Annotated in this window: 60 protein-coding genes (2 of these 60 running past the window's edge); 24 read left to right on the forward strand and 36 right to left on the reverse strand. The window is 38.3% G+C overall.

Going from position 1 to position 55,824, the window contains the following annotated elements; all coding sequences use genetic code 11:
- Positions 1 to 794 carry the 3' portion of a porphobilinogen synthase gene (hemB, locus tag ABMA72_RS00265; RefSeq protein ID WP_392860313.1) on the forward strand. The gene continues 196 nt to the left of window position 1, outside the view, so the window shows 794 of its 990 coding nt (coding positions 197–990); its start codon lies off the left edge, out of view; its stop codon occupies positions 792 to 794.
- Between the two features lie 210 nt (positions 795 to 1,004).
- Here hemB and ABMA72_RS00270 read toward each other — a convergent pair whose 3' ends face one another.
- A complete protein-coding gene (locus ABMA72_RS00270; RefSeq protein WP_393055385.1) occupies positions 1,005 to 1,295 on the reverse strand; it encodes a hypothetical protein in 291 nt (96 codons plus the stop codon).
- Between the two features lie 51 nt (positions 1,296 to 1,346).
- Between ABMA72_RS00270 and ABMA72_RS00275 the strand changes: the two genes are divergently transcribed.
- Positions 1,347 to 2,750: a TonB-dependent receptor gene (locus ABMA72_RS00275; RefSeq protein WP_392860316.1), complete on the forward strand. Its 1,404-nt coding sequence runs from the start codon at positions 1,347 to 1,349 to the stop codon at positions 2,748 to 2,750.
- A 9-nt stretch (positions 2,751 to 2,759) separates the two neighbouring features.
- A complete protein-coding gene (locus tag ABMA72_RS00280; protein WP_393055388.1) occupies positions 2,760 to 5,066 on the forward strand; it encodes a penicillin acylase family protein in 2,307 nt (768 codons plus the stop codon).
- Between the two features lie 3 nt (positions 5,067 to 5,069).
- Here the strand turns inward: ABMA72_RS00280 and ABMA72_RS00285 are convergent, their stop codons facing one another.
- Positions 5,070 to 6,782: a mechanosensitive ion channel family protein gene (locus ABMA72_RS00285; RefSeq protein ID WP_393055391.1), complete on the reverse strand. Its 1,713-nt coding sequence runs from the start codon at positions 6,780 to 6,782 to the stop codon at positions 5,070 to 5,072.
- A gap of 137 nt (positions 6,783 to 6,919) precedes the next feature.
- Between ABMA72_RS00285 and ABMA72_RS00290 the strand changes: the two genes are divergently transcribed.
- Positions 6,920 to 9,286, forward strand: a complete 2,367-nt coding sequence (locus tag ABMA72_RS00290; RefSeq protein ID WP_393055394.1) for an ATP-dependent Clp protease ATP-binding subunit — start codon at positions 6,920 to 6,922, stop codon at positions 9,284 to 9,286.
- Between the two features lie 248 nt (positions 9,287 to 9,534).
- Here the strand turns inward: ABMA72_RS00290 and ABMA72_RS00295 are convergent, their stop codons facing one another.
- The 6 genes from ABMA72_RS00295 to ABMA72_RS00320 all read right to left on the reverse strand — a co-directional run bounded on the left by ABMA72_RS00295 (position 9,535) and on the right by ABMA72_RS00320 (position 14,838).
- Positions 9,535 to 10,557 (reverse strand): peptidogalycan biosysnthesis protein, encoded by a 1,023-nt coding sequence (locus ABMA72_RS00295; protein WP_393055396.1) that lies wholly within the window; start codon positions 10,555 to 10,557, stop codon positions 9,535 to 9,537.
- A 5-nt stretch (positions 10,558 to 10,562) separates the two neighbouring features.
- A complete protein-coding gene (locus tag ABMA72_RS00300) occupies positions 10,563 to 11,207 on the reverse strand; it encodes a DsbA family protein (protein ID WP_392860323.1) in 645 nt (214 codons plus the stop codon).
- On the reverse strand, positions 11,191 to 11,631 hold the full coding sequence (locus tag ABMA72_RS00305; RefSeq protein WP_392860325.1) for a disulfide oxidoreductase: 441 nt from the start codon (positions 11,629 to 11,631) through the stop codon (positions 11,191 to 11,193). Before ABMA72_RS00305 ends, ABMA72_RS00300 begins: the two co-directional genes overlap by 17 nt.
- A gap of 95 nt (positions 11,632 to 11,726) precedes the next feature.
- Entirely contained in the window at positions 11,727 to 12,725 is a 999-nt protein-coding gene (locus ABMA72_RS00310) for a ParB/RepB/Spo0J family partition protein (RefSeq protein WP_393055399.1), read from the reverse strand.
- Positions 12,726 to 12,815: 90 nt separating this feature from the next.
- Positions 12,816 to 13,589, reverse strand: a complete 774-nt coding sequence (locus ABMA72_RS00315) for an SDR family NAD(P)-dependent oxidoreductase (protein ID WP_392860327.1) — start codon at positions 13,587 to 13,589, stop codon at positions 12,816 to 12,818.
- Entirely contained in the window at positions 13,567 to 14,838 is a 1,272-nt protein-coding gene (locus ABMA72_RS00320; protein ID WP_393055402.1) for a methyltransferase, read from the reverse strand. The genes ABMA72_RS00315 and ABMA72_RS00320 overlap by 23 nt, the downstream gene beginning before the upstream one ends.
- 48 nt (positions 14,839 to 14,886) lie before the next feature.
- On the opposite strand from ABMA72_RS00320, the gene murD reads away from it, so the two are divergent.
- Positions 14,887 to 16,194, forward strand: coding sequence for a UDP-N-acetylmuramoyl-L-alanine--D-glutamate ligase (murD, locus tag ABMA72_RS00325; RefSeq protein WP_393055405.1), 1,308 nt, complete (start codon positions 14,887 to 14,889; stop codon positions 16,192 to 16,194).
- Here murD and ABMA72_RS00330 read toward each other — a convergent pair.
- The 3 genes from ABMA72_RS00330 to ABMA72_RS00340 are packed head-to-tail and all read right to left on the reverse strand — an operon-like array spanning position 16,187 to position 17,695.
- Positions 16,187 to 16,309, reverse strand: coding sequence for a hypothetical protein (locus ABMA72_RS00330; RefSeq protein WP_021267166.1), 123 nt, complete (start codon positions 16,307 to 16,309; stop codon positions 16,187 to 16,189). The two genes, murD and ABMA72_RS00330, sit on opposite strands and share 8 nt — an antisense overlap.
- 52 nt (positions 16,310 to 16,361) lie before the next feature.
- Positions 16,362 to 17,201, reverse strand: a complete 840-nt coding sequence (locus ABMA72_RS00335; protein ID WP_393055408.1) for a matrixin family metalloprotease — start codon at positions 17,199 to 17,201, stop codon at positions 16,362 to 16,364.
- Positions 17,201 to 17,695, reverse strand: coding sequence for a hypothetical protein (locus ABMA72_RS00340; protein WP_393055411.1), 495 nt, complete (start codon positions 17,693 to 17,695; stop codon positions 17,201 to 17,203). The genes ABMA72_RS00335 and ABMA72_RS00340 overlap by 1 nt, the downstream gene beginning before the upstream one ends.
- 213 nt (positions 17,696 to 17,908) lie before the next feature.
- Here ABMA72_RS00340 and ABMA72_RS00345 point away from each other — a divergent pair, with 213 nt between their 5' ends.
- Positions 17,909 to 19,033, forward strand: a complete 1,125-nt coding sequence (locus ABMA72_RS00345) for an aminotransferase class V-fold PLP-dependent enzyme (RefSeq protein WP_393055413.1) — start codon at positions 17,909 to 17,911, stop codon at positions 19,031 to 19,033.
- Positions 19,034 to 19,061: 28 nt separating this feature from the next.
- Here the strand turns inward: ABMA72_RS00345 and ABMA72_RS00350 are convergent, their stop codons facing one another.
- From ABMA72_RS00350 to ABMA72_RS00360, 3 genes are all read right to left on the reverse strand, one after another.
- The gene (locus tag ABMA72_RS00350) at positions 19,062 to 19,892 is read right to left on the reverse strand and encodes a serine protease (protein ID WP_393055416.1); all 831 of its coding nucleotides are present in this window, start codon (positions 19,890 to 19,892) and stop codon (positions 19,062 to 19,064) included.
- 95 nt (positions 19,893 to 19,987) lie between these two features.
- Positions 19,988 to 21,133 carry a tRNA guanosine(34) transglycosylase Tgt gene (gene tgt, locus ABMA72_RS00355; RefSeq protein ID WP_392860340.1) on the reverse strand — a complete coding sequence of 382 codons (1,146 nt, stop codon included), beginning with the start codon at positions 21,131 to 21,133 and terminating at the stop codon, positions 19,988 to 19,990.
- A 47-nt stretch (positions 21,134 to 21,180) separates the two neighbouring features.
- On the reverse strand, positions 21,181 to 23,355 hold the full coding sequence (locus ABMA72_RS00360; RefSeq protein ID WP_393055419.1) for a hypothetical protein: 2,175 nt from the start codon (positions 23,353 to 23,355) through the stop codon (positions 21,181 to 21,183).
- 143 nt (positions 23,356 to 23,498) lie between these two features.
- Here ABMA72_RS00360 and ABMA72_RS00365 point away from each other — a divergent pair, with 143 nt between their 5' ends.
- The 3 genes from ABMA72_RS00365 (at position 23,499) to ABMA72_RS00375 (ending at position 26,646) form a co-directional block, all read left to right on the forward strand.
- Positions 23,499 to 24,800, forward strand: coding sequence for a hypothetical protein (locus ABMA72_RS00365; protein WP_393055421.1), 1,302 nt, complete (start codon positions 23,499 to 23,501; stop codon positions 24,798 to 24,800).
- 108 nt (positions 24,801 to 24,908) lie between these two features.
- Positions 24,909 to 26,216 (forward strand): DEAD/DEAH box helicase, encoded by a 1,308-nt coding sequence (locus ABMA72_RS00370; protein ID WP_392860344.1) that lies wholly within the window; start codon positions 24,909 to 24,911, stop codon positions 26,214 to 26,216.
- A 16-nt stretch (positions 26,217 to 26,232) separates the two neighbouring features.
- Entirely contained in the window at positions 26,233 to 26,646 is a 414-nt protein-coding gene (locus ABMA72_RS00375; protein WP_392860346.1) for a hypothetical protein, read from the forward strand.
- Here the strand turns inward: ABMA72_RS00375 and ABMA72_RS00380 are convergent.
- The gene (locus ABMA72_RS00380) at positions 26,643 to 27,095 is read right to left on the reverse strand and encodes a hypothetical protein (protein ID WP_393055424.1); all 453 of its coding nucleotides are present in this window, start codon (positions 27,093 to 27,095) and stop codon (positions 26,643 to 26,645) included. The two genes, ABMA72_RS00375 and ABMA72_RS00380, sit on opposite strands and share 4 nt — an antisense overlap.
- 28 nt (positions 27,096 to 27,123) lie before the next feature.
- Positions 27,124 to 27,522 (reverse strand): hypothetical protein, encoded by a 399-nt coding sequence (locus ABMA72_RS00385; protein ID WP_393055427.1) that lies wholly within the window; start codon positions 27,520 to 27,522, stop codon positions 27,124 to 27,126.
- A gap of 48 nt (positions 27,523 to 27,570) precedes the next feature.
- On the opposite strand from ABMA72_RS00385, the gene ABMA72_RS00390 reads away from it, so the two are divergent.
- Entirely contained in the window at positions 27,571 to 28,233 is a 663-nt protein-coding gene (locus ABMA72_RS00390; protein ID WP_393055430.1) for a hypothetical protein, read from the forward strand.
- Positions 28,234 to 28,270: 37 nt separating this feature from the next.
- On the opposite strand, the gene ABMA72_RS00395 is transcribed toward ABMA72_RS00390, so the two are convergent.
- The 3 genes from ABMA72_RS00395 to ABMA72_RS00405 form a co-directional block, all read right to left on the reverse strand.
- A complete protein-coding gene (locus ABMA72_RS00395; protein ID WP_021267338.1) occupies positions 28,271 to 28,702 on the reverse strand; it encodes a TraR/DksA C4-type zinc finger protein in 432 nt (143 codons plus the stop codon).
- Positions 28,703 to 28,899: 197 nt separating this feature from the next.
- Positions 28,900 to 29,250 carry a hypothetical protein gene (locus ABMA72_RS00400; RefSeq protein ID WP_392860351.1) on the reverse strand — a complete coding sequence of 117 codons (351 nt, stop codon included), beginning with the start codon at positions 29,248 to 29,250 and terminating at the stop codon, positions 28,900 to 28,902.
- 18 nt (positions 29,251 to 29,268) lie between these two features.
- A complete protein-coding gene (locus tag ABMA72_RS00405; RefSeq protein ID WP_392860352.1) occupies positions 29,269 to 29,799 on the reverse strand; it encodes a hypothetical protein in 531 nt (176 codons plus the stop codon).
- 108 nt (positions 29,800 to 29,907) lie between these two features.
- Here ABMA72_RS00405 and ABMA72_RS00410 point away from each other — a divergent pair, with 108 nt between their 5' ends.
- Entirely contained in the window at positions 29,908 to 30,612 is a 705-nt protein-coding gene (locus ABMA72_RS00410; RefSeq protein ID WP_392860353.1) for a 4Fe-4S cluster-binding domain-containing protein, read from the forward strand.
- Between the two features lie 4 nt (positions 30,613 to 30,616).
- Here ABMA72_RS00410 and ABMA72_RS00415 read toward each other — a convergent pair whose 3' ends face one another.
- From ABMA72_RS00415 to ABMA72_RS00440, 6 genes are all read right to left on the reverse strand, one after another.
- Positions 30,617 to 31,006, reverse strand: a complete 390-nt coding sequence (locus tag ABMA72_RS00415; RefSeq protein ID WP_392860354.1) for a hypothetical protein — start codon at positions 31,004 to 31,006, stop codon at positions 30,617 to 30,619.
- Between the two features lie 83 nt (positions 31,007 to 31,089).
- Positions 31,090 to 32,184 (reverse strand): SprT-like domain-containing protein, encoded by a 1,095-nt coding sequence (locus tag ABMA72_RS00420; protein ID WP_392860356.1) that lies wholly within the window; start codon positions 32,182 to 32,184, stop codon positions 31,090 to 31,092.
- Positions 32,184 to 32,768 carry a redoxin domain-containing protein gene (locus ABMA72_RS00425; RefSeq protein ID WP_392860358.1) on the reverse strand — a complete coding sequence of 195 codons (585 nt, stop codon included), beginning with the start codon at positions 32,766 to 32,768 and terminating at the stop codon, positions 32,184 to 32,186. The genes ABMA72_RS00420 and ABMA72_RS00425 overlap by 1 nt, the downstream gene beginning before the upstream one ends.
- A gap of 101 nt (positions 32,769 to 32,869) precedes the next feature.
- Positions 32,870 to 33,631: a succinate dehydrogenase/fumarate reductase iron-sulfur subunit gene (locus tag ABMA72_RS00430; protein WP_040314528.1), complete on the reverse strand. Its 762-nt coding sequence runs from the start codon at positions 33,629 to 33,631 to the stop codon at positions 32,870 to 32,872.
- 30 nt (positions 33,632 to 33,661) lie between these two features.
- The gene (locus tag ABMA72_RS00435) at positions 33,662 to 35,602 is read right to left on the reverse strand and encodes a fumarate reductase/succinate dehydrogenase flavoprotein subunit (protein WP_392860360.1); all 1,941 of its coding nucleotides are present in this window, start codon (positions 35,600 to 35,602) and stop codon (positions 33,662 to 33,664) included.
- Complete coding sequence (locus tag ABMA72_RS00440; protein WP_392860362.1) at positions 35,602 to 36,273, reverse strand: succinate dehydrogenase cytochrome b subunit; 672 nt, start codon at positions 36,271 to 36,273, stop codon at positions 35,602 to 35,604. The genes ABMA72_RS00435 and ABMA72_RS00440 overlap by 1 nt, the downstream gene beginning before the upstream one ends.
- Positions 36,274 to 36,428: 155 nt before the next feature.
- On the opposite strand from ABMA72_RS00440, the gene ABMA72_RS00445 reads away from it, so the two are divergent.
- The 3 genes from ABMA72_RS00445 (at position 36,429) to ABMA72_RS00455 (ending at position 39,161) form a co-directional block, all read left to right on the forward strand.
- Complete coding sequence (locus ABMA72_RS00445) at positions 36,429 to 37,283, forward strand: MBL fold metallo-hydrolase (protein ID WP_392860363.1); 855 nt, start codon at positions 36,429 to 36,431, stop codon at positions 37,281 to 37,283.
- Between the two features lie 76 nt (positions 37,284 to 37,359).
- Complete coding sequence (mgtE, locus tag ABMA72_RS00450; RefSeq protein WP_392860365.1) at positions 37,360 to 38,694, forward strand: magnesium transporter; 1,335 nt, start codon at positions 37,360 to 37,362, stop codon at positions 38,692 to 38,694.
- Positions 38,695 to 38,771: 77 nt separating this feature from the next.
- Complete coding sequence (locus tag ABMA72_RS00455; protein ID WP_392860367.1) at positions 38,772 to 39,161, forward strand: hypothetical protein; 390 nt, start codon at positions 38,772 to 38,774, stop codon at positions 39,159 to 39,161.
- Between the two features lie 40 nt (positions 39,162 to 39,201).
- Here the strand turns inward: ABMA72_RS00455 and ABMA72_RS00460 are convergent, their stop codons facing one another.
- Entirely contained in the window at positions 39,202 to 40,041 is an 840-nt protein-coding gene (locus tag ABMA72_RS00460; protein ID WP_392860369.1) for a hypothetical protein, read from the reverse strand.
- A gap of 181 nt (positions 40,042 to 40,222) precedes the next feature.
- Here ABMA72_RS00460 and ABMA72_RS00465 point away from each other — a divergent pair, with 181 nt between their 5' ends.
- Positions 40,223 to 40,669 carry a MerC domain-containing protein gene (locus ABMA72_RS00465; RefSeq protein ID WP_393055433.1) on the forward strand — a complete coding sequence of 149 codons (447 nt, stop codon included), beginning with the start codon at positions 40,223 to 40,225 and terminating at the stop codon, positions 40,667 to 40,669.
- Here ABMA72_RS00465 and ABMA72_RS00470 read toward each other — a convergent pair.
- Positions 40,666 to 41,727 carry a tRNA-dihydrouridine synthase family protein gene (locus tag ABMA72_RS00470; RefSeq protein WP_392860372.1) on the reverse strand — a complete coding sequence of 354 codons (1,062 nt, stop codon included), beginning with the start codon at positions 41,725 to 41,727 and terminating at the stop codon, positions 40,666 to 40,668. The genes ABMA72_RS00465 and ABMA72_RS00470 overlap by 4 nt on opposite strands.
- Positions 41,682 to 42,389: a TatD family hydrolase gene (locus tag ABMA72_RS00475; RefSeq protein WP_392860374.1), complete on the reverse strand. Its 708-nt coding sequence runs from the start codon at positions 42,387 to 42,389 to the stop codon at positions 41,682 to 41,684. The genes ABMA72_RS00470 and ABMA72_RS00475 overlap by 46 nt, the downstream gene beginning before the upstream one ends.
- 140 nt (positions 42,390 to 42,529) lie before the next feature.
- Between ABMA72_RS00475 and rpsP the strand changes: the two genes are divergently transcribed.
- The 3 genes from rpsP (at position 42,530) to ABMA72_RS00490 (ending at position 43,552) form a co-directional block, all read left to right on the forward strand.
- Positions 42,530 to 42,778, forward strand: a complete 249-nt coding sequence (gene rpsP, locus ABMA72_RS00480; protein WP_021267155.1) for a 30S ribosomal protein S16 — start codon at positions 42,530 to 42,532, stop codon at positions 42,776 to 42,778.
- Between the two features lie 58 nt (positions 42,779 to 42,836).
- On the forward strand, positions 42,837 to 43,076 hold the full coding sequence (locus ABMA72_RS00485) for a KH domain-containing protein (protein WP_021267274.1): 240 nt from the start codon (positions 42,837 to 42,839) through the stop codon (positions 43,074 to 43,076).
- 89 nt (positions 43,077 to 43,165) lie between these two features.
- On the forward strand, positions 43,166 to 43,552 hold the full coding sequence (locus ABMA72_RS00490) for a response regulator (protein ID WP_392860377.1): 387 nt from the start codon (positions 43,166 to 43,168) through the stop codon (positions 43,550 to 43,552).
- A 3-nt stretch (positions 43,553 to 43,555) separates the two neighbouring features.
- On the opposite strand, the gene ABMA72_RS00495 is transcribed toward ABMA72_RS00490, so the two are convergent.
- Positions 43,556 to 43,762, reverse strand: coding sequence for a twin-arginine translocase TatA/TatE family subunit (locus ABMA72_RS00495; RefSeq protein ID WP_392860378.1), 207 nt, complete (start codon positions 43,760 to 43,762; stop codon positions 43,556 to 43,558).
- 22 nt (positions 43,763 to 43,784) lie between these two features.
- Positions 43,785 to 44,342, reverse strand: coding sequence for a preQ(1) synthase (queF, locus tag ABMA72_RS00500; protein ID WP_392860380.1), 558 nt, complete (start codon positions 44,340 to 44,342; stop codon positions 43,785 to 43,787).
- A gap of 64 nt (positions 44,343 to 44,406) precedes the next feature.
- On the opposite strand from queF, the gene hemH reads away from it, so the two are divergent.
- Positions 44,407 to 46,839, forward strand: a complete 2,433-nt coding sequence (gene hemH, locus ABMA72_RS00505) for a ferrochelatase (RefSeq protein WP_392860381.1) — start codon at positions 44,407 to 44,409, stop codon at positions 46,837 to 46,839.
- Between the two features lie 55 nt (positions 46,840 to 46,894).
- Here the strand turns inward: hemH and bfr are convergent, their stop codons facing one another.
- From bfr to ABMA72_RS00520, 3 genes are all read right to left on the reverse strand, one after another.
- Positions 46,895 to 47,377, reverse strand: coding sequence for a bacterioferritin (gene bfr / locus ABMA72_RS00510; protein WP_103217041.1), 483 nt, complete (start codon positions 47,375 to 47,377; stop codon positions 46,895 to 46,897).
- Positions 47,378 to 47,444: 67 nt separating this feature from the next.
- On the reverse strand, positions 47,445 to 47,669 hold the full coding sequence (locus ABMA72_RS00515) for a bacterioferritin-associated ferredoxin (protein WP_392860383.1): 225 nt from the start codon (positions 47,667 to 47,669) through the stop codon (positions 47,445 to 47,447).
- Between the two features lie 96 nt (positions 47,670 to 47,765).
- Entirely contained in the window at positions 47,766 to 48,638 is an 873-nt protein-coding gene (locus ABMA72_RS00520) for a RimK family alpha-L-glutamate ligase (protein WP_392860384.1), read from the reverse strand.
- A gap of 87 nt (positions 48,639 to 48,725) precedes the next feature.
- On the opposite strand from ABMA72_RS00520, the gene ABMA72_RS00525 reads away from it, so the two are divergent.
- The 5 genes from ABMA72_RS00525 to ABMA72_RS00545 all read left to right on the forward strand — a co-directional run bounded on the left by ABMA72_RS00525 (position 48,726) and on the right by ABMA72_RS00545 (position 54,358).
- Positions 48,726 to 49,868, forward strand: coding sequence for a M14 family zinc carboxypeptidase (locus tag ABMA72_RS00525; protein ID WP_392860386.1), 1,143 nt, complete (start codon positions 48,726 to 48,728; stop codon positions 49,866 to 49,868).
- Between the two features lie 103 nt (positions 49,869 to 49,971).
- On the forward strand, positions 49,972 to 50,886 hold the full coding sequence (gene speB / locus ABMA72_RS00530; RefSeq protein ID WP_392860388.1) for an agmatinase: 915 nt from the start codon (positions 49,972 to 49,974) through the stop codon (positions 50,884 to 50,886).
- Between the two features lie 21 nt (positions 50,887 to 50,907).
- Positions 50,908 to 52,821 (forward strand): biosynthetic arginine decarboxylase, encoded by a 1,914-nt coding sequence (gene speA, locus ABMA72_RS00535; protein ID WP_392860389.1) that lies wholly within the window; start codon positions 50,908 to 50,910, stop codon positions 52,819 to 52,821.
- 118 nt (positions 52,822 to 52,939) lie between these two features.
- Positions 52,940 to 53,998, forward strand: a complete 1,059-nt coding sequence (locus tag ABMA72_RS00540) for a hypothetical protein (RefSeq protein WP_392860390.1) — start codon at positions 52,940 to 52,942, stop codon at positions 53,996 to 53,998.
- A 78-nt stretch (positions 53,999 to 54,076) separates the two neighbouring features.
- Complete coding sequence (locus ABMA72_RS00545) at positions 54,077 to 54,358, forward strand: hypothetical protein (RefSeq protein WP_393055436.1); 282 nt, start codon at positions 54,077 to 54,079, stop codon at positions 54,356 to 54,358.
- On the opposite strand, the gene ABMA72_RS00550 is transcribed toward ABMA72_RS00545, so the two are convergent.
- The 3 genes in view from ABMA72_RS00550 to ABMA72_RS00560 are tightly spaced (at most 23 nt apart) and all read right to left on the reverse strand, a layout consistent with a single transcriptional unit that may run on beyond the window.
- On the reverse strand, positions 54,338 to 54,802 hold the full coding sequence (locus ABMA72_RS00550; RefSeq protein ID WP_392860394.1) for an EVE domain-containing protein: 465 nt from the start codon (positions 54,800 to 54,802) through the stop codon (positions 54,338 to 54,340). The two genes, ABMA72_RS00545 and ABMA72_RS00550, sit on opposite strands and share 21 nt — an antisense overlap.
- Positions 54,803 to 54,819: 17 nt before the next feature.
- Positions 54,820 to 55,686 carry a polyamine aminopropyltransferase gene (gene speE / locus ABMA72_RS00555; RefSeq protein ID WP_392860395.1) on the reverse strand — a complete coding sequence of 289 codons (867 nt, stop codon included), beginning with the start codon at positions 55,684 to 55,686 and terminating at the stop codon, positions 54,820 to 54,822.
- A gap of 23 nt (positions 55,687 to 55,709) precedes the next feature.
- Positions 55,710 to 55,824, reverse strand: the 3' end of a protein-coding gene (locus ABMA72_RS00560; RefSeq protein WP_392860397.1) for an adenosylmethionine decarboxylase. Its footprint extends 818 nt past the window's final position; only the last 115 of its 933 coding nucleotides appear in the window; its start codon lies beyond the right edge, outside the window; its stop codon occupies positions 55,710 to 55,712.

Genomic DNA, 55,824 nt, shown 5'->3' on the forward strand with positions numbered 1-55,824 from the left:
AAGAGCTTTGGAACTTAGGTATTAAGTGTGTTTCACTATTTCCTGCCCTTGATGATTCAATTAAGGATCGCTTTGCTACTGAATCAAAGAATCCAAATGGCCTTCTTCAACAGACAATTAAAGATATTAAGAATGCTTGTCCTGATATGCTTATCATGACAGATGTTGCAATGGACCCTTACTCAAGTGATGGCCATGATGGGCTTGTTTGTGAAAAGACTGGTGAGATTTTAAATGATGAAACACTAGATATTCTTGCGGCCATGGCACTTGCACAGGCCCAAGCGGGAAGTGATATCATTGGCCCATCAGATATGATGGATGGCCGTATTGCGGTTATTCGTGAGGCCCTAGATAGTGATTCATTCACTAACACGCAAATTATGTCTTATACGGCCAAGTATGCTTCAGCATTCTATGGGCCTTTTAGAGATGCTCTTGATAGTGCACCTAAAGCAGGTGATAAGAAGACTTATCAAATGGATCCGGCCAATACAATTGAGGCCTTACGTGAAATTGAACTTGATGAAGCTGAGGGAGCAGATATCTTAATGGTTAAGCCAGGAATCAGCTACCTTGATATCATCGCTAAGATGAAAGAGCGTACAAATCTTCCAGTTGCTGCATATAATGTGTCAGGTGAGTATGCAATGGTAAAAGCCGCTGCCCAAAATGGTTGGGTTGATGGCGATGCTGTAGCAATGGAGATGTTAACGAGCTTTAAGCGCGCTGGATGCGATATGATTTTAACGTATTTCGCTAAAGAAGTGGCCGTTCAATTTGCCAAAAACTAATTCTATTTAATCTTTGACCTTAATAGGGATGTAGGCCTTAGCTCTTTTTTCGCGGGCCTGCTTCTCTTTCACTGAAGCAATTCCAACTAAAATACCGACGATGATAACAGGAATCCACATAATCACTCCTTGGTTCCTTTCCTAAGGATATTATAGCATCGTTATCGGATAATATTTGATAAATCTAAGTCAATTTTTTGTGAACTTCACCTAAGTACTTGAATCTACGTAGTCTTTTAAGACTTGAGCAGACTCTTTGGTGCCGTCTTTAAACCACTTTGCCTCAGGATAACTGACAATATGGATACCTTCGCGGCATTTTCCGAGGCAGTCGCTTGATGTAACCCTGACAACACCCTTTCCATATTTTTCATTGAAATAAGACTTCAATTCGCTCTTTAGGGCCATGGCATCTTCAAGCATAGGGCACTCATTCTTCTTACAGCTCTTGCAAATAAAGATGTGTTTTTTAAAGAGATTCGTGTCGTGTTCTTTTGCCATATAGAGTCCTAAGCTGTTATTATAACTAAAAAAATTTAAGGAATTTATACTATGGATTTTTGCCAAATTCTATCAGCAAAACAAAAAGCATTACAAATTAATTTAGATAATAAAGTTTACGGCAGTTTCGCAGAAATTGGCGCAGGACAAGAAGTTGCACGCGAGTTCTTTAGAGCTGGTGGGGCGGCCGGTACTGTTGCTAAGACGATGTCTGCTTATGATATGCAAATCTCTGATGCGATCTACGGTGTGGAAGCGTCGGGACGTTATGTTTCACAAGGTCGTCTGCATACGATGCTAGAGACTGAGTTTACAAAGATGTACAAGCGTCTCAAGGATCAAAGAGAAGAAGGAACGAAATTCTTCTGCTTTGCCGATACTGTTGCTGCAAAAAGTTACTCGGGACGCGGTGAGTGTCACGGTTGGCTTGGTGTTCGCTTTCAACATGAAGCAGGAGCTGCACCATCTGATCTTATTCTTCACGTAAATATGCTTGATCAAGAAAATCTTCAGCAACAAGAGGCCATTGGTTTTCTTGGTGTAAATATGATTCACAGCTGTTTCTACAATACGAGTGATTCTTCTCATTTAGTTTCATCTCTAATGGATAACCTTTCAGCAAGTCGTTTAAGAATTGATATGATTGACGTTAGAGGCCCTGCCTTTGATGGTATTGATCCACGTATTCTTTCTTTAGAACTTGTTAAGAGAAAGTTTACTTCGGCCGTGATGTTTGATGAGAATGGTAAAGTTGTTCAAATCAAGGATTACTTATATCGCAAGCCACTTGTTGTTCTTAGAGGTTCTTTTAGGCCACCAACAAAGGGTAATGTTGATGCTCTTAAAGTTGGGCGTGAGCTATTATGTACAAGTGAGAAATGTGAGAATGTTGTGACTCTTTCAGAGATTTCAATGTCAAAACTTCTTTCTCGTTCATCATCAATTGATAATGCTGACTTCTTAGCTCGTGTTGATTTACTTGCAAAGATTAAGCAAAAAGTTTTGATCACAAACTTTGCTTCTTATTTCGAATTAAATCAATTCTTACAACCAATTGCTAAGAATCAAATTGCTTTTATTACAAACACATACAACTTAAATGAAATTTTAAATATCAAGCACTATGAGAATACATCTTTTGGAATTCTTGGTGGCCTTGGAGAGTTATTTGGACTTAACACGAAGTTATACCTCTACCCATGTGCCGATGATCATGACTCAAAGAAACGCTTAAGCTTTGCGGATGTAACTTATGATAGCTCGCTAGAGTTTCTTGTTAAGTACCTTCGTGAAAATAAGCTAATCGTTGATCTTGAAGGTTATGATCAAGAAGCATCAGGAATCTGGTCTCGAACAGTTATTGAAATGATCGAAAAAGATGAGAGTGGTTGGGAAAAAATGCTTCCAGAGGAAGTCGTTGAATTAGTTAAAAGTAACAATCTATTTAAGAATTAAGAGATCATCATGAGAAAGATTCTAGGTATTGCTATCGGCCTTTTTGTTTTAATAATCGCTTCTGTTTATTTTATGCTCTTAGGCTCTTTCCCGGTAATGCATGGAAGTCTTAAAATCGATGGCCTAAATGGTTTAACAAAGATTTATCGTGACCACGAAGGTGTTGTTCACATCGAAGCGGACTCTCGCCACGATATGAATTATGCTCTTGGTTTTTCAATGGCCAGTGACCGTAGCTTTCAATATGAACTTATAAGTCGTGCTGGACAGGGAAGACTTGCCGAAATCCTTGGCCCTGATCTTATTGCTGTCGATAAACTTTTTCGCACTTTAAATTCTAAGTATATTCGTGAAGGTATTTTGGCCTCTCTTGATCCGGTTGTTAAAAAAGACCTTGAATCATTTATGGCCGGCTATAATTACTATCTTGAAAATAATGTAAGGCCAATTGAGTTTTTCTTATTAGGAATTAGGCCAAAGAAAATTGATATTGAGGATATCTATGGTGTCTTCGTCTATCTAAACTATAGCTTCTCTCCATTTATGAGAAATGAAGTTGCTTATCAAAGTATTATGGCCAAGGTTAAGCATCGTGACTTCAAGTATCTATTTGCTAATAACGAAGTTGATTTTTCGAAGCGTTTAAGACGTGTCGTTGATGCAAGCTTTATCGACTATGAATCACTTTTAAAGGGGATCGGTACATTTATAGGCTCAAATGCTTGGGCAATCTCTGGCAAAAAGACAAAGTCTGGAAGCCCAATCCTTGCAAGTGATCCACATATTAATTTCTCAGCTCCAAATATTTGGTATGAAGCAAATATAAAGAATAAAGAAGAAGGCTTTCATATGTATGGCCACTTTCTACCACTGATTCCATTTCCGGCCATGGGACATAATCGTAAGCTCGGTTGGGGATTAACTATCAGTTATACAGATGATGTTGATCTCTATCAGTTAGAAGATGATTTTGAAGTTGTTCGCATTGAGGATTCACTAATTAAAGTTAAAGGTGAAGACTCAATTGATTTTCAAATTAAGTGGAGTGAAAAAGGGCCTGTTGTTAATGAGATCGTTCAGGCCGTAAATAAAGATGCCAAGAATATCGCCGCTCATTTTAGCTTTTTTCAAGAAGGTAATAAACCGATTGAAGGTTTTTTTGGGCTAGGCCGTGCAAAGAACTTAGAAGAGATTAAGAAGGCCACAAGTATTGTAAAGTCCCCTGGCCTAAATATTGTCTATGCTGATGCTGATGGTAATGTTGCTAGACTTATCATGGGTGATAGCTATAAGAGGTCTCATCCTTTTGAGTCAGATCTTGTACAAACTCCAGATCGTAAGATTTTAGGCGTCTATTCATTTGATGAGAAGCCACATGAAATTAACCCTGAAAATGGTTTTATTGTTTCTGCTAATGATGCACCTAAGACAATGAAGGAAGGAATCTATCATCGTGGAGGTTGGCACTCAGATAATCGCTACAATACAATCCTAAAGTCACTCGAACTTCGTGATAACTGGGATATGGATTCTCAAAAGATGGTACAAACTGCAAGCTTTAGTACGAATAATCGCAAGATGCAGAAGATCATTCATAATGCAGTTAAGAAATATCCGATGAGCTCTCTTGAAGAAGAGGCCCTTGAAGTTTTTATGGATTGGAAAGGACACTCTCGTAAGGAGCAAGTTGCACCTACAATATTTCATGAAACTAATATGCGTATCCGTAAACTTCTAATGGATGAGATGGGCGAGGACTACACTAAGTATTGTAAGGCCATCAATTCTTGGATTTTCTACTATCGTCTACTTGATACACCATTTGATAATTGGTGGGATATTGAAAAAACTGCACCTGTGGAAGATCGTGATACTGTTGTTGCTATGGCGTTTAAAGAAGCTGTCGCGTACTTAAAGGACGAACTTGGTGAAGATATAAGTACTTGGCGTTGGGGACGTGTTCACCAACTTACGATGCCTCACCCTTTTGCAAAGAATAAGTACCTTGCAAAACTATTTAACCATGGGCCTTATGAGGCAAATGGCTCGATCAATAGCATTAATCATATTCGACGTGTCTCTTGTGACAGTGGGCATACGCCGGTAACTGGGCCTAGTACTCGTCGTCTTATCGATTTTGCTAATGTTGATATTTCTTATGGAATTCTACCTTTAGGAAACTCTGGACATATGCTTTCTCCTTATTATGATAATCAGAGAGAGCGTTTTATGAATGATGAGTATCGTCCTCAAATTTTTAGCTTTGATCTTATGAAGAAGTCAGGCCCTAAAGTTTTAACTCTAAGGCCTTTATAGATTTTATTTTAATCGAAGTTCAGATGAGCGATTAGGTGCATTCCATCTGTCGCTCGCAAGCTCATCTGCAATCTGCTGTGAGCGGCCAAAATCCACGTCTTCTGGCGTATAAGTGACACCAGGGTCCTGTTGAACATGAAGAGTTTGGGTAGGGAAAGCAAAGTTAATTCCGTGCTTCTTAGCGGCCCTTAGGATATCGAGTAAGAATTTATGCTTCTCATTTAATTCATCATCCCAGCTTGGCACTTCCCAAAACATATACACGAGAATATTGAGTGAGCTTGCACCCATGCTATTAAAATAAACTTGGAAATTATCTTTTCTCGTCATTGGGTGTGCAACGATAATTTGGCGAATACTTTCACAAAAATTTTCAATCTTCTCTGGTGGAGTCGCATAATCGATTCCTAAAGTTGTGTTAAAACGACGAAAGCGTCTGCGCCCAAGGTTGTCGATATTGGCGTTGATAAGATTTCCATTTGGAACGGATAGGAGCGAGTTGTGAAATGTTCTGATCCTTGTCGATCTCATTCCCACTTCTTCAATGATACCTTCGATATCATTATTAATCTTAACCCAGTCTCCAATTGTAAATGGGTTATCAAAAAGAACCGTAAATGAACCAAAGAGGTTAGAAATTGTATCCTTGGCGGCAAGTGCAAAGGCGATCCCCCCAATTCCCATACCGGCTAGGATTGATTTCATATCCAGTTCGAGGGCATCACCAATAAAAATGATACCGACAGCATAGATAAAGAATCTTGCTGTCTTTCTAATTAGTGGAACAACAATATCATCAAACTTATTCTCTGTTTCACGTGCCTTGTCCTCAAGGTAGAGGCAGATAACAGTTAGTAGTTGATTAAGAATAAAGACGACTGAAATGGCCATGACGATATCGCATGCCTTAACGACTAAGACGAGAGCATCGGCAGGCAGATCAATCCACGTAGCAAGTGTTTGGAAAATATAGGCAAAGGCAAGGCTACCAAATGGTGAAGTTAGCCTATTTTGTTGTTTTTCAGTAAAGGTAATATTTCTTTTCTTAAGAATTGATATTGTTTTGGCCGCAATATAATGGCGTACAATTCGGTCAATAATAAAACTAAAGAGAGTAATGACAAGTAAGAGTATCCAGTGAATATTTAAAAGGAGGAAGCGCTGATGAAAAGTCCATGCAGGTAGATACTCTTTTAAGCGCTCTTTTGGAGACTGGCTATAGACGACATCCTTTGCAACTTTCTTACCCTTTAGTGAGAGGTCATAAAAACGTAGCGACGACATTGTTTCTTTCGTAAAAAGCCACACCATTTTATCCCCACGCTGAACTTGGCGAATGGAAATTTCTACATTGTGATCTTTATTTTCTACTTGTACGACTTCTTTTCGGTAGTACCAGATTCCATCATCAACTTTACGAGGAATTCTCTTTACATCAATATATTCGATACGATCAAAAACAGTAATAAGAGTTCTTGAGAAATCTTTTAATTTAAATTCCTTAACTGTATCCGGAATATGGCGTCCGTCTAGTGCCAGTACCGCTTGTTCAAGTCCTTGGTCATTTCCAAGTTTATAGGCCTTCATGGACTTAAGGAAATAATTCATGGTTGCACGAGGAGAGCTTAAGTCGAGGGGAGGTAGCTTCTGGGCAAAGGCCTGGGACTTAAGGATTAAAACAAAGATAAGGAAAAGCTGAAGAAAAAATTTATTCATAATAATCTCATTTATTTCGAAAAAATATTTTGGTTACCTTGACAATTATAAAACACGTCCCATCTTATTAGTAGAAGGGGAAAAATACCTCATGATTTTAGGTGTTTATACCCAAGAATTTGCGTGGAGGAATTTTTATGAATAAGTACGATTCAATCGTTGCAGGCAGTCTCGATATTGCCCAATCTCTTCTAATGGAAAAGAAGAATGCTCAACTATCTGAGTGGCACCTTGCTTATGGGCTGGTGAAGAATCCTTCTTCTTTCTCATCAAGAGCATTAAAGAATAAATTAAAAGATATAAAATCAGAAATTGAGCGCTTACCTCAAGCTTCTCAGGAAGTCTCACTTGATAATGTCAGACCTACTGCAGGACTTAGTAAGTGGCTCACATTGGCATCTTCCAATGCTATTCAATCAGGCCGTCAGGAAGTAACAGAAACTGACCTTCTAAAGCATATTGTGACAACCCTCTCCAGTCTCAATATTGACCCGAATGTCTTTAACTCTGCTATGAATGGAGACGATGAAGAGGAGGTTCCTGCCTTCCTGACGAACCTGAATGAAATGGCCGCTGAAGGTAAGCTTGATCCTGTCATTGGACGCTCGAAAGAAATTCGTGCGGTAATGGAAATTCTAGGACGTCGTGGGAAGAATAATCCTGTCTTAGTTGGGCCTGCCGGAGTAGGTAAAACTGCTATTGTTGAAGGCCTTGCGGAAATGATTGTTAAGGGAACTGTTGCTGATGTCTTAGAAGGAAAGACTGTCTATGCACTTGATATGGGTGCTCTGATGGCCGGAACTAAGTTTCGCGGTGAATTTGAAGAGCGTCTACAAAAGCTTTTAAAATATATTAAACAAAATGCAGCAACTTCGATTCTCTTTATCGATGAAATTCACCAGTTAGTTGGTGCTGGTAAAACAGATGGCGCTATGGATGCGGCCAATCTCTTGAAGCCTGCTCTTGCAAGAGGAGAGCTCAATTGTATTGGAGCAACGACTGATGAAGAATATCAAAAATATATTCTAGGAGATAGTGCACTTGAAAGACGCTTTCGAGCAGTACCGGTAAATGAGCCATCAAAAGAAGATGCTATTGAAATTTTAATGGGGATTCGCGAGAAGCTAGAGATTCATCATGGAATTAAGATTTCTGATGATGCAATTTTTAACTCCGTTATTTTATCTGATCAATATATTACAGATAAGAATTTACCAGATAAGGCCATCGACCTTGTGGATGAAGCGGCAAGTGCACTTAAACTATCTGCGGAAGCGATGCCTGCAAAACTCGTAGAGTTAGAAGCTGAAATTCGCTCAAAGAAAGTGAATATGCAAATTGATAAGGACAATGAAAAGTTGGCCAAAGAAGTTGAAGAGCTTGAAGAAAAATTCAATGAGCAAAAAAGCACTTGGGAAGAAGAGGTTCTTTCACTTAAGAGAGTCTCTGAATTAAAGAATCAAAGAGATCGCCTAAACTTCGAGTTAGAAGCTGCTGAAAGAAGTCAAGACTATGAGAAGGCATCAATGATTAAATACTCTCAGCTTCCAGAAGTTGAAAAAGAGCTTGAATCTTGTCATCACGATTGGGTTCTTGCGACTAAAGATATTGCTCTTGTGATTTCAAGACAAAAGGGAATTCCTGTCGAGAAAATCCTTAAGTCAAAACAAGCGCAGATTTTACAACTTGAAGGCTTTTTAAAGTCACGTGTTTACGGACAAGAAGAAGCATTAACAGAAATTGCTGATACAATTATTTCGGCCCACGCAGGTCTGACAGACCCTTCTCGACCACTAGGTTCGTTCCTCCTAAAAGGTCCTAGTGGTGTGGGGAAGACTGAGACAGCAAAGGCACTATGTGAGTTCTTATTTGATACACAGGATAACTTAATACGTTTTGATTTATCTGAATTTAGTGAAAAGCACTCAGTGAGTAAACTCATTGGTGCCGCCCCTGGTTATGTTGGTTATGAAGAGGGTGGTGTTCTAACTGAAGCGGTAAGACGTCACCCTTATTCAGTAATTCTCTTTGATGAAATTGAAAAGGCCCATCATGACTTCGGTGATATTCTGTTACAAATTTTAGATGACGGTAGGCTAACAGATAATAAAGGACGAACAATTGATTTTAAAAATACGATTATCCTTTTAACGACAAATGCAAAAGTTGTTGAAACAGCATTTAAGCCAGAGGTTTTAGGTAGACTTGATTCAGTGCTAACTTACAATGCACTTGATCGCTCAATCATGAACTCGCTAATTGATAAGCAAGTTCGCTTACTTAATTCGAGACTACTTGGCCGTAAGCTTAAGGTCGATTTATCAGAAAGTGTGCGCGCTAGACTTAATGAGCAAGGTTACAGCGAGGCCTATGGTGCAAGACCACTTGCTTCAATCTTTAACCGATTAGTAACAAGACCTTTATCAAAAGAGATCATGGCACATGATCTGGAAGAAAAAGACTTAAAGGTCGATTATAAAGATTCTCACATTACAATTAACTAATAATACCGGCCCCTTAACAGGGGCCTTGTTGTTCGGTACGTCGATACTTTTGGCAATTACTACTACTTAGCGCACTTCTAATGCTCTTTGCTTTCAATATTTGTGCTTTTGTATATGAAATCCAGCATTTTGATGCTTTATTTTCGTAAAATGAGCATACTCCTACGTCAATATTGACTTTAACTAAGAATAAATGAAGTTAGAAGAATGTAAGTTATTGAAGTTGCCAAAAGTATCGACGTACCGACCTACTTAAAAGGAAGTAGCTCTTTTAAATCTTCATGATATTGTTTTACGCTCAAGTTTTGATTCTTAACGTGATTAGCGATAGCTTCGTGTAATTGTGTGTTTTTTAAGTGATGCCATGACTCAATTTCAACTGGCCTAAATCCACGGTAGAGCTTTTGTTCTCCTTGGGCACCAGCTTCGAAAATCTCTAGCTTATTATCGATGCAATACTCCATTGCCATATAGTAGCACATTTCAAAATGAAGAAACTCATACTTATTTTGATGAAGAGGGTGAACTCCCCAGTAGCGTCCATAGAGTTTTGTTGTGGATTCAAAAAATAGCGCCATGGCAATAATTGAATCTTCTTTATAGGCCAGGTGAAAAAAACAATTCTCTAGGGTGTTTAACCCAAGAAAGAAATCGAGAGTAAGGTAGGCATAAGCTGACTTCTTATCAATCGTTGTTAAATATAGGCCATATATCTGTTTAAGTTCATCTGTTGTAAGCTCACTTGCACATACTTTTTTAATCTCAATATCATATGAGTGGCATGCCTTTCGTTCCTTCTTTATGCTTTTTCTCTTATTCTTTTTAAGCTTTGAAAGATAGTCTTCAAATGAAGCGTACTCATTAATAAAATGATACTGAGTCGTAATTTGTTTAAAGAAGCCTAAGTCTTTCAGGCAATAATAGCTATTATCTGTAAAATAGTAGTGCTCACTAGATAGGTTTAACTCCTGATACATATTAAAAGACTTTGTTAGAAGCGTCCCATCAAATTCTTGAGTGAATTTACTATTATTTACTGGTGTGAAAGGAATGGCGTGAATAAGCTTTGGGTAATACTCTTGGCCCATTCGGTGATAGAGATCGGCCCAGGCCCAGTCAAAAATATACTCACCGTAGCTGTGTGATTTGATATATGAAATGAGCTGATTATTGTTGGTCGCAAGGTGAGTGGGTTCCCAACCTCTTTCTGGGCATGCACTCCCACTATCTTCAATTAATTTTAGAAAGTGGGAGTTGGCAAAGGTATGCATTCTACTTATTTTTCTAGTTCTTCACGAATCTGTAGTTCTAGTTGTTGATAGCTAAAACGCTCTAATGGTTTTCCATTGATAAAGAAAGTCGGTGTTCCACGAACTCCAAGTGTCTTTCCATCTTCTGCGTCTTGCTTAATCCATTCCATGAATTTTGGATCATGCATATCTTTTTTGATTTGATCAATATCTAGATCTAGTGTTGTTAAGTAATTCCAGATTAGGTCTGGGCGTGGGTTGTGGTGATTTCCCCATGCTGGTTGACTCTTAAAAAGTAGGTCAAGAGTTTGCCAGTATTGACCTTGCTTTCTTGCTGCCTCTAGAATTGAGATTGCATAGGCCGAGTTCTTGTGAAAGGCCGCATAGCGAACAACTAGCTTTATCTTACCTTCGTATTTTTCTACGATTTCTTTTACATATGGTGCAAAGGCACGGCAAGACTCACACTCAGGGTCTAAGAATTCGACTAAGACAACTTTTGCATCATCTGGTCCGATAGAAGGAGAGTAATCTCTGACAAATAATTTGTGATTTTCATTGGCCATAAAACCGAGCTTGGCCGCTTGTTGTTTTTTGTAAAATGTTGCACTAATGGCAAAGACTGCAATAACAGTAACGATTGCAGCTATAATTTTATGACTTTTTTGCATTTAAGAAATCCTTGTTGCTATAAACTTCTAATAAGAATAGTGAAAATAAAATTGTAAAGGCGAAGAATGCCAACATTGGAATTGAGATAAACCCGAACCAGTTAATCCATTTCTCTGAACATGGGACACCACTTACACAGGGACTCGCACTTTCCGGAATGACCTTAAGTTGAACGAGGTTGTGATAAATTGAAATGGCCCATCCTGAAATAATAAAAGGGGCACCATAGAGAATGCTTCTTTTATCATCTTGATAAAAGCCTATCAGTAAAATCGCTGCAAGTGGATACATGGTAATTCTCTGCCACCAACAAAGTGTGCACGGAACAAATTCCATGATGACACTAAAGAATAGTGAGCCAGCTGCTGCCAGTATGGCAACAATCCACATAATAAAAAGGGTGTTCTCTTTGACTAATTTCATGACGATTATCATAACGAAACTTTAAACAGATGACCAAGTAATTCGTCATCTGCCTAAAGCGTTATATTGTCAATTTTTTGTAAAGTGGTTTGGGTTTAGAGAGAGTACTCTGGATTGAACTCTTGTTGATCTTCATCAAGTACAATCGTAGGCTCAGAAGTAACTTCCTGAGTTTCAGTTGATTCAGTTGAATCAGAAGTTACGTGATTAGAAGTTGTTCCCATGTTGAAGAAGCGCTCAAGATTCTCTTGCATCTTTCTTAGTTCTTTCATGATTGAAGCAGACTCCTTACCTTCGTAAGTAAGCTCTTCTAAAAGAATACGAGTAAGGTTCTTATTCATTCTCTTTGAAAGGTTTCTAAGGTGAGCATATTCTGCTGGCAATGGCTCCATTGTTTCAATTTCTTGTTCAGCTTCCTGAACACCACCACGCTTTGCTGCTGCAACAATTTGTTTTACTTCTTTTACTGTTTTATCTGAGATCATTGGAAGAACGCTGTCTTGAACTTCTTTGTCTAGCTTGATGATCTCGTTAGTAACACTTGCATTGATATGACCAAGTTGGCGTGCTTTCTTTACATGTTCTGATGCAAGGGCATCTCTTTTAATTGCACCTTTGATCACACTCTTTGAAAGACCTGTCTTTTGTGCCGTAATGGCAGCAAATGAATCCTGGTCTTGCTCTTCTTTTGCCTTCTCAAGCTTCTTTTCTTCTGTTGTTGTTGCAATAACATCAACTTCAATCTTAGTGGCCGTTGGGTTTAGCTCTTCAAAGATTTCGCGCCCACGGTTAAGACACTTTTCAAATTCAAGTTTATCGAGTGCTCTTCTCACAAGGTTTTCATCAATTGAAATTAACTCTTGCTCTAGTGACTTGCGGTCAACAACATGAACAGGAACTTCTTCAATTCCAAGCTCTTTTAGGGCCTGATATCTTCTAGCACCAGCTAGTAGTTCGTTTTCTTTATTGATTGTTAGAGGATTGATTAGACCAATATTTTCGATACTGATTTTTAATGTCTCAACATCAGTATTAGTTCTTAGGTATTCACTATTTAATTTAATATCATTGATATTAACAGTTGTTGTTTGCATGGTGTCCTCTTAATTTACAATTAATTTGTGTGTTGTGTGGGCGCCATTTTAATGGGTAATTATATATCTGACTAGAGGTGTAAGGTATTTTTAGTAACCACGCCCTGTGTTGACTCGCTCGATGATTCGTAGCGTAAGTGTATGAGGAATTGTCGTTAGTAGTGTTTTGAAGATTTTGTTTAGAAAACCTGGAACAATATAGAATTTATTTTTACTTAGTGCGTCCATTGTCTCTTTAACGACTTGTTCAGATGAGATTCCACTAAAGTGTTGCTTTTCGGCCTTTCCTTGATTGATACGAAATTGAGTATAGACAAGTCCAGGGCAGACAGAGATGACCTGTTTATTGGTTCCATTTAGATCTCGTCCTAGGGCCAGGCTAAAAGAGTGAAGCATGCTTTTTGAAGCAGCGTAAACACTTTGTCTTGGTACTGGGAAGAAGGCATAAAGAGAGGCGATATTGATAACTTTAAGTTGCTCACTTTGTTGAAGAAAGTGATGAGTAAGGCGCATTGGTACTTCGACGTGCACTCTTTGCATTCTTACTTGTTTTTCAATATCTGTTTCTGGGTACTTTCCTGCGACTCCAAATCCAGCGTTATTCACAAGGTATGTAAGTGGCGCTTTTATTTTTGAAATCACAAATTCACAAGCATCCTCATCTGCGAGATCCTTGATTATAATTTCACAATTAACTTGATACTTATCTTGATATTCTTTTGCATTTTGCTCGAGCAGGGCAAGGTTTCGTCCATGCAGATAGAGATCAAATCCTAGAGTCGCAAAGTGGTCAGCGAAGGCCTTACCCATGCCTGTCGTTGCGCCAGTAATTAAAATACTTTTATGATTTTGATTCTGCTTCATGATACCAAATTCCAATATTTCGAGGGGATTCAACTTCGTTAAAGAAGGCCATTAGCTTGGCCTCTTTTCCTCGCTCTTGTAGCATGATAGCACGATCATAGAGAAGGTAAAGCTCTAGGGCACGTCCAAATTGCCAACGAACAACATTTGCTAGAAATAATTTCTCTAGAGTATCTTGATGATCTTCAAAGAACTGATCAAGTTCTTTTGGACTTAAGTTAATTGGAATATTATTTTCAGTTAGCTTTGCAATTGCATATTCACTAAATGAAAGGGCGTAGAGTCTCTTGTGAGCATCACCAATAGGGATGATGTCGATTTCTTTTCCATAAACAGTATCGATATAGAATTGAAGACAGTAGCGATAAAACTTCACTCGCTTTTTTTGATTGAAGTCTTCAAGTTCCATACTTTGATGACCTCGAGTTGCGAGTGTTAAGCAATTACTTTCAATTTGTAGTGGGTTATTTTCTTTTGCAAATTGAGAGAGGTTAGTATGCTCTTTCGGGTCTAATTTATTATAGCAGCAGCCAAAATTTAGAAGCCCTCTTGTTTGATTGCCACTTGCCACTTGCATATGCTTTACGGCCAAAGGCCCACATGTGTGAAGGCCTAGTGAAAAGGAGTCTTTACTGAAAATACGAGCATTTTCTTTTCCCTCTAAATCGATGCTAAAGTCATGGTTAATAAACTTTACGTCTTTAGCACCTTCTGGTGTAGGGTATTTCTTTAGTCGACTGCGGCCAATTTCTTGAAATTCAGTATTGATATCAAGACTTATCATCTCCATGCCAAAGTAATGAGCAAGAGTGCGTGATAGGTGACCAACACCTCCTCCAATATCAACAGTGTGCTTGAAGTCGCCTTCTTTATCTCTAAGCTTCGTTAAGAAGTTTGCAATCGCTAGGATCTCATCCTGCTTCTTTCCCTTAACTTTAAAAAACGCCCAACTTGGAAGTTCGTCGACTCCACGAATTAAGGACTCTTCAACCGTCTCATAAACTTCATTTTCTTTTAGTGAATTTAAGAGTGACTTAAGCGAACCTTCTTCAAGCTTTGAATAATCTCTCAAGCAGTCAAGCTCGTAGAGTTCTTCATGACTAAGTTTTCTTAAGGGAGCAATGAGATCTTCTGGAATGATTTCATCAATCTCACCAGCACGCCAAGCCTGGAGAACTTCTTTTTGCCATAGTTGACTATATGGCCTTAAAATAGAGGCAAGGTTTAAAAATAATTGCTGGTAATTCATGCACAGCAATGTAGCACTTTTATCCATGATTTGGAAGGTAATAGTCATATGATCATTAATGAATCGCTAAATAAGTATAATAAAATCGCAGTTGTTGGCCTTGGGCTTTCTGGCCTTTCAGCTCTACGCCTACTGACTTTTCTAGGTAAGGATATTTATTTAGTTAATCAGGGGGCCGTTGAAACGTGGCCTGCCATTGAGGACTCTTCGTGCATCAAGGGCAAGGTTGCTCAGGATGAGGCCTGCGATATTCTAGGGGAGATGGACCTAATTATTCTAACTCCTGGCATGTCTAAGGAACTTCCGCTATTTTCCAAAGTGACTTGCCCAATTTGGTGCGAGATTGAGTTGGCCTATAAATTTGCTGATGCCCCAATTTTAGGTGTCACAGGGACGAATGGTAAAACCACTGTTGTTTCCTTTCTAGAGGAGTGTGGCAAGCAGGACCCAACAGGGGATTACTTTGTTGGTGGAAATATTGGAACACCTTTTTGTGATTATATTTATGAGCGCATGAGCGGAGAGCGTGAACCAGCTCAAGGTATTATCTTAGAGCTCTCAAGCTTCCAGCTCAACCTGATTGATGAGTTTCAATGTGATGTTGCTGGTCTTTTAAATCTAACTTTTAGTCACGGTGAACGCTACGATGACTTAAAGACATATGGACAGGATAAATTCGAAATCTTTAAAAATATGGCCAATGAAGGAATTGCCTTTCTTCCTAATGATTTAGAAGTCAAGAATGAGTATGCAATTCGCAATGAGCATCAATTGGACCTTTCAATTGAAAAGGTTAAGGAAGAACTATCTGAAGTTATTGATCCTAGTAAACTAAAGATCTACGGCGAACATAATCTTGTGAATACGTACTTTGTCTATCTTATGTGGGATGCGTTTACAGGTAATATTAAGGCCTTTCAAAGGGCCTGTGAGTTCTTTAATGGTGTTGAATATCGCTTGCAAATGATTAAGCAAGATAAAGGGCACTACTTCTTTAATGATGCAAAGTCGACAAATTGGGAAGCAACACTAACTGCATTAAATGGAGTTAAGGACCTAGGGAATGTTGAACTCATTATTGGTGGCCAGCTTCGAGGACACGGTGATAATCAGTTAGAAAAGCTCTTGCCATTTAAAGATCAGATTAAAAAGATTCTCTTTTTTGGAGAGTCTGGAAAAGTCTTAAGTGAATTGAGTTTTGAGATTGAATCTGAATATTTTGAGAATTTAGATGAGATATTTAAAGCAGGGTTTAATGCAGATGTTATTTTATTTTCACCGGCATTTCCTTCTTTTGACCAATACGCAAATTACGTCAAAAGAGGTGAACACTTTACAAAATTAGCTCTTACTTAAGAACTGAGATTGTTACTTTCTGTGACTTGGAGTCTCTCATATTATCTGCAACAGTAATCTTGAATAAGAAAATAATGAGAATTCCAATAATAAATTTACCTGACTTCGATTCCATAATGTGATTATCGGTACTTACTGACAATACTTTAGTAAAATATTGTCTTTTGTTAATAAATTTTTGCTTGTGCAAATTTCTTAGATGTAACTAAGACCAATAATAGCATGCCCAGACCTGCGATCAAGGCGGCGGAATCCTTTGCTGATGGGCGTTCAGAATATTGCGTACTTATCTTTTTTTCAATTTCCTCATTAATATGACCACCGAGATTGGCACTATCCTTAACCGGTGCAATTGAGCCACACATTGGGATTTGCTCTTTTGGGTATAGGTATGTGGCCCCGTCCCAGTCATCTTGCCCAATTGTTTCTCGGCCAGTGAGGTTTCTAAAGTACATTAGAGAACTTTCTTTTGAAGAGTGCCCAAGGCCAAAAGCGTGGCCGATTTCATGTGCAAAAAGAGCAATCTTTTGTGCTCTTGTTTGGTCGTTGTAGCGAGTACCTGCGATATCATTGAGTCCAATAACAGAGCCCTGGATTTGGGTACCACTTAGATTATTTGGAAGAGTAACAGCTAAAATTCCAGTTGAAGTAAAAACAGTATTATTGCTATTACAGACGATTAGAATTTGCGTATTCGTACTTGGGACCTGACTGATGCAGCCAGCTTCACCTGCGGCGCAGATTTGTTCAGTCGTATAATCTGCATCAACCGTTAAAATATTACCGCCCTTAAGATGAAGGCTACTTGTTGCAATTTTATTCCAGTACTCACTTGCTGCAATCTCTACCATATCCATGATTTCATCTGCCGAGTCCGTAATATTTGCACAGGCGTTGTCAGCAACATCAACACGAATTTCTGGATTTGAAAAACGGATTGGAATATTTGCATTGATTGTAAATGCGAATGAATACGTCGAAAAAAGTAAGCATAGAATAAGCTTCATTATTTATTTCCAAATGAATAGTTTAGCGATAAAGCATAGCTGAATGCTCGCTCGTCACCATCTTCAATATTGAAGACACTTAATTGTCCATTAACGAAGTACGTCTTATTAAATAAGTAGTCCCCGCCGAGGATGACAATATTATTAACAGCAGTTTGGTAATCTTCTGGAGTATAGAATTGCTGCGTCGACATTCCATTTCCTAATGTTTGAATCTCACCATCCATGGCCGTATAGGTAAAGAAAACCCCGAGGCCTGCATGCATTCTAAAGCTTTGAGTAAATGTATGTTCAAGAAGGGCATGAATCCAGAAATTCGTTACCGTAACAGCGCTATCCTCACTTGACTTAGGGATCGTCAGTCCCGCTTCAAGATTAAGGGCCTTTTGCCACTGAATATCTGTTCGATAATTTGCTCTAATGAAAGGATTGAATGAGAAGTAATTTCTACCACCATCAATATCGGTTTGGATCTTACCGACATACTTCGTCAAGTTCCCAATTCCAAGTGAGAATTCGCCAGGAATGCTAAGATCCTTAGCTGCTATAGAAAATGGAAGTATGCATATAATGCATAGAAGTAAGGAGCGAGATATTTTCATGTCATAATTGTTAAGAAGTTTTCAAGGTTTGACAACTTCTTATTTGTTTTCAAATACTAGCATTTTCATTAAAATACCCCTAACCACTTAAAAAGGATTTTAAATATGTTCGAAAATTATAAGGTACCTAGTGAATTAATTCCAAGTGATCCAAGATTTGGTGTAGGTCCATCTTTAATACCAACTGAGTTTTCAGTACGTCTTGCTGAAACAAAAGCAAATCTTTTGGGAACATCTCATCGTAAGCCGGCCGTGAAAAATCTTGTGAAAGAGATTCAAGAAGGCCTAGCAAAGTTTTACAACTTACCAGAGGGTTATGAAGTTGTTATGGGTAACGGTGGTGCTACTTTTCTTTTTGATATGATTGGACTTGGTCTTGTTCGTAATAAAAGTGTTCACTATACATGTGGAGAGTTTTCAAATAAGTGGTTTAAGTCACATAATGGAATCCCATGGATTGAAGCACAAGAAGTTGCAAGTGAGTACGGTCAAGGTTGTGAACCACAAGGCTCTGATGTGCATGCTGATGCAGATATGATCTGTTTCACTCTTAATGAAACATCAACTGGCGTTCAGACAACGACTATTCCAAATGTAAATGACGATACTCTCGTTGCTGTTGATGCAACAAGTGGTGCGGGACAGATTCCTTTAGATATTTCAAAAATTGACTGCTATTTCTTTTCTCCGCAGAAAGTATTTGCTTCTGAGGGCGGGCTGTTTGTTGCTATCATGTCACCAAAAGCACTAAAGAGAGCACAAGAAATTAATGGAACTGATCGCTATATCCCAGGAATTATGAATTGGCAGACAGCTATTGATAACTCAGTAAAGAATCAAACATATAATACGCCAAGTATCTCAACTCTTTTCTTCCTTAATGAGCAAGTAAAGCTTATGAACTCACAAGGTGGACAAAAGAATGCCGTTGATCTTGCACGCAAGAAAGCTGATATGATCTATGGTTGGGCCCAGGAAGAAAGCTTCTTAGAGGCGTATGTTGCAGATGAAAAATATCGCTCAACTTCTGTTGCGACAATCAACGTGGATGATAAGTATGAAGCGGCAGCGCTAATTAAAGTACTTGAAGCACAAGGTGTTGTGATCGGAATCGATTCTTATCGAAAGCTTGGTAAGAACCAATTTAGAATTTCTCTTTTCCATAATGTGAAATTTGAAGACCTTCAAAAGCTGACAAAAATTATTTCAAGCGCAATCAATCAAGCATAAGAAAGAAGGAGCACGTGGTGCTCCTTTTTTATTTCATTTGAATTGTTTTTAAATCAATCGACATGGAAGAATTTGTATAGAAATCCAAATAGTCTGTTCCGATATTATCCCAAATCTCACTTGTGGATAGGGGATTATTCTTATCTTGATCGGCCACTCCAAAAAAGAGCCCGATGATATCTCCTGTGTCACTGTTCATGATCGCACTACCTGAGTCTCCTGATTGTGCGTCACAGGCCGTAAAGAATACGTCTCTTACTTTGTCTTTGTTAAAAATTAAATCGATATTTCCTGCTAGGTAGACACAGTCCTTATCTTGAATAATGCTTGCATCATATCTTCTAAGGTCGGCCTTGCCAGCACCAAAGCCAACTGATACTAATCGGTCTCCTGCTTTAGGAGTGGGGAAGTTTAAGTTGATATCACTTAGGTTTTCTAGAAATGAAATGCGGTTGGTTTTTTTAACTTTAAAGTAGGTATAGTCTGATCCGGATTTGATGCTACCAGAGTCGAGAATCTTTTCACACTTTGCACGGAACTTTTTAAACTCTTCGTTGATAATAAGAATTTTTGAATCACGACATTCTCTGTGAGTTGAGATAACATGGAAATTAGTTAAGAAGGTATATGTTGTTTCATCTTGCTTATAAAGAAAGGCCGTTCCAACTTTCTTTTGTCTTTCATTGACGACTTTTACTGTTCTTAGAATTAATTCTTTCGTTGTCGCTTCTTGAACGTGGAAAGTTTCCTTCGTTATTTTCTGTCTATTCCACTCATCACCACCAATATAGCGTTTGGCCATGGTTAGCTTTGTCGTGGTAATAAATGTGATTAGTAAAACTAAGTAGAACTTCCTCATACGAGGTTTTAGCTTAGAATGTAAAATGGGTCTATATATCTGAAAAGTTTATAAGAAAAAGGGACACATGAGTGTCCCTTATATTGAATACTTAATTAGTTTTTTGCACCGTCGTCTTTATTGTAACTTTTTAGGAAGTCAGCTTTCCACTCATTGTAGCGATCGTTTAAGATGGCCTCACGAGCTTCTTCGGCCATATTCTTATAGAACTCAATATTGTGCATCGTCGCTAGAACTTGTCCTAGAATCTCATTTGAGTCAAATAAGTGCTTCACGTAGGCACGTGTGAAGTTCTCACAACAGTAGCACTTACAATTTGGTTCAATTGGAAAGAAGTCACGACGATAGTTCTTGTGACGAATTCTGATTTTCCCACGTTTTGTAAATAGTGTTCCACCACGTGCAAACTTCGTTGGAATGATACAGTCACTCATATCGATTCCATATTCCCAAATCATGCAAAGGTCTTCTGGATTTCCAACGCCCATTACGTAGCGTGGTTTATCCTTTGGCATCTTAGGTCCTGTGTACTTAACGATCTTTTCCATCAGCTCTGGCCCTTCACCAACAGAGACACCACCAATGGCATAGCCTGGAAGGTCGCGCTTAACAAGCTCATCAAGACACTCATCTCTGTAGTCATCGTAAGTTGAACCTTGGATGATTCCAAATAGCGCTTGCTTTGGATTTGTCCAAGCGTCGATACAACGATCTAGCCAACGGTGAGTACGATCAATTGAGTTCTTTGTGTACTCACGAGTTGCAGGATATGGAATACACTCATCAAATGCCATCATGATATCTGATCCAAGCTCTTGTTGAATTTGGATTGATGTCTCAGGCGAAAGCATAATTGCCTTACCTTTGTGATCTTTAAACTCTGCTCCTTCTTCCTTGATACTCTTTCTTTGAAGAGAGAATACCTGGAATCCTCCAGAGTCTGTAAGAATTGGTCTATCCCAATTCATAAATTTATGAAGTCCACCTGCTTTTTGAACCAGTTTTGAACCTGGTGATAGGTGAAGGTGGTATGTATTTGAAAGAATAATTTTAGTGTCCAGATCCTTTAGGAAATTTGGTGGAAGTGCTTTAATTGCACCGTGAGTACCAACTGGCATAAAAACTGGTGTTGGGATTTCTCCGTGAGGAGTTGTGATAACACCTGCTCTTGCTCCTGAGTTCTTATCTTCGTGGACAACTTTGAACTTGAAGTGTTCTTTGACTTGATCTTGAATACGCATAGATCACCCTTTGTCGTAACTCGACTGTTGAAATATTTCTACTAACTTTAATTATTTAAAGTACTTAGCTTTAATATTTCTTTTGCCGCTTCTTGTCCAACAGTATTTGTACTACCTTGTAAAAATTTGGCCAGATCCTTGGCAAATTTTACGAATGAGGCGCGATTTTCACCGTTGTCCTTAAGAGAGACAAGTTGGTTGATCTCTGCAATTTGGCTCATTAAAATTGATTTATTTGTCCCTTGAAAGGCTTTTTCAACACTGTCGATATATTCAATTTTAACCTTTGGCCTTGCTAGGAAAGTAAAGCCTTCAAGCTCACTTGATTTCATATTGCCGCCAACCTTAGCAAATTGCATAACTTGATCTTGTGCGATGTAGAGATAAATCTCATCACTACTTCCTCGATAGAATGAAGTGAATTTATTCAAGTTTCGATACTGCTTATAATCCATTTTAAATTCTGAAAATGCTTTCTTTGATTGGCCAATAGCGAGTAGATCAACATGGACAAGGTCTTTAGTCGATCGGCCCTTAATGATCTCACCGGCCCAGAATAATTTTCCAAAGTCTTCTCTTGTTAAGTAGCTCGACTTTTCATCCTTATAAAATGAACTTAGGTAAGGGTAGCGGTACTTAAAGAACGGAATTGAGCTAAAGCTATTTTCAAATCTTTCAAATGGCATCGAATCCGTCATTTTAACGACATATGTGTTGGCCGAGTCTTTGTTAATGATAAAGTAGCTTGGCCTAGACCCACCAACTCTAAGAATAATATGCTCTTGTGAGAATTTCTTTGAGATAAGAAGCTCTTTGATCTTTAATGGCCTTTTTCCAAGTTCTTTAGAAACATTGATTTGTGTTGGTGCTGCAGTTTCTGAAAAGCCTTCCTGGATAATTGGATAACCAATTACTAGGAGAGTAAAAATAGCTAAGTTAATAAGTGAAATAAACTTGAAACCTTTTACTCGATAAGTAATACGTCCTCGAGTGATTAACTCTTTTAGTGAGGGAGTATCAAAAATCACAGGCATCTCAAAAAGAGGAATAAGGTGTGCAATTAAATCTAGTGGTGTTCTAAGTACGGCCTTGGCCCTCTTTGATAGGAATGAGCCAGAAGTAGTCGCTCCACTAATAAAGAGAGTTGGCGACACACTAAATACTAAGTTGGAAACAAATAAGATTCCAAAAAGAACGATAAAGATTTTTGCAATATCTGGACTTAGTGAAAACTCAACATATTTTGCAAGTTCAGTATTGGCCAAGTCGGCCAGCTTAACACTTAAAGACTCGATGGCCTCAACTTCTACTTGTGTTGAAATAATCGTGGTTGCAAAGACTAGTGATAGGGCACTCACAAAGCGAGTAAAAGGCCCCACTAACTTATTTTCATTCTGCTTTGCTTTTTTCTTCTTCTGTTGTGCCTTTCTTATTTTTGCACCTTCATAGTCGCGGGCAGTTCCTAGCTTAAGACCTGAGGCTTCTTTTGATTTTGTCGATTTCTTCTTCGTATTTTTGTTTGTTTTTTTCTTCTTACTTCCACCTAGAGGGCGGCTGATATGCTCAGTTTGTTTTGCAACCTTCTTTTCTTGTTCGGCCTCTGCATTTTGCAGGCGAGCGACGTTTAGAACTTGAGTGATACTAAGAGAGTCAGTATCTTCATCTACTTTTTGCTGTGTTGGTTGATCTTCATTAGTATCGATAATAAATGAAATATCTTCTTCGTCACTGTCGGAGTCATCATCAGATTCATCTCTTGTAAGCATATCACTACTTGTCATTTCAAATGAAGGAGAGCTGTCTTGAGTCGCTTTTTTGATCTCTTCAAGTGACTCTTGGTCTTCTAGGTGATGGAAGCTTTGTACTTCATCAAGACCTAGGTCATCTTCATCTTTTTCAGATGTGACTTCAAACTCGTCAGGTAACTGTTGAGCATGAGAGAGAGTTTTTAATTTGAATTCACTTCTTTTGTAGCTAAGTCTTTCTCCAACTTCCATGAAGTAAGTCGAGCCTTCTTGAAGAGGTGTTTCTTGAAGTTTTGCATCCTGAATTTTTTGAATTAACTTTAGGACTAAGCAGTCATCATCAACCTGAACCTTGATGCTTCCACCGTTTTCAGAAATAATTAATTCGTTATTTTCTTCCTTAAAGAAGAACTCTTTAACTGAGATAATGATTTCTTTATTTTCATTAGAAGTGCTGTGGGTAAAACCAACCTGCATAGTCAACCTTTGTTAATTTTCAATTAATTTCCTTTCTATTTTAAAGGGATTATATAAATTTTCCTACTAATTTTTAGAATTCATTCCGTGTTAATATTGGTTAAGACAATTAAGAAGATTTAACCACGGAAGGGGACAAATAAATGAAAAAATCTTTTTTAGTAAGAGCGACGTTTGCTACGCTCTTAGCAGGACAAATGACTTTTGCGGCCGATGCTAATTATGATGTACAGGATCGTTTTCGCTTAATGGAAGACAAATTTCAAACTCAAGAATTCCTAAGAGAGCCTGGGCATGACTTTCTCGTTGATATGTCAGTTTATGCTAATACAGACCTTATGGAACTAGTAGGTGATGTATCTGATGCTTCAGATGCAGCTGATCCTGATCAAGCGGCAGCGGATGTACTTTCTGCTTATGCTGATACGGAACAAAACCTTAGATTAAATGTTGAAGTAGGAGTTCCTCTTCCATCATTTAATGCTTTCAAAGGGCTAATCAGTCCAAGCGTTAGACTTGGTGTGAATGTTGGTTCACTAATTGGAATTGGTGAAGAAAATATTGAAACTGATACTCTTATTAACGCTATCCCTGTAGATGCGGAAGCAAAGACAATTCTAGAAGATAAGTTAACTCAAACGATTTTAAATAATGTTCTTTCTGGAGGAATTAGTACTGTAACAGACCTTGCTGGAGCTTTAGGTTTAAGTGGTGCAGAAAGAACTCAATTTGAAGCTGAGCTAACAGATGCTCTTGGTGGAACAGCGATTCCATTTTCAGGGTCTGGTTCAATGGCACCAATTATCGATGCTTATGTAAAAGCAGACGTTACAGCTGGTCTTAATTTTGATTATAAGAATGAAAGACACTTTGGTTCATTTTCTCTTTATGGTTTATATCGTGCTGACGTAAGACGTGTTCTTGATCAAGATGCAATTGCTGGTGACGGTGATGTTATCGATACTGAAAACCTTGATCAAAATATGACTCTTTATGCGATGGCCGACATCACTTATGGTTTTCACTGGCTATCAAATTTCAGAACAATGTTTAAGATCCAAGATATCGCTCTTGCGACAGTGATTGAAAATGATGAAGGTTATCTTCCATTATATGAGCCAGAAATTGGTTACCGTATGCATACTGATTATAGCTTCAATCTTTCAAATATGAGACTTCGTCCATTCGTAGGTTTCCACATGAGAGATGGTTATGATTTTGCTGATGGAGTTTATGCTGGTACAGACGTAATGTTCCATGTTTGGAAAGAAAGACTAGCTGTTACTGTAAGAGGGATGGTTGACTCTGAACACCTAACTCTAACTCCAAGACTTAAGCTAGGATTCATGGATTTCATGTATTCTCTTAAGCAGCCAATCACTTCAGAAGTACAAGGTGTGAAAATTTCAACAATTCACTCTGTAAACTTCAGACTACACTTCTAATTTAAGAAACATTGTGTTAAATATCGGGGGATCAAAAGATCCCCCCATTTATTTCTGCGTAGACCAATTCTGGTCGCGAGCGGAGTTGTCTATTTAGGAGAGTACAAAATGGCAAAAAACACAAGAGAATTTGTTGAAATCGTTGATATGGACCTGTTTGCAGGTTTCTTAAAAGAAAATAAGCTATCTAAGCCGACAGAAGTTCAGTCAGAAGCAATTCCAGAGTTTCTAGATGGCCACAATCTTCAGGTACAGGCCCAAACAGGTAGCGGAAAAACCCTGAGTTATCTTCTTCCTCTATTTCAAAAGCTAAAAGAAACAGAATCTGACTTAAAGAACCAAAAAGCTGGTTCTCCTCGTGCCATCATCTTACTTCCTATCAAAGAGCTTGCGATGCAGGTTTCTGATGAATGTAAGAAGATCTCTCACCATGCAAAGTTACGTGTTCGTCTTGCTCTTGGTGGTGAAAAAGGAAAGAAAGTAAGCACTCTTAAAAAGCAAACTTTTGATATTCTTATTGGTGGACCTGGTCGTATCAAGTCGATGCTTGAAAAGAAAGAGATCCGTCTAGATGACCTTGAGTATCTAGTGATTGATGAAGCTGATCAGCTACTTGATATGGGCTTTATGCGTGAGCTTAAGGCCATTCGTCGCCACCTTACTTCTCCGTATCAAGCATGTCTTGTGTCTGCAACGATGGCAGATGATTTTGATATGCTTAAGGCCGAGTTCTTCTCTGGAATGGAGTTTAAGTCGGTAAGCTTAATTGGCTCTCATGGACTTTCTCAAACAATTGAAACATTTAATATCGCTCTGGACTATACAGAGAAGAATGCCATGCTTGATGTTTTCATTAAAAAAGAAGCAAAGGGTAGTGGGATTATCTTTGTTAACCAAAAAGAGAAGGCCGTTGAAGTATATAATTATATGAAGCAGGCCAATCTTGTAAAAAATCTCTATGTTTCTCATGGTGATATCACAGCAAAAGAAAGAAGTGAGAACTTTAAAAAGTTTAAAGCGACAGGTGGTATTCTTATCACAACAGATATGGCCGCTCGTGGGATTGATATTAAGACTCTTCAATGGGTGCTTAACTATGACCTTCCATTTGAAGCTGTTTACTATATCCACCGTTCTGGCCGTGTGGGACGTGCCGGAAGAGCTGGAAGTGTTTACAACTTTGTGACAAAAAAGGATCAGAAATTAATTGGTCAAATTAACGAGGCCATTAAGAATCAGGATACTCTAAAGATTGATCCGATCTTCTTAAAGTCTATGACAAAGAAATCTGGTGCTAAGAAGGCGACAAAGAAAGTTGCTCGTAGAGGGCAGCTTCCTCAAAAGAAGACTACTTCACGAACAAGCACTCGTACACCATCTCGTACATCAAAAAATTCTCGCGGCAGACGCCGTTAAATGATAAAATGCTAATATGTTTAAACGTATTAGCATTTTCTTTTTTCTTTCATCATTCTTTGTTATGTCATCATGTTCAGAAAAGGATATTTATACTCCTTTAGAAATGTTTGATATGGCCTATAAGTTTGACAATACAATTGAAGAAGTTCGTATTGGATTAAAAGAAGAGGGGCGACATTTAGACTGTAAGGATTATCCTGCTGGCTGCATTGTGGGTTCACCAAAGCGCTTTAAAGTTAGATTAGTTGAAATGATTGTCGTGCAATACTTAACGTCTCAGGAAGCTTGTTTGGCAGCATATAAGCTTAATCAATACTATGCTCGCAACTGGCTATTTGATGATGTTGCTAGTGAGCCCGTTCTTGTGGACTTTGTTAAACAAGTCTACAAGGCCAAAAATCCACAAACAAAAGAAGAATGTGATTAGTCCATTAGCCACTGATTAATTTCTTCGTGATACTCTTCTAACTTCTTATTTGTTCCTATGATATCACTACTGGTAATAAGAAAGCATTTGTCGCTTTTTAAACGTATTTGAATGGCGTGATTTGATGCCGTGGCTCCTCTGGTTCTTAAGAGTTCGACTCTTTTAATTTCATCAAGCCCAAATTGAGTGATCTGCTTCCTTAGTAGTGAGCGGGCAACAAGCCTTGCTGTATTTCTGGGTTTACTCATCTCAAGATGACGATATTTAAGAAGTGATAATACGATTGTTGGAGTAAAGAGAAAGAGCAGAAGATCCTTTTGACCAAGTTTATTATTGAAGCTCAGGTAGCTACCAAGTCCGACAACAAGTAAGAGAATACATAGAAGTGCTAGCTTCGATGGAAAAGAGTTGAGTGTTAAGTTTTGAAAATTCTTTTCAAGTTTTAACATATCGATCTCCTGTTGCGCCTATCCCTTTTTATTCTTTAAAGAAGTACTTCTTAAATCCTGTTTGGAAAGCATCGATCTTAACTTCCCATGCATTAATAAACTCAGGATTTTCTTCTCTATACTCTTCTAATGTTTCCTTAAACAGCATTACCCATCGTCCAAGTTCGCCCATGCGGATATTTAAGTATTCATGGGCCTCAAGTAGATGGGCCGCAGGACGTGGAAATTTTATTCCTAATAACTGTGCCTGCCAAAAGGCGTTGATAACCTCTAAGTGCTCATTGAACTCATCAATATTTGCTAGAGGGCCATTGTTGGCCGTTATTTTTCTAAAGTGATAGCCAATAAAAACATCATTAATGGCCTTGGTGTAAAATGTCCGAGTGATCTTCTCAATTAGTTTGATCTCGTAATCATTGCCTGTCATAAGTTAAGTCTACACTAAATTTTGTGCTTTAAATACCGATGAAAGTTTATGAACAAAATAATTATCTCTTTACTTTCATTACTCCTAGGTAAATTTATCTATGCAGGTCCGTTAATTTCGGTAAATAACGATACATGTTGGTATAAAGAAGACCAAGGACGTACGAAAATTGCATCCTTTAATGATCAAGTAAGTCTTAATACAAATCGTGATGAAGTTCTAGGCCAAGTCGTTCAATACTTACATGAACAAAAATTTGAGGCCGAAAAAATAGATATGATTCACTCTTATGGACTGTGTGGCCCAAGGCTTTCAATGGCCTTTCGTATTTCTTATGAGAAGGTCGACTACTGTCTAAGGGCAAATATTGAAAAAGATCATGGCCTTAAGTTTTCAGGCATTGGCCTGGCCCAAGATAGTAAGGGTGCCTGTCAAAGTATAGCAAGTGATAAGCTTATCGTTTCTGTTGATCAGGCCAATATTGTCGATCTACAAAAGTTCTTAAGCGAGCAGGGGCTTAGAGCTAAGAAAGTTGATAAGCTTTCTTCAAAAGTCTACGTTCTGTACTTTGATGCTCAAAGAGATGAGATTAAAGATATAAGAAAGAGTGTCATTGATAGCGGAATCGCTAATTCAGCGGAATTCTCAACGGGGCAATATCATATTGCAGATGAGTTTGAATTATTAAGCATTAGTTACTTTAGAAAATAAGCACAAATAAAAAAGGCCTCTAATGAGGCCTTATTTTTTATCTTTTTCCAATTTCAGCAATTGTCTTTCCAAGAGATTTAGAACGCTTTAAGTAAACATTCGATTTCTCTTCATGCTCAGCTTCTTCCTTACATGCAATGCAAAGCTCAGCAGTATTTCTCGCCATCAGGCGATCAAAACCAATTTCAATATCACACTCATCGCAAAGGCCGTATTCACCTTTTTCGATTTTTGTCAGTGCTTTGTTGATTTTCTTTACGTAGAAGTTTTCACGATTTCTGAAACGAATTTCCTGCGATGTTTGAACGTTTGCTACTGCCTCATCTAGAGGGTCAAGTAGTTCGTTCTTGTCCATGCAATACTGCTCTTTCTCACTGTTTTTGTTAAGAATTCTTTCTTTGTCAGCAAGTAGCGCATCTTTAAGTGCAGCTATTTGCTTGTCCGATAGATACGAGTTAGCTCTGTTCATTTCGACTCCCTTGTGCCGTGTTTCTTCCAGTGAAACAAGTTGTTTGTAACCTTAGTTTTGCGCTTAGGCAAAACAATTACGCACAACAAATATTGTGTTCGTGTGTTGTAGAAAGAATTTACTGGTCGGGGAGGTGTTAGTAAAAGGTATTTTTCTTACAAAGGATTACTTTGTCATGGAATATCAATAGTTTAGAGCTAGTTTTTTGGAAACGATGCTTCACAGTGAGGACAAAACTTCCAAAACTGCTTATCAACCTCTGTTTTACAGCCTGAACAGGTGATTATCGCACTCAGTTCTTCAAATGCTTCGTCATACATATTAGCAAAGAGATCACTTCTCATGGCCGCAATTGTTGTAGGGTGGGCCCTGAAAGTACCAGGCATTGTTGTGTTTGGAATAAATTTTGCGGGTGTTACACTCTTGTCTGGAAAGATTTGAACTTGAACCTCTTGTGAAGGCTGCATTTGGTACATTTGCCTATTAGCAATATTGCGTTCGTTCTTTAGTAATTCAAAATTGTCGTTGGCGCTAAACTTTCTATCCATGAATCCAATTGTAACACACTATTGCCAGCGGTGTTCAAGCAGTTCAATTATTTCCACACAGGCCTTCTTGTGTTGATTAAAGCGTGCAAAGAAGCCTGGTTTTGCCTCTAAGACGGCCTTTTTAAAATAGATCGACTGTGAACCGAGTGACTCAATCAGGCGTAGTGTCCATTCAAAGACTTCTGGGTTCTGGTGACCGACAAGTTTTTCTAGGGCCTCAAGAAAATCAAAAGGCAGCCTTTCGCCTCTTTTATGAAATTCATCGATAATTTGTTTTCTGGCCACTCCAAGGCATAGAGTTAGGACTTCTGGGTCATGGCATAGTGCCAAGCAATCCATGATTTCAGGGTAGATAATATGATCGAGAGTAATTGTATTATCGAGTAAGCATAGAAGAGGAATGAGCGCCTCCCAATTTTCTTCGCGATTTAGCTCCTCAAAGCGGGCCTTAAAGACACTGAAGTCTTCTTTGGTATAAGTGCAATTTGGTCTTTTGCCGGCCTGTAAATCAGCGATGACTGCGCGAAATTGTTCATCTATATCAATCATATTTCTTCCTTTGGGCCATTTTTCATGTAGCAATTACTCGATTTACTTTTAAATATATGACATTTTAAGGCCTTATGCTATATAAATACCCTTTAAGAAGGTTTTTCAATGCAACAGTATCTTATTAACGACATTTACCGCGCTACAGAAGGAGAGGGAGTCTTTGTTGGACGCTCACAGGTCTTCGTGCGTTTTCAAGGTTGTGCTGTTGGTTGTATTAATTGTGACTCAATGGATACTTGGAGTTTTGAAATTGAACCAACATCAATTGAATCGATCTTTGAAAAGGTTTTAGAAGAGTCTTATCAGGGAAAAATTAATTGGATTTCAATTACTGGTGGAGATCCTCTTCATCCTAAGCATGTTCCAAGTGTTGTGGCCCTTTCAAAATTTCTAAAAGAGAAAGGCTTTAAGCTAAATATTGAAGCAGCTGGAACACGTGTTGTTGATGAGGTTTTTGAAAATCTCGACTATATTTCATTTGATCTTAAAACTCCTTCTACTGGAGTTCAAACTCGCTTATCTCTAATTGAAAAGCTTGCCCAAAACTATGTTGGAAAATTTCAGCTTAAAGCAGTTATCGCTGATCGTAAGGACTTTGATTATACTCTAGGTGCTTACAGAAAGCTTGAGGAGAGTTTAGGTTCAATTGAATTTCCTTGGGTTTTAACTCCATGCTTTGAACCAAGTGAAGAATTTCCAATGCAGAGATTCATCGATATTCAAGAGTGGAATCAATTAGAAGGTGGGCCTTTTAGAGTGATTGGTCAGCAGCACAAGTGGATTTACGGCGCAGATAAAAAGAGTGTCTAAATAACTAAGCAGCTCTTCGAGTTTTTGCCAAAGTTTCTCGTTGCTTGGCCTCTAGTAAATCAATACCATATTTCTTAATCGTACCTAAGTCAGTAATCGTGTATGAGTTAGACTCTGCCTTTGTGCGATCCTCTGGAGAGAAGTTGTCACAGATAACGACAAGCTTAGTATCTTCAGGAAGTTTCTTAAGAGCAATCTTGATAATTCCTTGTACTTTTTCAAGTGAGTTTGTGCAGTAGACGACGTATTTCTTGTCATCTTTAGAGACGCTAAAGTGCCAAAGGTTGGACTTATTCTTAGACTCAACAACATGGTACTCATATGATTTAAAAACCATCGTACATTGAGTGATAAATCCTTTAATTATTTTTTTGGAATTTGCTATCTTCGCCATTAGATCTCCGCTTTACCTGTATCATATCGGTAATTCAGGCAAAATATTAAGAGATTTTGCGAAGAAAGATGTCTAACTAGATTTTAGTTACTTAGAAGTTTCGTCCCTGATTTTTGGCCAATACCTTTACCCATTTTAAATTGTTTTCCTGCCTTAGCGCCAAGATTCCATGCATTTGCATCAAAGCTTGTTGCTTGACTTGTTTGTGATGAGACACGAGGGTAGACGCGATTTCTGTGGGCCTCTGCTAGGCCTTTTATATGAATGAGCTCACGGGAGCTGATTTGTTTACTTTGGTGGCCTTTTAACTCATTTAGAAACGACTTGGTAAAGCTCTTATAGTAGGAGTTACGTGCTCGAACACCTTTTAAATTTGATGTCTTCTTTGCCTGCTTCCATAGGCCTTCTATTGCATTAGCTGTATAGTCATAGATAAAGTGAGCGGCCTCAACATTCTCTTTGGCCCCGATAATTTCAAGATAACCACCACCGCGGCCTGAGCTAAAAACTGGTGAGACAGCATATTCCTTTAGAATATCGTAGAGGCAGTCGTGAAGAATATTTCGTCTTTTGAAAGAGGCAACACGTCTGACATAGGTGTCTTCAAATTCCTTCATATCAAAATCTGATCGCGTTAAATGATTAAGCTTAAGCTTATTCAGGTTATGCTTTTGGATGAGGTCGTTGGCCTTCTTTGCTGCAAGCTTGGCCTCAAATTCATTTTCCGACTTGGCAAGTTCAAGAAGCTTTTGAATCTTTGCCGTAATATTATCATTTGTTTTAACGAAGGCCGTAAGGTTGACTTGAGACTTTGAAAAGCTCTCGTCCCAACCAAAGCGTTTAAATATATTTCTAAACTCCACTCCGTGGGCCTGTTCGTGGATGCCACATTCAATATGGACTAGGAAATGGGCCAGCTCATGCTTTAAAACATTTTCTAAGAGCTTGTCGTCGTTAATTGTAAGAAAGCATTTATTGATACCAACCTGATAAATCAGTGGATCGTAGAAGCCTAGGATCTTATCAGAGTCATTGACGACAAATGTAAGTGGGTACATGACGCCTTTATAATGGAGGCGTGAGCGTTTAAAAGATAGCCCAATACTTGCGAAGATATCACATGCCATGAGTCTGATCTTTTTAACAAATAATTGGGTATTTTCGTTATAAATAAACATTAGTACTTAACACTACATCCATACGGTTTCGTTCGTGCTGGACTTACTTTCTTATTCTCTTTTAGTTGTTCTAATGCGTTTTTAACATAGTTTCGAGCGTTTTGAATATCACTTTTGTCGGCCGAAGGGATGCTGTCAATGGCACCCATATATTCGATAATTCCATTTTTGTTGATGATAAAAATCTCAGGAGTCGTCTTGGCATTATAAAGCTTGCCAACTGTTCCGTCCGTATCAATGAGAAAGTGAGCCGCTTGAGATTTTTCAACTTGAAGACGATTCTTCGCAGCTTGTGCGTCCTTGATATATCCCTGTTTACCAACATTAGATGAGTTGATGGAAAGCCAGTGATAACCACTTTCTTTTGCAAGGGCCTGTGTTTGTTGCATATTCATTGAATCATAGTGCTTTCTCACAAAGGGGCAGCCGTCGTTATACCACTCTAGAATGACTTTCTTTCCTTTGAAAGCAGAGAGCTTAATTATTTCGTTATTTTGATTCTTAAGAGTGAATTGCGGCGCTTTGTCACCCGGTGATAATGCGAGTGTAAGTGTTGTCATTAAGAGAGAAATTAATACTTTCATAAATGCTCCTTTCACTTATTCTACGCTGTGAAGTTGGAGCTTACAATAAATAAAGGCCTACATTTGTAGGCCCTTATTTTATCTGAATTTAATTAACTTAATTAAACAGTTGGTGTCGTCTTAGAAGTAACAGCTGCTTTTAGTAGCTCTCTGTTCATACGAGCAATATTTGTGATCTCAATTCCTTTCGGGCATGAAGCTTCACATTCTGCTTCGTTAGTACAGTTACCAAATCCAAGATCATCCATCTTCTTAACCATGTTTTGAACACGTTGAGAAGCTTCAGCTTGTCCTTGTGGAAGAAGTGCCATTTGAGAAACTTTAGCCGATACGAAAAGCATAGCAGAAGCGTTCTTACATGAAGCAACACAAGCTCCACAACCAATACATGCAGCAGCATCCATTGCTAGGTCAGCTTGTTCTTTTGGAACTAGGATTGCGTTAGCATCTTGTGCGTTACCAGTGTTAACTGAAACGAAACCACCAGCTGCGATGATTTCATCAAATGCACTACGATCAACCATAAGGTCTTTTTCTACTGGGAAAGCTCTTGCTCTAAATGGCTCGATTACAATCGTGTCACCATCTGAGAATTTTCTCATGTGAAGCTGACAAGTTGTTGTTTCAGCTTCTGGCCCGTGTGCTTGACCGTTGATCATTAGAGAACACATACCACAGATACCTTCACGACAGTCGTGATCGAAAGCTACTGGCTCAACACCTTGTGGGATAAGTTCTTCGTTTAACTGATCTAGCATTTCAAGAAATGAAGCATCCGGAGAAACGTTTTCTAAAGTATAGTCGGCCATTTGACCTTTATCTTCACGATTCTTTTGACGCCAGATTTTTAGATGAAGTGTCATATTATTATTGTTACTCATATCATATACCTCTTATTTGTAACTTCTTTGTGTTAGTGGAACGTTAGGGAAGTCTAGTTCTTCCACGTTTCTAATTGGCTCACTACCTTCACCCATGTATTCCCATACAGCTGCGTGACAGAAGTCATTGTCATTTCTTAGGGCCTCATTCTCTTCAGTCTGAGACTCTTCTCTGAAGTGACCACCACATGATTCTGGTCTTTCAAGAGCGTCGCGTGCCATTAACTCACCAAGCTCTAGGAAGTCTGCAAGACGGTTAGCTTTTTCAAGCTCGATATTGATCCCATCTGCTGTTCCTGTAACTTTAACGTCTTTCCAGAATACTTCACGAAGTTTCTTAATCTTTTCAATTCCGGCCTTAAGAGTTTTTTCATCTCTTGCCATACCAACATGGTTCCACATGATTTGACCAAGTTCTTTGTGAATTGATTCAACTGATCTTGTCCCATTGATTGAAAGTAGCTTAGAGAATCTATCTTTTGATTCTGTTAGGGCCTTATCAAATTCTGGGTGATCAGTTCCAACTTTATTACCCATAAGTTTTTCAGATGCTAAATAATTAGGAACTGTAAATGGTGCAACAAAGTAACCATCTGCTAGACCTTGCATAAGTGCAGAAGCACCTAGGCGGTTTGCACCGTGGTCAGAGAAGTTAGCTTCACCAAGAGCAAATAGTCCTGGAACAGTTGTTTGAAGGTTATAGTCAACCCATAGTCCACCCATTGTGTAGTGTACAGCAGGGTAAATTCTCATTGGAACTTTATATGGGTTTTCATCAGTAATTCTTTCGTACATATCAAAAAGGTTACCGTAACGCTCTTTAATAGCATCTTCACCATCACGTGCGATTGCTGTAGCGAAGTCTAGGTAAACTGCTTCTTCTCCAGCACGTACTGACTTACCTTGGTCGATTTGTTCTTTTGCGTTTCTAGAAGCAACGTCACGAGGAACAAGGTTACCAAATGAAGGATACTTTCTTTCTAGGTAGTAATCTCTTTCTTCTTCTGGAATATCATTTGGTGCTCTGTGGTCTCCAGCTACTTTTGGAACCCAAACACGTCCGTCATTTCTTAGAGACTCTGACATAAGAGTTAGTTTCGATTGGTTTTCACCGTGTCTTGGAATACAAGTTGGGTGAATTTGAGTGAAACATGGGTTAGCAAACATTGCACCTTTCTTATAGGCCTTCCATGCTGCTGAACCATTTGAAGTCATTGCGTTTGTTGATAGGTAGTAAACGTTTCCGTATCCACCTGTACACATAAGAACTGCATCTGCTGCGTGCTTTTCGAATTCACCAGTGATTACGTTTCTTGTGATAATACCACGTGCGCGACCGTCAACCATAACTAGGTCAACCATCTCACGACGAGTTAGCATTTGAACTTTACCACGACCTACTTCTTTCATTAGAGAAGAGTAAGCACCTAGAAGAAGCTGTTGACCAGTTTGTCCTCTAGCGTAGAAAGTACGTGATACCTGAGCTCCACCAAATGAACGGTTAGAAAGAGTCCCACCGTATTCACGAGCAAAAGGAACACCTTGTGCCGCACATTGGTCGATAATATTATTTGCAACTTCCGCTAGACGGTAAACGTTAGCTTCACGTGCACGGTAATCTCCACCTTTTACAGTGTCATAGAATAGACGCCAGATTGAGTCACCATCATTTGGGTAGTTCTTAGCAGCGTTAACACCACCTTGAGCTGCAATCGAGTGAGCACGTCTTGCAGAGTCTTGAAGGCAGAAACACTTAACATTATAACCTTGCTCACCTAGAGTTGCTGCAGCAGATGCACCAGCAAGTCCTGAACCAACAACGATTACTTCAAACTTACGTCTGTTGGCAGGGTTAACAAGTTTCATATTAAACTTATGTTGAGTCCATACTTTAGTGATATCGTCACCAGCAGGAACTTTTCCATCCATTTTTTTGATATTCATATTAGTCATTACATTCCTCCCTTAACGTGACACCAAATTGCGATTGTTGAGTATCCAACAGTTAAGACAACAGCGTATAGTTTTGAAAGAAACTTGATCGCTGGCATATACTTAGGGTGGTTAAATCCAATTGATTGGAATGCTGACCAGAACCCGTGAGATACGTGAATTCCAATAACAATCATGAAAACTACATACATTCCCACATTAAGAGGAGAAGCAAAGTACTCAATTACAGTCTTGTAAAGGTCACGAACTTCCATTCCATTTAATGTTGTCATATATACAGCACCATACTTAAAGTTAATTAAGTGCATGATGATGAAGAAAAGAATTAGCATACCAGTGTATGGCATAGTTGAAGATGCGAAAGTTGCTCCACGTCCTGTTGGTTGCTTCATGTAGTAATTAACTGGACGAGCTGCTTTATTTTCCATCGTAAGTTTCAGGGCCATAAAGAGGTGAGTTAAAAAGATTACAAGAAGACCAGCTTCTGCAACGTAGATTAGTGGGTTTGAAGTAAGCGTGTAAGCGTACTTGTTAAAAGCGTCTGCTCCAACCATTAGTAAAAAGTTACCAAGCATGTGTGATAGTAGAAAACCACACAGAAGTAGTCCCGTAACTCCCATTACTTGCTTTTTAGCAACGGAGTTAGTCAAATAAAAGCGTAATGCTGACATTGATACATTTCCTTTGTCTAATTTAATAAAAATTTTAAAATGTTATTTGATTGGATTATAATCCTTTAATCACCAAAACTTAAGTGAATTTTTAAGTGAATTTCATTTTGTGATGCGCGGTGCAAATATACCCTCAAGGATTAGGAGAATTTTAAATGTTGATCCACTCTTTTTTTGATAAAGACACAAATACTCTGACTTATATCATTTACTCTTTGGAAACAAGGAAGGCCATTGTTGTTGATCCTGTTTTAAACTTTGACTACGCAAGTGGATCAGTGTCAACAAAAGAAGTTTTACTCATTCATGAGTTCTTAAAAGAGAAGGATCTAGAGCTTTCATATATTTTTGAAACCCATGTTCACGCGGATCATCTTTCTGGTGCGTCGAGCCTAAAGAAATATTACCCTAGTGCTAAGATCGTCATTCATGAAAATATTAAAAAGGTACAAAACGTTTTTAATGGGGCCTTCCGTTCTCAGGTAAAAGAAGACGGCTCTCAATTTGATTTATTAACTCGTGAAGGTGAGGTCTTTAAAGTCGCAGAAGATCTCGAAGTCGAAATTATTGAGACTCCGGGGCATACTCCTGCTTGTATGAGTTTATACATTAACAAGGAAGCAATCTTTGTAGGAGATGCTATTTTTATGCCTGATATGGGAACTGGCCGTTGCGATTTTCCAAAGGGGAGTGCTGACGACCTTTATGAGTCGATTCAAAAAATTTACTCTCTCGATGATAATTGTAGTATATACGTCGGCCATGATTACGGCCCAGGTGGACGTGAGATTATGTTTAAGACAACTGTGGGCAAGCAAAAGCGCAATAATATACAGTGTAAGGCAAGTACTACTAAAGAAGAGTTCTTGGACTTTAGAACATCTCGTGATGCTGTTTTAAGTGCTCCTCGACTTTTAATCCCTAGTATTCAATACAATATGAATGGGGGAGAGTTCATTTTTAATGAAGAAGATGGTGCGCCGTTTTTGAAAGTGCCAGTAAAGATGTGATGTCAAAATCTAACTAGCTAATTTTATTAAAGTTTGTACTTAAAACGTCGATTAGTATTTTGTGGGAGCAAAATAAATGACAAACGAAACTCATCCAGAAATTGAGAACACAATGCAATTTACCAAAATTGGTATTGCCCTAAAAGATTGGCCTTCTCTTTCTGAGTCCGAGCGTCTGTCGACCTTCAATAGTATGTCAGAAGAAGAGGCCCAGGACTTCTTTGACTCCCTTGATTCAAATTACCAAGCTGATCTTTTTGAACAATTTGACCGCGACCTTAAAAGACGTTGGGCAAATGATTTGGCCTATGATGACTTGGCCGATATTTTACAACTTCTGAATTATGAGCAAGTAGAAGAGACTCTTTCTCTCTTAGCTAAACATGCTCGCGTTGAAGTTATGGCCCTTATGGCCTATGCCGAAGACGTTGCCGGTGGTCTTATGAATTCCAATTATATTCGCCTGCGTGCAAATATGATGGTGGAAGAGGCCATTCGCTACATTCGTACTCAAACACTAAGTAACGTTGAAACGATTTACTATACCTACGTTATCGACACAGCTCAAAAGCTAGTAGGGGTGGTATCTCTACGTGAGCTCTTTGGTGCTCGCGACGGCCAAAAGATTTCAGAGCTAATGACAACGGGTGATGACCTTATTGCCATTCCAGATAATATGGATCAGGAAGAAATTGGTCGTGTCTTCAGTCGTTTTGAGCAAGTTGTTCTACCGGTTGTTGATGAAGAATTCCGTATGAAAGGGATCATTACAATTGATGATATTATCAAGGCCGTCGAGGAAGAGACGACAGAAGATATGCAAAAAATCGCGGCCGTTGAATCTCTTGATGCTCCTTATCTTGAAGTTGGCTTCTTTGAGATGACAAGGAAACGTCTTGGTTGGCTTGTTATTCTCTTCATTGGGCAAATGCTTACGGCCACTGCCATGACTCACTTTGAAGCTGCTATTGCACATACAGTTGCACTTGTAACTTTCATTCCTCTTATTATTTCATCAGGTGGAAACTCTGGGGCGCAGGCATCAACGCTTGTTATTCGCGCCCTTGCTCTTGGTGAAGTTAAAAATAGTGACTCTCTTCGTGTCTTTTTAAGAGAGTTAGGTTCTGGCCTATTTATGGGATTTATTCTCGGAATCTTTGGTTTCATGAGAATTTATTTCTGGCCGCATGCAAACGAAGTTTACGGCGTAAACTTTGCAAGTATCTCTCTCATTGTAGGGTGCAGTATTATTTGTATCGTGATGTGGGGAACTCTCGTTGGATCAATGCTTCCTTTTCTACTTAAGAAGCTTCGCTTTGACCCGGCCACTGCCTCAACTCCCTTTGTTGCAACAATTTGCGATGTGACGGGAATCATTATCTATTTCTCTATTGCCCACGCGCTTCTTTAGCTTATTGTAAATACTTCAGGGGAGTATTTATGTCTCATTGGTCATGCTAAATATGGAAAAAATATTTAGGAGAGTTTATGAAATTAGCTTTGGTAATTTTAGTAGGTGCATTTAATTTTTATGCAGTAGCGGGCCTACAAACTTTAAGAATTGTTGATTTAGCAACAGTTTCTTCAACGAGTTGTTATACGGCCGAACAAGAAGAGTCAGGAAGTATTTCTACAGTAAGCGTTTATCTTGGTAAGTATAGCGGTGAAGGTGAGGATAGAACATTTAATTATTATGAAACTTCAGATACTTATTATGCATCATCTGTCGTTTGTAAGAATATCAAGTTATTTAATAAAACATTTGATAGCTCACTTCCTCAGGAAGAGAAGGTTTTTAAGTTATTTGTTGATATGAATGATCACATAAAGGGATTTATGCTCCGAAATAGTGATAAAGTTTTATTTTTTGAAGAGTAGAGTTTTATAAGAAAAGGCCCTCAAACGAGGGCCTTGTTTTTTATTTTGATTTTTTCTTTGTAGCTTTCTTGGCAGTTTTCTTTGCAGTTTTCTTGGCTACTTTTTTGGCTACTTTTTTGGCTACTTTTTTGGCCGTTTTCTTAGCGACCTTCTTCGCGACTTTCTTTGCAGTCTTTTTGGCCGTTTTCTTTGCTACTTTCTTTGCAGTCTTTTTGGCCGTTTTCTTTGCTACTTTCTTTGCAGTCTTCTTGGCCGTTTTCTTTGCTACTTTCTTTGCAGTCTTCTTGGCCGTTTTCTTTGCTACTTTCTTCGCAGTCTTTTTGGCCACTTTCTTTGCTGCTTTCTTCGCAGTCTTTTTGGCCACTTTCTTGGTTGCTTTTTTTACAACTTTCTTAGCTTCTTTTTTGGCCTCTTTTGCTTTCTTTGTTAGGTCGTTTGCAACTTTCTTTGTTGTACGCTTAACTTCCTCAACGGCTTCTTCAACGTCGTCTGAAACCTCTTTAGCGGCTTTTGCCATTCTGTTAATGGCCTTCTTTGTCGACTTTTTAACGCTTTGGTAAGTTTCCACGTGGCCTATGGCCTCAAGTTCTTTTTCGATTAGCTTATCGTATTCTGCAAGAACTTTAATCGGATCTTTACCAAGACGATCGAGTTCTTGTTGTAGCTCTTCTAAGAATTTTTCAACTTTGTGCTTCTGTACATTTACTCTGTCGTAGCGAAAGCGAAAATGAGCATAAAGTTCATCATATTTCTCACTACCTTCATCTTGAATTCTTTCTAACAGGTGTCTACACTTTTTCACAATCTCATCACTTGACGAAGTTAGTGCATGCTTGGCCTGCTTGTTCTTCTTTTTTAAAAAATCATCTAAACCACTCATTTTTTCCCCCTGTAGCAAGATTTTCTTGATACACGTAAATAATATTACGTTACAAGTGTATCGTATTAGAAAGTATTTTCAACACTTTAATGATGGTAATTTTTTAATAATTACTTGCTTTGAGTCACAGAATTCTCTATATATACATATATCAATCAATTGGACGCTTATGGACAACAAAATGGAAGAAGTTAAAACATCTAAATACGACGAATCAGCGGATCGTGCAGGCCTGCTAGTTTCTGTCTTATGTTGCCTACATTGCATGGCAATTCCATTATTGATTATCTTTGTTCCGTCACTGGCCACATATTTTGAAAATCCACTGATTCACAGTCTTGCGATCTTCATTGTTGTACCAGTAGGTCTCTATGCTTTTATCAAGAACCTAAAAGTTCACAATGATAAGAGACCACTCTTTATTGGTATCCTAGGAATGGCCGCTATTTTAGTTGGGCACTTTAATCAATACTTCTTAGCTGATCATGCTGGTCATATGCATATGCACATGCACTCTCATTCAATTGGAACAGTTGAAGTTGTGGCATCTATCGTCGGTGGCCTAGCACTAATTGCAGCGCACTTACTTAATATTAAGTTATGTCGTTGTAACCACTGCGAACACTAGTAACGTAGATTCGTTCTTTTCGAAATTTTCAATGAAGAATTATCCATATAAAGATCTATGGCATCACTGTATGCTTGCGCACTTTCTAATCCAAAAAGTTTCTTGGTAAAGCTATGGCCAAAATTAAGCCATACATGCCCAACTTTTAAAAAGAAGCGAATGCGCTTAAGGGCGGCCTTTGGTTCATAGTATTTAAAGCAAGCATTTATATAGGCCTTCACAAATTCACCATAGTAGCGAGCATGAAGGTGAGGGTCTTCGCTTAGAAATTGATTTTGGAACTCATCAAGTTCATAACCTTGATCAGATGCAAATTGCGTAATTAGCCATGGCTTTGCAGTAAGAGAGCGTCCTAGCATAACGGCCTGGCAGCCTGTTTCATTTAGCATTTGAGCAATGTCGCCGTGATCTTGAATATCGCCATTACCAATGATTGGAAGATCGATACTTTCTTGTAGGAATTTAATCTGCTCCCAGTCTGCAACTCCCTTTCTTTTTTGGGCCGCTAGCCTTGGGTGTAAAATTAGCCAGTCCGCGCCGGCTTCTTTAAGGGCACTACAGAAGTCTAAAAGAAAGCTCTTATCATTTTGATGGCCGGCCCTAAGTTTCACCGAGACAGGAACCGTAGCATGTTTCTTAACCATCTCCACAACACTTGCTGCATACTTTGTATCACCCATTAAAGAAACACCGTAATTATGCTTTAGGGCCTTCTTCACTGGGCAGCCCATATTGATATCAATGGCACTTGCTCCCCAGGCCTCTAGTTTCGGGATGGCCTTTTCAATATATCTTTCTTCATTACAAAGTATTTGTGGGTAGAGCCCATAGTCAGATTCACTTTTGAATGTTTCAGGAGTCTCTCCAAGGACTTGATCAGGTAGTCTTCTTGAATTTAACATTTCTGTGGCCCATAAGGTTTTTACATCTTTTGGAAAGTAGGGCCTTAGGGCATCTCTAAGAGCAACATGCGAGAGGCCTACCATGGGAGCTAAAAGCGCTCTAAATTCAATTAAATCGTTAAATCTTTGCCAAGAAGGCGCCTGAGGTTGTGCCAAATTTCTTCCTTTAGATCTGATAGGTCGAGCTCTTGTCTTTTCGCAAACTCACAATAGATGTCGGAAACTTTTAGATCACGACGATCATCAGTTTCAAAGAAGATATACTCTAAGTCCACTTTATTATTCAAGATGGTGCTACTTATTTTTGCATTAGACGACTCGTAGAAGCGGGGACCGAGGCAGGTGTAAATTGTGCGCTCATGACAGTCAGTCATATCCTTCATCGTTCCATTAAAGTCATGAAGTATCCAAGGAGTATGGCCAGGATAGGCCTTGTGAAGGCGAAATATTTCAGACAGACATCTTACATTATGAATTATGAGAGGCTTATTTAATTCGTTGGCCAATTTAATGTGCCAGCTAAAGACTTTTTCTTGTATTTCTAAATTGGTCTCGATAGCGCGATCAAGGCCGGCCTCCCCGACCATAAGGCATAAGTTCATCTTGCACAGTTCTTTAACTTCCTCAAAGCTAGTAACGGCGTCAGTAAGCCTCCATGGGTGAACTCCAGCACTAAAGAATTGGCCTTCTTTAGGTAAGTCATTGATTTGCGGTGAGTATGAATAAATGCAAAAATCCTCAATAGGAGCTGTTTTGTTTGGCCCTGAATGGCCGTGAAGGTCGATAAATTTTGCACTTTCGCTTTCTTTGCTTGTCATATGGCATATATTTTAATACATTACGGTTCTAATTAAAAATTTGAAAAAAGATATTGCTTATCTTTTTAAAATCAATTATTTATTTAGGAATTATTTAATATATTTATTATAAGCGTTACAAATTGATGTAGGAGTACTTAATGTTAACAATTAGATTACAACGCGGTGGTAGAACTCACATGCCTATTTACACAATCGTTGCAGCTGACTCAAGAAATGCAAGAGACGGAAAATTCAGCGAAAAGTTAGGTCAATATAACCCACAACTTAAAGAAAATAACCTTATCGATATCAAAGCTGAGAGAATCTCTGAGCTACTTGGTAAAGGTGCTACAATTTCTGATACTGTAAGAACACTTCTAAAGAAGAACAAAGTTACTCTTAACTAGTAATTTTTGTTTTTCATTTAAAAAAGCATAAACGGCATTTTTGTAGAAGGAGTTCATGATGAGTGAGTTAAAAGACTTAATCGATACAGTTAGTCGCGCATTAGTTGATATGCCAGAGCAAGTAGAAGTAAACGAGATTGTTGGTGAACAAACAACAGTTATCGAACTTAAGGTTGATAAAACTGACCTTGGTAAAGTTATTGGGAAGCAAGGGAAAACAGCTCGCGCACTAAGAACAATTCTTAATGCTGCTTCAACTAAGTTGAAAAAAAGATCTGTTTTAGAAATTATAGAATAATTTACTTGAATCAATAAATATTGTGTTTTAAAAAGACCTATCGAAAGATAGGTTTTTTTATTTTTGTTTAAACAAAAGAGAGCATATATATGATTGAATCAATGTCTATTTCAACAAATCCAGAAGTAAAACGTATTCTGTTAGTAGATGACCAAATTGAAATTTTAGAGCTTTTACAAGATGCTTTACAGATGGAGGGCTATCAAGTCGATGCTTGTGCAAATGCGAGTGCGGCCTTGAGTGCTCTAGGTGAACATACGTATTCGCATGTTATCTCGGATTACCAAATGCCTGAAGTAAATGGAATGGAATTAGCAACTAGGGCGCAAGGGGTTCTAAAAGAGAAGATGCCTCCTTTTATTCTTGCAACTGGTGATTGTTCGATTAATTCTGATACGATTAAGGGCAAAGGTGTTAGTGGTATTCTACCAAAACCATTTACCCTTAAGCAGGTAATAACTGTTCTACAAAATTAGAAACTAGCTATTCTTATTTTCATTCTTTGATTGGTCTTCGATTTTGCTGGCAGTTTTAGTATTGTCCGGCTGATCTTCTTCTTTAAGTCCATGTTTAAAGCCTGTAATGGCCTTTCCTAGAGACTTACCAAGTTCTGGAAGCTTCTTACCTCCAAATAGTAGAATAATGATAGCTAGGATAATTAAACTTTCTGTAATTCCAAGGCTCATATTTTCCTCATTTCAAGCTAAATTAATAAATTTTAGATAAGTCCATTGTATACTTACCTGGAGCATATTCGCTAAATCTTTTTGCACGAATATCCTTATAAATCTTCTTATTGTTGGAATTTGAGGCATATGGGTAGATACAAATTCCACCTCTTGGAGTGAATTCACCAATAACTTCTACGTATTTTGGCTTCATTAGCTTTGTTAAATCGTCACAAATTTTTTGCACACAATCTTCGTGGAAGTCACCGTGATTTCTAAAGCTGAATAGGTATAGCTTTAAAGACTTAGACTCAACCATCTTCTTATCTGCAATATAATTAATGTAGATACGAGCAAAGTCAGGCTGACCTGTTTTTGGGCATAGAGATGTGAACTCTGTACACACAAAAGTCGTCCAAGCATCACTTCCTGGATTCTTATTGTCGAAGGCCTCAAGTACATCTGGGGCATACGTATCTGGATATTCAGTATTTGCTGAACCTAGTGCAAATGCATCAAGTTCTTTTACATTTCTTCCCTTCGGTGATTGTTTTGCTTTTGATTTTGTTTTTTTAATAGTTTTTTTCGATGCTGACATTTATCGACTCTCTTGAATTATTTTGATAGGTTATATTTACTTAATTTAACATTATCAAGGAACAATGGCAATGCGTCATGATCATTTAACATTTCCAGTTGGTAAAAAAGGTGGGCACAAGGTTACTAAGGTTGTTCTTGTTCAACTTGGCTCTCCTGAATCACCATCAACTTCGGATGTGCGTAAATACTTAAAAGAATTTTTGGCCGACCCGCGAGTCGTGGATATCGATCCAAGACTTTGGAAAATTGTTTTAAATCTCTTTGTGCTACCTTTTAGGCCAAAGAGGTCGGCAGCTCTTTATAGTAGAATTTGGGAAGGGAGTGAATTTCCTTTAACGAGAATCACTCGCGAATTCACTCATCGAGTAAATGAATTAACTCCTGAGCATATTGAAGTCGAACATGCGTTCTTACTTTGTGGACCTAAGGTTGCTGACGTCTATGCAAAGTGGGAAAAGGAGCTTGATGAGAGAAAAGATCCAGCTCAAAAGTTAATCGTTATTCCGATGTTTCCACAATATTCAGAATCAACAATTGCCAGTGGAATTGACTTCTTTGGAAAGCTTTTAGAAACTAAGGTTAGGATTCCAAACTTTGAAGTCATTACAAATTTTCACCGCCTCCATGCTTTTATTGATAATTCAATTGCAAAGATTAATGAGAAGCTTGCTAGTGAAAGTATTGATGAATTAGTGATCTCCTTCCATGGTATTCCAAAGAGGAGAGTTATCTATAAGAAAGATCCATACTATCAGCACTGCTTTGAAACTTTCGAGTTTATCAAGCAAGGAGTTGTTGGCATTGATCCAGAAAAAATTCACATGACTTACCAATCTCGCTTTGGAAGTGAAGAATGGTTAACTCCATATACAGATGAATACACTGTGAATCTTGCAAAAGGTGGCGCAAAGAATATTGCTGTTTATTGCCCGGCCTTCGTTGCAGATTGCTTAGAAACTATTGATGAAATTGGAACTGAGTTACAAGAAGAAGTTGAAGAGTTTGGAACTCATATTCACGCTATTGAGTGTTTGAATGATGACGAAAATTGGGCCAAAGGTTTTGCCGATTATGTTGAAACACTTTGTGAGAACCCAAAGGAAGTCGAAAAAATAGAGTATCAATTAGAAGAGGAAAAATACATGGATATGCCAAAGCAAACAATGGAATCAGAGCCATTAAGTGATAATGCTAAGAAGTCGCTTAAGATCGTCTTTTTAACATTATTCTTAGACCTTGTGGGATTCTCAATTATCTTCCCACTATTTCCAGCACTTGCTAAGTATTACTTAACTGTTGATGCTGATAACGTTTTCTTAAAAGCGATCTTTGGTTCAATCGATACGCTAACACAAGCTGGAGGAGCAAGTAACTTCTCTGCTATCGTACTCTTTGGTGGTGCCTTAGGTGCTCTTTACTCATTACTACAATTTGTTGCCGCACCAATTTGGGGAACAATCTCTGACCGTATCGGAAGAAAGCCAGTTCTGCTTGTTTCAGTATTTGGCCTTTTTGTAAGTTATGTTCTTTGGGCCGTTGCAGGTAATTTTACAATCCTTATTATTGCAAGATTCATTGGTGGGATCATGGGGGGAAATATCTCGACAGCAACAGCTGTTGTGGCCGATGTGACAACAAAGAAGAACCGCTCAAAAGGGATGGCAACGATTGGTATTGCCTTCGCTCTAGGTTTTATTATTGGGCCAGCAATGGGTGGGATTCTTTCTCTGTTTGATCTAACTAAGATTTATCCAGTACTTGCTGATTACGGCGTGAATCCATTTTCAATGGCCGCAATTGTAGCAGGTGTTCTTTCACTATTTAACTTAGTTAATCTATTTAATAAATTTGATGAAACTCTTCCTGAAGAGAAGCGTGGTAAACATGAAAGTGAAAGAAGTGCAAACCCGATTACACTTTTCAAACCACTTCCATATAAAGGTGTTAACCTAACTAACTTTGGTTACTTCTTATTCCTACTAGCATTTAGTGGGATGGAGTTTACACTAACATTCTTAGCGGCAGAGAGGCTAAGCTACTCATCGATGGATAACGCTTATATGTTTATCTTTATCGGACTTATCTTAGCACTTGTTCAAGGTGGATATGTTCGCCGTAAGGCCCATACAGTAGGTGAGAAGCGTATGGCTCTTCAAGGTCTTGTGACAATTATTCCGGGACTTGTTCTAATTGGCCTAGCAGAGTCTTCTTGGCTTGTTTACGGTGGTCTATTTTTCTTAGCTGTGGGATCGTCATTAGTAATCCCATGTCTAACTTCACTTGTTTCAATGTATTCTCCGGCACAGAGCCAGGGACATGTCATTGGTGTTTTTAGATCCCTTGGAGCTTTAGCAAGAGTTATCGGGCCAATCGTTGCCTCTCTTGTTTACTGGCGCTACAGCTCGGCAGCTCCATATTATCTTGGAAGTATCTTCTTGATTATTCCAATTCTAATGATTGCAAGACTTCCAAAACCAATCGAAGAAAAAGCATAGTCTGCCATACAGATAAAAGAAAAGCCTCGCTAAGCGAGGCTTTTATCATTTTGGACTAGTGTCCTGTTTTCATTTCAATTTGAGATTGCATGTAATTCTCAATACCCACTTTTTCAATTAGTGATAATTGAGTCTCAAGCCAGTCGACATGCTCTTCTTCTGAGTCTAGGATCTTAGATAAAAGATCACGAGAAACATAATCTTGCTTCTTCTCACAAAGCTCAATTGCTTCTTTTAATAATGGTACAGTTTCAGCTTCTGTTTCAAGGTCTGCTTCGATGATTTCTTTTACATTCTGACCAATTCTGATTCTCTCAAGCTTTTGAAGATTAGGTAGTCCTTCTAAGAAGAGAATTCTCTTAATAACTTCATCAGCGTACTTCATCTCATCGATACTTGCTTTATATTCAAGATGGCCGATCTTATCGAGTCCCCAGTCCTCAAGCATTCTTGCATGAAGAAAGTACTGGTTAATGGCCGTTAATTCTTTTGTAAGAACATTATTTAATGCTTTGATTACGTCTTGATCACCTTTCATGATTAATCCCTTTCAATAATTAATTATGAATTAATGCTATAGAAGATTGGGATGTGTTTCAAGGATTTTATTTTTTGACTGGAGTTAAGTTATTCTTAACTTCATTGGCCTGCTCTTTCTGATTAGCTTTTAGATTCTTTTTAGCAAGACCGGCAGAAACTTGTTCTAATAAGCAAACACCGCATGAGTTACCGATGCCAAGGCTATTGATAACCTCTTTCTCAGTTTGTCCCTGCTTGATTGCATTATCGAGCATATCTTGTGTAATGGCGTTACATATACAAATATACATTAACTTGTCTCCTCATTTGATCTTATCGTCAAAAGTTTTAATAATCAAACAAAAAATTGACATGTGATAAATATATTTGATTTCTAAAATGTGATTTCAGCTATTTATAACTTTTTCCATGAATAATTGGGCCATGGTCATCTGGTGCTTTGAGGTGAGGAGTATTTCATCACTATGGGCCATCCCAGGGCATCCATTGACTTCGATTAAGCGGTGGCCACCACCTTGTTCTTCACTCTCTTCTAAGACATCAACACTGATAAAGTAGAAATCAAGACTACCGGCAACTGCATCTGCAATAGAAAGCACTTGTTGCGGCGTCTTGTCTTCTTCAATAATTTCACAACTACTAGAAGCAAAATTAAGTATATGAAAATCATTATGTGTAATCTTGGGTAACTTTCTAATAATGATCTTTTCAACCTTCTTTGAAGATATTCCTTTAAAGAGTAGAACACGCCATTCAGACTTCAATTCAATATAGGGTTGGATGATATAGTTGAGATCTCCCTTAGCAATTAACTTCTTTCGGTCATTAATGATATCTGTTGATGGATAGACACCTTTGGCCTGCTGACCTCGTGTTGTTTTGATAACCCACTTGTTTTGCATGTTGGCGTCGTCAGGGCCTTGTGTAAGTGAATACGTTTCAATTAGCTGAGAAGGGCCAAGAATTTCTTTGAAATGTAACCACTGTTGAAACTTGTCTCTTAGTACACGTGAACAAGTAACAGGATTGATAACTTTTTTGGGCCCGAGTATGGCCATTTTTTCAAGGTCATCATCATTATAGTTCAGGCCTGTGTTACGATTAATCACAACATCGGCCCAGGCCAATTCCTCGTCACTAACGGAGTATGGATCAGAGAAACGGCACGAATGAGTCGCTTCATTGATCGCTGCTTCGAGTTGAGTACAGGCGTAAAGCCTTGGGTTGGTTGTCAAAATGAGTAAGTTTTGGCTTTCCATATTGCGTAATATCTCACTAAAATATTGAATATCTATAAATTATATATGATATTATAACACTATATTAATTTGGCCTTAATGGTAGCTATGAATCGATTATCAAAATTTAATTACACAATTTTATTCTCTTTAATTATCGTTTTACTTTCATGTTCTGGTGTTGAGGTTATTAATAGTAACCAAGACGGACATGATGCATCAAAAGCTCCAGAGGTGGCCAAGCAAGGTGAAGTCGCAAGAAAAAAAATTGAGCATCCTAAAAAGGCCGTCACTAGTGAAAGTCTAAGCTTCACGGATCATTCTCATAAGAATGAATTTTCAACTGTTGCAAACACAAAGCGCGTAAAATCATTCTGCGGTGATATCGATAAGAAATTTAAAAAGTACGGATGGGGAAAGTCTCACTGTGACTCGTATAAGTGGATTCATGTAAGAGACACTCATCAAGGGCGTCCAATTATGTGGACCGTTTTTGGTGACGAGGAAGAACATAAGCAAGAACCTAAGAATATGACCTTAGTTCTTTGTGGTGTTCATGGTGATGAAATTACACCGATTAAGTTTTGTTTCGATATTCTACACCACCTTTATCATGAAGTTGCTACGATTGAAGGGCAAAAGAAGTTAAAAGATAATCTCGTTGCTGTTGCTCCAATTGTCTCTCCTGATTCATTCTTTAAGAGAAGACCTACTAGAACAAATTCCCGTGGAATTGATCCAAATAGAAACTTTCCAACTAAGGATTGGGAAAAGAAGGCCCTACACTTATGGAAAACTCGCTATGGAGCTGCCAAGCGTAGATATCCTGGTAAGGTTGCAAACTCTGAACAAGAGACAATCTTTCAAGTGAATATTATCTCACGTTATAACCCAAATAAGATTATTACAGTTCACGCCCCATTAACGATTCTCGACTATGATGGGCCAGTGGTTTCTAATCATATTCATGAAGAGGATGGCCTAGCGCTAAAGGCCGAAGAACTTCTTAATACAATGAGTAAGAAGGCCAATGGGTATCGTGTGAAGAATTATCCTTTCTTTCCTGGAAGTTTAGGAAACTATGCTGGAAATGAGAGAAAGATTCCTACTTATACGCTTGAGCTTCCTTCAAGTGATAACCGCAATCATAAGAAGTATTGGAAGATGTTTCGCGAGTCAATTGACTTCGCAGTTTTTCATGCTCCAATGACTCGTACTGATGTTACGGCCAGAAAGAACCAGATTGATTAAAGTTTAGTCATTTTAGTGACTTAAAAGCCATTTTGGACCACTTTTTTACACTTTCATATCAATTTAAATTGACTCAAATTCCATTAGGATTTATTAGTAGCCTATGGAAAAGAACTTATGGAAATTAGCGGGCCTAGAGGCCCCAAATACGCCTTATGATATGGCAATTGTTACTGACGAAGTTAGACCACATAGTGTTAACCTTGTTGGTTTTGGTTTTGATGGAACGGCCTGTTTCAGAAAAGGAACGCGCTTAGGGCCAGATGCTTTAAGAGAAGTTTCTGATGGTATCGAAACTTATTCACCATATCTCGATCTCTCAACAGAAGATTGCACTTTCTATGATCTTGGAAACCTTCCAGTTGCGGATCAACAAGAGCAGAGTTGGAAAGTTGCGACTGCTTGTTTCGAAGAGAATTTTGATCACATTAATTTAAAAGAAAACGATATTAAAATTATGACTCTTGGTGGAGAGCATTCAATTTCTTATGCTCCAATTAAGAAGTACCTTCATGATTTTGAAGATCTTGTTTTAATTCATCTTGATGCACATGCTGATCTTCGTGATGGATATCTTGGTTACCACTATTCACATGCTTCAATTATCAAGAGAAGCCTTGATCACTTTGGGCCAAAGCATAGTCTTATTCAATATGGGATTCGCTCTGGTACAAAAGAAGAATATGAGTATATGAATGAGAATGGAACAATTGCAAAATCACGCGCAGAGTTCTTAGATCGAGTTCGTGCGATCCCTGCTGATCGTCCTGTTTATTTAACACTTGATCTAGACTACTTTGATCCAAGTTTCTTTCCAGGAACAGGAACACCGGAGCCAGGTGGAGAAGACTTTCATTCATTTATTAGTTTTGTAAAAATCCTACTAGAAAAGAATATTGTAGGTTGTGATATTGTTGAGCTAGCTCCAGAGATTGACTCATCTGGGAATAGTTCTGTTTTTGCTGCAAAAGTTGTAAGGGAGATGATCCTACTTCTAACTAGCAAAACGAAGTCTTAGTAAGAAAAGGAAGTTTAAGAAATGACAAATGAGACTTGGACAATTCAAGATTCTGATCGCCTCTACAACGTAAGTAAGTGGAGTAACGGTTATTTTAAGATCGAAGAAAATGGACAACTTAAAGCGACTCCAAATCCAAATAAGAATGTTGGAATCGTTATTAATGACGTTATTGAAGAAGCAAAAGAACAAGGAATTCAACTTCCTTTAGTAATTCGTTTTCATGATATTTTACGCTCGCAAGTAAAGCTTTTAAATAATACCTTTCAAAAGGTAATTGATGATGAAGATTATCGCGGGAAATTCTTTGGCGTTTACCCTGTCAAGGTAAACCAGATGAGAGAAGTCGTTGAAGAAATTGTTGATGCAGGTTCTCGCTACAACTACGGACTTGAAGCTGGCTCTAAGCCTGAGCTTCTTTCTGCTCTCGCATATAATAATAACGCTGACTCACTTACAGTTCTAAATGGTTACAAAGATCGCGACTACCTAAAGCTTGCCATTCTTGGTGCAAAGCTTGGACGTAAGGTATTTGTTGTTATCGAAAAATTCTCTGAGCTTCGCATGCTTGTTGAACTTGGTAAAGAGCATGGGGTTATTCCATTTATTGGAATTCGTGGCCGCATGTCTGTTAAGGGCCGTGGTAAATGGGAGTCTAGTGGTGGAGATAAAGCGAAGTTTGGTTTAACAACTTCTGAAATCATCCTGGCCATTGAGTTTTTAAAAAAGCATGACCGTTTGGATATGTTAAAGCTTTTCCACTTCCACATTGGATCTCAAATTACTGATATCCGTTCTATTAAAGAAGCGATTGAGGAAGGCTCACGTATTTATTGTAAGATGCAGAAAATTGGAGCACCTCTTCAGTACTTTGATGTAGGTGGTGGCCTTGGTGTTGACTACGATGGGACAAATTCGACAAACGATTCATCAATTAATTATTCGATCACGGACTATATTACAGATATCGTTTATGGACTAAAGTCTGTATGTGATCTCGAGGGTGTTGAGCATCCACATATTATCACTGAAAGTGGACGCGCAATCACGGCACACCACAGTTGTGTTATCACAAATATCATTGGTGAAATTGATAATACTAAGATTGAGTTTTCAACTAAGCAAGAAACTGGCGAACATAATCTTGTGACAGAGATGAGACAAGTTGGTGAGGTTTTAGAGAAAACGAAAAATTGGCAAGAAGCATATAATGATGCTTTAAAAATTAAGACAGACTCAATTCACGCTTTCAAGCTTGGGATTCTTGAGCTTGAAGAACGCGCTAAAATTGAGACAATGCACCTGCGTATTCTTAAAGAAATTAATTCACTCGTTCCTGAAGAAGACTTTCAATCGGAACTAATGGAGGATCTTGAAAATACACTAAGTGGCCAATACCTTTGTAACTTTTCAGTTTTCCAGTCTGCGTGTGATAGTTGGGCCATTGAACAGGTACTACCAGTTGTTCCACTGACACGTCTGAATGAAAAACCTCTTAAGAGATCAACTCTTGCAGATATCACTTGTGATAGTGATGGGAAGATTGATCGCTTCTATGATCCAGATGAAGGATTTAAGAAGACGATTGCTGTCCACCAGCTAAATGAAGGAGAGGAGTATCGCATTGGTATTTTCTTAACAGGAGCCTATCAAGACGTTATGGGTGATATGCACAATCTCTTTGGACGAGTTAATGAAGTACACGTCTATGCAGATAGCGATGATCCGAAGGGCTTCTATATTGAAGAGACTGTTGAAGGAAACTCTGCTCGTCAGGTTCTATCGACAATGCAGTATAATCCTGAATTTATGGCATTTAAGGTTAAGCGCTATATCGATCGCCAAGTTTCGCGAGGAAGAATTCGTCCTCGTGATGGAGTATCGTTAGTAGACTTCTATGAAGACTGTCTAAAGAGCTACACATATCTTAAGTAAACTTGTTATAAGTTATTAGATTCATACTGAAATAATCGGTCCCTGATAATTGACTTACTTACTTTAGTGTTTGATAATTATTGTATTATTAAAAGAAAGTTTGTCAGGGATCGATAACATGTCTTTAAAAATTGAAAAGAATTCAATCAAACCACCAAAACAACCAAAATCGCCAACATCAAAATCGAATTACATCATCATATGCGCACTATCTCTTATGACACATGGTGTTCTTATCTATAATTGGCTTATTACAAGAAGCTTATACAATCTTATCTTTATGGTTGTAGCAGGTGTACTTGCTATTATCGCTATCATTCCTATGATTAAAGAGTATTACGCAAAAATGCGTCTTTTCAATGATAGTGAATTACTTCGTCTGGAAGTTGAAAGACTGACAAATGAAATGAAAGAATTAAAAGATAGTAAGCAGTCACTTCAAATTAAGCTCTCACAAGAAATGGAAACTGTTGAAAGTCAAAAAGTGCAAATCTCTCAATTTGAATTAATGAATATTGAACTTCAAAATACTGTGGAAGATATTAAGGACCAGCTACTTGTGATCAATGATGGACACAAGGGAATGGGGCCAATTGTTGATGCAGTTAATGAGTTAAGAGAAAGAGCACTTGAATTTATCAAAGAGCTACCAAAGCAAAGTGATGCAAAGATTGAAACAGAAGAAGGGGATTCTAAATTCCAAGAAACTTTTGAAAAGTTTATGAATGAATTCCAGGATATGAAAGATCTTATCTTCCAACTTAAGACGTTAAGCTTTCGTGTGGACGTTCAAGCAAGCCTACTCAATGATTCTGAAATGACTCAAAGTAGTAGTGAACTTGAGGCCCTAAGTCGTAATCTTGCAAAATTCTTTAATAATGTAATTGGACTACTTTCAAATCTTGAAGAAACTTACCGTGGAAATCAGGATCAACTAATTGAAAAACTAGCTATATGTCGTGATGAAATTGATTCTTACTTAGATTCAAAACAAGATATTGCTTGTGAGATTGAAGAAGTTAGAGGACAAATTGAGGCGGCCAGTGAAATTATGGCAACTAAAATGGATTTAGTTGAAGAAACAATTGGTAGCGATGATGACTCTGAACTAATTGAAGAAAGTACTGTAATTTCAGCAACTAATCACACATCTCAAGAATCACAAATTATTCAATAACCGAATCATTAAAATAATTTAAGTATTTACCGATACTCTTCATATCAGCGAATAAGCTGGTGTGAGGAGTAGTGGGAAATGCCAATTCAGGACCTATCTGATGTCGATTTAAATACATCTGAAGACACTCAAGGTGGTGGCGTTCAGGAGTACAAATTTGGTGGTGTTCATGGACATAATGACCTTTCACATCTGTCTCTCTATTATAAGCAGCCAATAAAAGCACTTATAGGCCGTACAGGCCTTGTTATTCTAAGCTTCTTTACGATAGGGCTTGTCTTATCTCTTGTGACTCTATTTCTAAGTTATACAACTTTCGGGCGCGAGTTTTTACAAACTCTAGTTTTCAATATCTTTTAATATCGTTGTCGCAATCTTATTAGGGATTGGCATAATGGATAGGCGAGAGCCTTTCTTAACTAAAGGCATTTCTTCGTAGCGACTATCTGCTTTCATCTCTTTTAGCGTTAATGCTTTTGAAAATTTTTCGACAAATTTTACATCCACAAGAAACCAGCGTGGATTTTCTTTCGTTGCTTTTGGATCATAGTACTTCGATTTTTCATCGAATTGAGTCTTATCTGGATGGGACTCCTTAACGACTTCAGCGAGGCCTACGATAGCTGGCTCTTTACAACTTGAGTGATAAAAGAAAACCTTGTCGCCAAGTTTCATTTCATCCCTCATGAAGTTACGGGCCTGATAATTTCTCACTCCATCCCAAGATTCCGTTTGCTTCGGTCTTCTTGCAAGATCATCAATAGAGAAAGCATCAGGTTCGCTTTTAAAGAGCCAGTATTGCATTTTAGATCCTTTGTTCCTTAAGGGTTTTGGATTAGCCCTTCAAGGTTCTTCTTCATAAATGTAGGAAGATAAAATGCCGCCTTATGAAGTCCAGCATTGTAGTAAGAGAACTCAAGTCCACTTTCTGCAACAGCTTCTTCTCTAAAGTCATTAATTGGGTGAGTGTCGCCCTTTGTTGCAAAAGTAAATGACCACAGTCCACCTGGGTAAGTTAGGTTAGAGAAGTTGTAGATAAATGTATTTTTAAAAATATCATTTAGAACACCTAACATGCTCTTTTGAATTTCTGCTTCAAACCAAGGTGACTCACCTTGAGAAACAACGATACCGTTGTCAGCAAGGCACTTATTTACATTTGTGTAGAACTCAGGGCCAAATAGAGGGGCCGCTGGACCGATTGGGTCAGTTGAGTCGATGATAATAACATCAAACTTCTCAGTAGTTTCTTGAACGAATTTAACACCGTCACCAATGATTAGATCTAGCTTTGGATGACCTTTTAGTACTTCAGCTGTTTGTGGAATAAATTCCATACATGCTTCACATACGGCACCATCGATTTCTACCATTGTACACTTTTCAACAGAAGAGTGGCGCAGAACCTCTCTCGCTGTTCCACCGTCACCACCACCGATAACAAGTACGTTTTTCGGGTTTGGGTGAACAAATAAAGGAACGTGAGAAATCATATCGTGATAAGCGATTTCATCTCTTTCCGTTACCATAACTAGACCGTCGTTAAGAAGCATTTTTCCATGCCCTTTTGTTTCAACTACGTCTACTGTTTGGAATTCAGTTTTCTTAGAGTAAAGAACGTTCTCTACTTTATATCTCATCCCGTAAAAATCTTTATATCTTTCTTCGATCCATAGGTTACTGTGCATAACTGTCTCCTGATTTTATTTTTTTAAAGTAATTTATATGGTGTTAAGCGGTTTGTACGTAACTTGTAAAAGTGTGAAAAGTACATGATATAGCCGCATTTTAAATAGCTTTCAACTTGAGTCTTCGCCTTGTATTCT

Origin of the sequence: Halobacteriovorax sp. CON-3 (assembly GCF_043196995.1) — a bacterium.
GTDB lineage: Bacteria > Bdellovibrionota > Bacteriovoracia > Bacteriovoracales > Bacteriovoracaceae > Halobacteriovorax_A.

Bases quoted from the DNA above. Each gene is read 5' to 3' on its own strand.
- ABMA72_RS00270 (WP_393055385.1), bottom strand. From the start codon at position 1,295: ATGGCAAAAGAACACGACACGAATCTCTTTAAAAAACACATCTTTATT.
- ABMA72_RS00275 (WP_392860316.1), top strand. From the start codon at position 1,347: ATGGATTTTTGCCAAATTCTATCAGCAAAACAAAAAGCATTACAAATT.
- ABMA72_RS00280 (WP_393055388.1), top strand. From the start codon at position 2,760: ATGAGAAAGATTCTAGGTATTGCTATCGGCCTTTTTGTTTTAATAATC.
- ABMA72_RS00285 (WP_393055391.1), bottom strand. From the start codon at position 6,782: ATGAATAAATTTTTTCTTCAGCTTTTCCTTATCTTTGTTTTAATCCTT.
- ABMA72_RS00290 (WP_393055394.1), top strand. From the start codon at position 6,920: ATGAATAAGTACGATTCAATCGTTGCAGGCAGTCTCGATATTGCCCAA.
- ABMA72_RS00295 (WP_393055396.1), bottom strand. From the start codon at position 10,557: ATGCATACCTTTGCCAACTCCCACTTTCTAAAATTAATTGAAGATAGT.
- ABMA72_RS00300 (WP_392860323.1), bottom strand. From the start codon at position 11,207: ATGCAAAAAAGTCATAAAATTATAGCTGCAATCGTTACTGTTATTGCA.
- ABMA72_RS00305 (WP_392860325.1), bottom strand. From the start codon at position 11,631: ATGAAATTAGTCAAAGAGAACACCCTTTTTATTATGTGGATTGTTGCC.
- ABMA72_RS00310 (WP_393055399.1), bottom strand. From the start codon at position 12,725: ATGCAAACAACAACTGTTAATATCAATGATATTAAATTAAATAGTGAA.
- ABMA72_RS00315 (WP_392860327.1), bottom strand. From the start codon at position 13,589: ATGAAGCAGAATCAAAATCATAAAAGTATTTTAATTACTGGCGCAACG.
- ABMA72_RS00320 (WP_393055402.1), bottom strand. From the start codon at position 14,838: ATGAATTACCAGCAATTATTTTTAAACCTTGCCTCTATTTTAAGGCCA.
- murD (WP_393055405.1), top strand. From the start codon at position 14,887: ATGATCATTAATGAATCGCTAAATAAGTATAATAAAATCGCAGTTGTT.
- ABMA72_RS00330 (WP_021267166.1), bottom strand. From the start codon at position 16,309: ATGGAATCGAAGTCAGGTAAATTTATTATTGGAATTCTCATTATTTTC.
- ABMA72_RS00335 (WP_393055408.1), bottom strand. From the start codon at position 17,201: ATGAAGCTTATTCTATGCTTACTTTTTTCGACGTATTCATTCGCATTT.
- ABMA72_RS00345 (WP_393055413.1), top strand. From the start codon at position 17,909: ATGTTCGAAAATTATAAGGTACCTAGTGAATTAATTCCAAGTGATCCA.
- ABMA72_RS00350 (WP_393055416.1), bottom strand. From the start codon at position 19,892: ATGAGGAAGTTCTACTTAGTTTTACTAATCACATTTATTACCACGACA.
- tgt (WP_392860340.1), bottom strand. From the start codon at position 21,133: ATGCGTATTCAAGATCAAGTCAAAGAACACTTCAAGTTCAAAGTTGTC.
- ABMA72_RS00360 (WP_393055419.1), bottom strand. From the start codon at position 23,355: ATGCAGGTTGGTTTTACCCACAGCACTTCTAATGAAAATAAAGAAATC.
- ABMA72_RS00365 (WP_393055421.1), top strand. From the start codon at position 23,499: ATGAAAAAATCTTTTTTAGTAAGAGCGACGTTTGCTACGCTCTTAGCA.
- ABMA72_RS00370 (WP_392860344.1), top strand. From the start codon at position 24,909: ATGGCAAAAAACACAAGAGAATTTGTTGAAATCGTTGATATGGACCTG.
- ABMA72_RS00375 (WP_392860346.1), top strand. From the start codon at position 26,233: ATGTTTAAACGTATTAGCATTTTCTTTTTTCTTTCATCATTCTTTGTT.
- ABMA72_RS00380 (WP_393055424.1), bottom strand. From the start codon at position 27,095: ATGTTAAAACTTGAAAAGAATTTTCAAAACTTAACACTCAACTCTTTT.
- ABMA72_RS00385 (WP_393055427.1), bottom strand. From the start codon at position 27,522: ATGACAGGCAATGATTACGAGATCAAACTAATTGAGAAGATCACTCGG.
- ABMA72_RS00390 (WP_393055430.1), top strand. From the start codon at position 27,571: ATGAACAAAATAATTATCTCTTTACTTTCATTACTCCTAGGTAAATTT.
- ABMA72_RS00395 (WP_021267338.1), bottom strand. From the start codon at position 28,702: ATGAACAGAGCTAACTCGTATCTATCGGACAAGCAAATAGCTGCACTT.
- ABMA72_RS00400 (WP_392860351.1), bottom strand. From the start codon at position 29,250: ATGGATAGAAAGTTTAGCGCCAACGACAATTTTGAATTACTAAAGAAC.
- ABMA72_RS00405 (WP_392860352.1), bottom strand. From the start codon at position 29,799: ATGATTGATATAGATGAACAATTTCGCGCAGTCATCGCTGATTTACAG.
- ABMA72_RS00410 (WP_392860353.1), top strand. From the start codon at position 29,908: ATGCAACAGTATCTTATTAACGACATTTACCGCGCTACAGAAGGAGAG.
- ABMA72_RS00415 (WP_392860354.1), bottom strand. From the start codon at position 31,006: ATGGCGAAGATAGCAAATTCCAAAAAAATAATTAAAGGATTTATCACT.
- ABMA72_RS00420 (WP_392860356.1), bottom strand. From the start codon at position 32,184: ATGTTTATTTATAACGAAAATACCCAATTATTTGTTAAAAAGATCAGA.
- ABMA72_RS00425 (WP_392860358.1), bottom strand. From the start codon at position 32,768: ATGAAAGTATTAATTTCTCTCTTAATGACAACACTTACACTCGCATTA.
- ABMA72_RS00430 (WP_040314528.1), bottom strand. From the start codon at position 33,631: ATGACACTTCATCTAAAAATCTGGCGTCAAAAGAATCGTGAAGATAAA.
- ABMA72_RS00435 (WP_392860360.1), bottom strand. From the start codon at position 35,602: ATGACTAATATGAATATCAAAAAAATGGATGGAAAAGTTCCTGCTGGT.
- ABMA72_RS00440 (WP_392860362.1), bottom strand. From the start codon at position 36,273: ATGTCAGCATTACGCTTTTATTTGACTAACTCCGTTGCTAAAAAGCAA.
- ABMA72_RS00445 (WP_392860363.1), top strand. From the start codon at position 36,429: ATGTTGATCCACTCTTTTTTTGATAAAGACACAAATACTCTGACTTAT.
- mgtE (WP_392860365.1), top strand. From the start codon at position 37,360: ATGACAAACGAAACTCATCCAGAAATTGAGAACACAATGCAATTTACC.
- ABMA72_RS00455 (WP_392860367.1), top strand. From the start codon at position 38,772: ATGAAATTAGCTTTGGTAATTTTAGTAGGTGCATTTAATTTTTATGCA.
- ABMA72_RS00460 (WP_392860369.1), bottom strand. From the start codon at position 40,041: ATGAGTGGTTTAGATGATTTTTTAAAAAAGAAGAACAAGCAGGCCAAG.
- ABMA72_RS00465 (WP_393055433.1), top strand. From the start codon at position 40,223: ATGGAAGAAGTTAAAACATCTAAATACGACGAATCAGCGGATCGTGCA.
- ABMA72_RS00475 (WP_392860374.1), bottom strand. From the start codon at position 42,389: ATGACAAGCAAAGAAAGCGAAAGTGCAAAATTTATCGACCTTCACGGC.
- rpsP (WP_021267155.1), top strand. From the start codon at position 42,530: ATGTTAACAATTAGATTACAACGCGGTGGTAGAACTCACATGCCTATT.
- ABMA72_RS00485 (WP_021267274.1), top strand. From the start codon at position 42,837: ATGAGTGAGTTAAAAGACTTAATCGATACAGTTAGTCGCGCATTAGTT.
- ABMA72_RS00490 (WP_392860377.1), top strand. From the start codon at position 43,166: ATGATTGAATCAATGTCTATTTCAACAAATCCAGAAGTAAAACGTATT.
- ABMA72_RS00495 (WP_392860378.1), bottom strand. From the start codon at position 43,762: ATGAGCCTTGGAATTACAGAAAGTTTAATTATCCTAGCTATCATTATT.
- queF (WP_392860380.1), bottom strand. From the start codon at position 44,342: ATGTCAGCATCGAAAAAAACTATTAAAAAAACAAAATCAAAAGCAAAA.
- hemH (WP_392860381.1), top strand. From the start codon at position 44,407: ATGGCAATGCGTCATGATCATTTAACATTTCCAGTTGGTAAAAAAGGT.
- bfr (WP_103217041.1), bottom strand. From the start codon at position 47,377: ATGAAAGGTGATCAAGACGTAATCAAAGCATTAAATAATGTTCTTACA.
- ABMA72_RS00515 (WP_392860383.1), bottom strand. From the start codon at position 47,669: ATGTATATTTGTATATGTAACGCCATTACACAAGATATGCTCGATAAT.
- ABMA72_RS00520 (WP_392860384.1), bottom strand. From the start codon at position 48,638: ATGGAAAGCCAAAACTTACTCATTTTGACAACCAACCCAAGGCTTTAC.
- ABMA72_RS00525 (WP_392860386.1), top strand. From the start codon at position 48,726: ATGAATCGATTATCAAAATTTAATTACACAATTTTATTCTCTTTAATT.
- speB (WP_392860388.1), top strand. From the start codon at position 49,972: ATGGAAAAGAACTTATGGAAATTAGCGGGCCTAGAGGCCCCAAATACG.
- speA (WP_392860389.1), top strand. From the start codon at position 50,908: ATGACAAATGAGACTTGGACAATTCAAGATTCTGATCGCCTCTACAAC.
- ABMA72_RS00540 (WP_392860390.1), top strand. From the start codon at position 52,940: ATGTCTTTAAAAATTGAAAAGAATTCAATCAAACCACCAAAACAACCA.
- ABMA72_RS00545 (WP_393055436.1), top strand. From the start codon at position 54,077: ATGCCAATTCAGGACCTATCTGATGTCGATTTAAATACATCTGAAGAC.
- ABMA72_RS00550 (WP_392860394.1), bottom strand. From the start codon at position 54,802: ATGCAATACTGGCTCTTTAAAAGCGAACCTGATGCTTTCTCTATTGAT.
- speE (WP_392860395.1), bottom strand. From the start codon at position 55,686: ATGCACAGTAACCTATGGATCGAAGAAAGATATAAAGATTTTTACGGG.